The sequence below is a fragment of the Caballeronia sp. GAFFF1 genome (genome assembly GCF_023630705.1).
Taxonomy (GTDB): domain Bacteria; phylum Pseudomonadota; class Gammaproteobacteria; order Burkholderiales; family Burkholderiaceae; genus Caballeronia.
In genome coordinates this window covers 171,485-228,166 of sequence record NZ_JALQEM010000031.1, presented here as the reverse complement: position 1 = coordinate 228,166, position 56,682 = coordinate 171,485, and the positions used below count along the sequence as shown (strand labels likewise).

The window sequence follows — 56,682 nt, the reverse complement described above, 5'->3', positions numbered from 1 at the left end:
TGCGGTAAGTCGAAGGTGCCGCCGAGCACATGACAGACCTTATGATGCAGCGCCATGCCGACGGAGCCGAGGCAGGTTCCGCACAACCATGCGCCGTATTGTGCGCGGCTGCGCGCATCACGGCTCGCGGGATGGGCGAGAATCTCGGGCAACGCGGTGCGGAGGGCTGCGATGCCCTGTTCAGCGATGATCGAAGTGACCGGATTGGCGTCGACGGAATAGAGCGCTTCCACCGCGTGGGCCATCGCGTTCAGACCGCTCGTCGCCGACAAGCGCGCGGGCAGCGTCAGGGTGAGTTCGACATCGTAGATCACGGCCTCCGGCATCACGTCGAGCGTACGACGCGTACGTTTCTCGCCGTCCTGCGTCTCGCCGATGATCGGTGTGACTTCGGAGCCGGCATACGTAGTGGGCAGCGCGATCTGCGGCAGGCCGGTGCGCAGTGCAACTGCTTTGGCGAGGCCGATTGCCGAGCCGCCGCCGACAGCGATCAGGGAGTCGGCACCGGCTTCTCGCGCGACCGCGAGTGCACGCGCTGTGACTTCCCACGGCGTGTGCATCGCGGCCTCGGCAAAGATAGACGTCGGTGACCCGAGGAACAACGACGCAATGGCGCGAGCCAGATCCTTTTGCTGCGGCGTGGAGACGATCAACGGACGCGTGCAGCCCAGTTGCCGCGCGACGTCGGGCGTTTCCCGACGCCTGCCCGCGCCGAACAGCACGCGCGAAGGCAGCGCGTGGTAATCGAAGCGCATCGGTAAGACGTCCTGCATCACAGCACTCCGCTTCGCAGATACTGGCGGCCGCGCGCATAGAGCGCTTCGACTTCCGGGCCCGTCAGCGTCGGCATGTCGGGCTTGACCTTGTAGCCGATTCGGGTCTGCATGTACGCGAGATGCCGATAACCAGCGGGAAACTCCGCCAGCAGTGCCGCATCGAGAACGGGCCGGGCGTCCGGCCTGACCGGATCGAGACGATCCTTTTCGTAGATGGGCTGACGAAGCAGCAGCAGCCGTCGGTCGTCGACCTTCTCCAGGAAGTCGTAGAAGCGGCCGGTGCACACGACGTCGCATAACGTGCCTTCGACTTCTCCACGCTGCGAAATGGTCATCTTCGTCTGCGCGACGGCACGCGAGCCGTTCACTTCGATCGACGCACCGCCCAGAAAGTGCAGGATGCTCACGCCGTTCGCCCAGCCGGCCTTCGTCACTTCGATGAACTCGCGACCGCTTCCCTGAAACCACGTCGCCATCATGCGGCCGTCCGGATGCCAGAGCATCGCGAAGCGCTCCCAGTCTCCCGCATCTCGCCATACCGCCCAGTTTTCGATCGTCTCGCGGATCATCAATCGATCAATCATCGCCTGTTCCATCTATCGCTCCGTGGTGTTCACATATAGAAAGCAGTTTCTATGGTGGTACTGGTGACGGTGCGTGGTCAAGCAGTTTTTGCGGCGAACCCGGGCATTCCCTAGTTTGTTCCCGTATGTGAATGAACGGCGGATGGACCGTTGACGATCCGGCATCGCGCTTCTAGCATGGGAACCAGGTTATATGGAGGAACAAACGGATATGGAAACGAAACCGGTAACGGCACGAAGATTCGAAACGCGCACGGCCATCGTGACGGGCGCCGCGCGCGGCATCGGGCGTGGTATCGCGGAGCGTCTCGCGGACGAAGGCTGCCGGATCGCCTGCTGGGACATCGATTGTTCATCGCTCGAAACAGGCGGCGAGTCGTTCGCGGCCCTTGTGCAGACTGTCGATCTTTCGAATGCACGTTCCGTCGAGGCCGCGTTCGCCGCCACGCTCGAGTCTTTCGGTCAAGTCGACATCCTCGTGAACAACGCCGGTATCAATGGACCGGTCCTGCCGATCCAGGACTATCCGGTCGAGGTATGGAATCGCGTTCTCGCCGTCGATCTGAACAGCGTCTTCCACACTTGCCGCCTCGCCGTGCCACACATGCGCGGGCGCGGCGCGGGACGTATCGTCAACGTGGCGTCGATCGTCGGTAAAGAAGGGCATCCGAACATTTGCGCTTATGCCGCGGCGAAGGCGGGGGTCATCGGTCTGACGAAGTCGATCGCGCGCGAGCTGGCCGGAACGGGCGTCACGGTCAATGGCATCGCGCCTGCCATTACCGAAACGGATCTTTTCCGCGAGATGACGGCGGAGCACATCGAGAGCAGCAAAGCACGCATTCCGATGGGGCGATTCCTTACCGTGCCGGAAATTGCCGCAATGGTGGCGTGGATTGCGAGCGACGAATGCAGCTTCACGACCGGCTTTACCTTCGACCTGTCAGGCGGCCGCGCGACGTACTGAGCGCGCGACGCTACGCGAGCCCCGTTCGCGACCATCGACACGACACATGTAGGAGACCACATGCCAGCAACGCATCAGCAGAGCAGTAATCAGACACGAGTCGCCACCGCGAGCGCGTGGATCGGCTCCGCGCTGGAGTACTACGACTATTTCATTTACGCGCAGGCCGCTGCGCTGGTCTTTCCGCAACTTTTCTTTCCGTCCGGAGACAGTCGCGTTGCGATCGCTGCGTCGCTCGCAACGTATGGCGTCGGTTATCTCGCACGCCCGGTCGGCGCATTCGTGCTCGGCCGTCGTGGTGATACGCATGGCCGCAAGAACCTGCTTCTTACCTGCATGTTCATGATGGGTCTGTCGACGCTCGCTGTAGGTCTTCTGCCGACATTCGCGCAAGTTGGATTCGCAGCGCCGATCCTGCTCGTGGTCTTGCGGCTCATTCAGGGCTTCGCGGTCGCCGGGGAGATCTCCGGTTCCAGTTCGCTCGTGCTGGAGCATGCGCCGCTCGGCCGCCGCGGCTACTTTGCCAGTTACGCGATGCAGGGCGTGACCGCCGGCCAGGTGTTGGCGGCGGCCATCTTCACGCCGCTCGCTTACTATCTGCCCGAAAAGCAGTTCCTGTCATGGGGCTGGCGCATACCGTTCCTGCTGAGTGTGCTCGTGCTCGTAGCCGGTTATGTGATTCGGCGCAAAGTGTCGGAGACGCCGGCTTTCGTCGATGAAGCGCAGCATAGGCAGACTCCGGCGTCGCCCATCAAGGAAGCATTGCGTGATGGCTGGCGGGATATTGTCCGCATCGCTGCCATCGCATTGATTGCGATCATCCTTGCGGTGACTTCGATCTTCGGCGCGGCCTATGCGGTGCAGCCCGCTTACGGTATCGGTTTTTCCAAAGGCTTCTTTCTCTGGATTCCGCTGCTCGCCAATTTCACTGCGATGTTCTTCATTCCCTTTGCAGGCAGTCTGTCCGACCGATGGGGACGCCGGCCGCTCATCATATTCGGCGCGCTTGCCTCGGGCCTGCTGTCTTATGCGTACCTCTATGCGATCAGCCTGCACAATGCGATGCTGGCGATCGCCATCGCTATCGTGATGTGGGGCGTGGTGTATCAGTGCTTCAACGCGGTCTATCCGAGCTTCATGCCCGAATTGTTCCCGACGCGTATCCGCGTTACCGCCATGGCGATCGGCCAGAACATCGGCACGGCCATCACCGCGATCCTGCCGGCGTTCATCGCGGCCGCCGTGCCGCCCGGTACACAGCACATTCCGTTGATCGTGGGGACGATCACGCTGACCGTCTGCGGCGTCGGGGCGTTAGGCGCATGGACGGCGCGCGAAACTTATCGGCTGCCCGTCAACGCACTCGGGCAGCGAGATGCAGCGCCGATCAGTCAGGAGGAGTACGACAGCCTGCGTGCGGATATCGGCAGAAAGAAAACCGCCTCCGATGTTCCCGTTTGAGGTCGATCGTTGCGTCGCCTGCCCGCGTCATTCGACGGGCGGCACCGCGCCTTCCTGCAAGGTCCTGATGAGCCGCGCGCGGCGCCTTTCGAGGTCCGCGATCTGCCGATCGATAGCTTCGAGCCTTGAGCGCTGGGCGTCGGTGATCTGATCGCAAGAGCGTGCGCCTTCGATCAGAAGCATGCAGTCCGGAAAGCCCTGAATATCGTCGATAGTGAAACCGGTCGCGATCATGCGCTGAATCTGCTTGACCTGCGTGACTGCCTTCTCGGGGAACATGCGATAGCCATTGCTCGCACGTATCGAGGCGAGCAGACCGTGTTCATCGTAATGCCGGATCGATCGCACGCTCGCGCCGGTGAGTTGCGAGAGTTGTCCAATCGTCAGCAGTTCCTGTGAAGGCGTGTCTTTCATGAAAAGCAGGTTAGCACGATTCGCTTGACTCTCACATCAGTGTAAGGGTTGAGACTAGGCGCACTGACACTCTCTCAGGAAAGGCAATGAGCTTACGAACGTTCCCTCGCTTTTTGATGTCCGCTTTCTCTGCGGCGACGGTGTTTGCTTCCGTACCTGACGCGAGCGCAGCACCGAGCAGTTATACGGTTACATCGACGGACGGGGTAAAACTGGCGGTTCAGGAAAGCGGCGACCCCAACGGCCGGCCGGTCATTCTGGTGCATGGACTGCTCGGCAGCCGCCTGAACTGGGACGCGCAGGTGCAGAGTCCCGAACTGCGCCAGTACCGGATCATTACGTACGATCTGCGCGGCCACGGTCTGTCGGATAAGCCATCCGGCGCCGAGCCCTATCACGACGGAAACCGTTGGGCGGACGACCTTGCAGCGGTGATCGAAGGCTCGCACGCCCGCAAGCCCGTCGTGGTCGGCTGGTCGCTCGGCGGGGTGGTGATATCGAACTATCTCGCGAAGCATGGCGATCGCGCGATCGCGGGGGCCGTGTATGTCGACGGCGTGGTGGAGCTTGCGCCGGGTCAGATCGTCGATCTTCCCGACGTTTATCGGGACATGAATTCGCCGGATCTGAAGACGCATCTCGACGGTGAGCGCGCGTTTGTCGGTCTGTGTTTCAACCATCGGCCTGACGCAAGAACATTCGACCGGCTGCTCGCGAATGCCGCGATGGCATCGTGGGACATGCAGAAGGAAGTGCCGACGATGACGGTCTTCGCTGCAGAGGGGCTCGGCAAGGCGCGCGTCCCGCTGCTCTTCATCTACGGCGGGCACGACGCACTGGTCGACACGCACGCGACCCTGGCTCGGGCTGCCGAGCTGAATCCGCGCATCGTTAGCAAGGTGTATGCGGACTCGGGTCACGCGCCGTTCATCGAGGAAGCCGAGCGTTTCAATCGCGATCTGGCCGAGTTCGTCAGGTCGGCGTCGCAGCTATGAAGTCACGTTGACGAGGGAATAACCATGGCGCATGAGGTCGGGCAGGACTTCTTTCCGGGCTTTGCGAGGCTCGACGTCGAGGCGGGCGATGTCTCGTTTCGCGGCAGAATCGGCGGGACCGGATCACCGGTTCTCTTGCTGCACGGCTACCCGCAAACGCACGTTGCGTGGCGACTGATCGCTCCGGCGCTCGCGAGGTCGCACACCGTCATCGTGCCGGACCTGCCGGGATACGGCGACAGCCGGACCCGCAAAGATCGGCCTCGATGGACCAAACGTCGCGTAGCCGGCGCGTTAGTGGCGTTGATGGATCGGCTCGGGCACGAACGATTCGCCGTGGTCGGGCACGACCGCGGCGCCCGTGCGGGATACCGTCTCGCGTTCGATCATCCGCAGCGCGTCGCCGCGTATGCATCGCTGACCGTGATACCCACGCTCGATTCATTCGCGAGCGTCGACAAGACCTTCGCGCTCAATGCCTGGCACTGGTTCTTTTTGGCGCAGCCGGGCGATCTGCCTGAGCGGATGCTTGCAGCGGATCCCGACGCTTATCTCGACACTGCCCTCAAGAAGATGGCGGGCGGTCTCGAACTGATCGATCCCTTGGCTCTCGACGCTTATCGAACGGCGTTCAGGAATCCGAACGTGCGCCACGTCATGTGCGAGGACTATCGCGCAGCGGCTTCGGAGGACCTGGAGCATGATGCGAGCGATCTTGCTGCGGGCCGGAAACTCACCTGTCCGGTCCTGGTGCTATGGAGCGAGAGCGAGCAGCGGACCAGAAGCGAATCTCCCATCGACGCTTGGTCCCGATGGGCAACCGACGTTACGGGAAAGGGGTTGCCCGGCGGCCATCTGCTTCCCGAGGATGCGCCGAATGAGGTGTTGACGTCTCTTACCCATTTCCTGGCCGGAAAGTTCTAGCGCTGGATTCTCGGCAGACACTGACGCTTCGATGAGTCGCGAGGCTTGGCAAGTCATCGATCTGGGCGGCGTTATGCATCGACATCGCGGCCGCAAGCCGCGGTGTGCCGCCGACGCAGTCGAACTTTGTCTCGACTTTTTTGCTTCCCGTGCTCCGGCATCGGCGCGACACTACTTGTCTGTGGCAGTCTCGCACTCGCTCTTGACGCCCTGGACTTTGCACCGTCTGCGGTCGGGGCGCAGATGACCCATGGCGACGCATCTAATACCCGAGCGTCCGATCGTACACGTGCTGCAGGGGTTTCCCTTTCAGCCAGTCTCGCAGCGCCTGCGCGACCTGCCGCGCGCGGGCTCGGCGGGAAGGCAGCGAAGCGACATGGGGCGTGACGATCACGCGCGGATGCGACCAGAGCCGGCTGCCGGTATCGAGCGGCTCCTTGTCGAATACGTCGAGCCAGGCGCTGCGAAGGCGGCCTGCGTCCAGCGCTGCAAGAACGTCGTCGAGCACGACCTGCGGTGCCCGGCCCACGTTCACAATGGAAGCGCACGCGGACAGCTTGGCGAGAAAAGCGGCGTCGATCATCTTTCGCGTCTGCGGCGTGTCGGGCAGGAGATTGACCGCGATGTGCGCGTCCGCCAGCAAGGTATCGAGCGCGGCGTCACCGTCGAAACACGCCACGCCCGAGAGCGTCTTGGGCGTGCGGGACCAGCCTCTGACCTGAAACCCGTTAATCGCGAGACGTTGCGCGCAGGCCGCGCCGAGTCCGCCGAGTCCGAGAACCGCCACTGTCGTTTCGCTCGAACGAATGCCGATCAGGTCGTCGTTCCACCGGCGTTGCCGCTGCGCTTCGTGAAGGGCCGGGAACTCCCGCACGATGCCGAAGCATGCGGCCATGACGTAGTCGGACATGCGCTCGGTGGTTTCGGGCGTGAGCATTCGCACAATCGGCAGATGCGCGGGCACGGACAGGTCCGAGACGATGTGATCGACGCCCGCGGCGGCGCTGAACACGATCCGCAACGAAGTCATGCGCGCGATACGGCCCGCCGTGGGTTCCCAGACCAGCACGAAGTCCACCCGGGCGTCGTCGACCTCCGGATCGTCCCAGCCGCGAACCGTGAGCTCGGGCATGCATTCGGCGAAATGATCCTGCCATTCGCTGACAGCGGCGGGGCCGCCCGAATTGACCAGTAACAACATGAATGCGCCTCTCCTAAGGCAGGTCTTGTGATCGTCGGCGACGACCGCATCCCTTCGTCCTGAACCTTCTTCGTGGAAGCGACCAAGGTTCGTCCGACGTTCCGCAGCGGACGGTGCGACAGTACATCAGCGTGACGCGAGGAAGCCGACATCCCTGGACGAAAACCGGTCGAGGGCAAAGTCGCCCGAATCGGCGCGCGGACGCTCGCCCGTCACCAGATCGGCGAGCATCTCACCGGCCGCGGGCCCGATGCCGAAACCGTGCCCGGAGAAGCCGGAGCCAAGATGAAAGCCCGGCAGCGTCTTCACGTTTGAGATGACCGGTATGGCATCGGGCGTCACGTCGATCATGCCCGCCCACGTGCGAAGAATCGAAGCGCCCGCGAAGCTTGGAAAGGTCGCCTTCAGGCGTTCGAGCGCGTCGTTGAGCATCGGCAGGTTGGCCGCCGGATCGAGCGTCCGGCAGGCTTCGAACGGCGACGGGCGGTCGAGACCGAAGCGCCTCGGAACCTTCAGCTCCTCGAAGAAGCGCCGGCCCAGGCGAAGCTTCAGGTACTTGCGCTCACTGAGCCACGCGCGCATGAACTTCGTGCTCAGCCGAATGCTGTCGGGCGTGAGATCCGCGACCGATGCGCCGAGCTTCGACACCGTATAGCCGCCGTCGCTGCGCTTGCGGCAGGTGAAATCGCCGCCGTTGATGGCGAGCTCCAGCCCGGCATCGATGGGTGCGGTCTGCATCACCGAGGCATGCACCTTGAGTTGCGGGAAATCGATCTCGCAATTGCCGCAGAAGAGCCGCGACCACGCGCCGCCCGCGAGCACGACGTCCGAGCATCTCACCAGTCCGTGCTCGGTCACGATGCCCGCGACGCGTCCTGCCGCCACGTCGAGCCCGCGCACCGCGCAGTGCTCGACGATGCGCGCTCCGTTCGCCATGGCCAGTCCGGCGATGCCGCGCGTGGCGGCGAGCGGCTCCGCAACGCCATCGGTTGCGCTGTACAGCGCTCCGGCCCATGGCCGCTTCGATCGTGGAATCAGCTTCGCTAGTTCCTCGCCGCGCACGAGCCGCGCCTGCGCGCCCTTCATGCGGGCCGCGTCGAGCCACATCTCATGAGCGGCCATGTCGGTGTCGGACGCGGCGAGATAGGCGAGACCCGTGGTGCGGTAGCCGACATCGACTTTCGCCTGAATCTCCTTCCAGATGCTGTTCGCCAGGATCGACAAGGGCAGTTCGCGGACGTCGCGGCCGACGCTGCGTATCCACCCCCAGTTGCGCGACGACTGCTCGCAGGCCACCGTGCCTTTTTCGAATACGGCGACGTCTACGCCCCTGCGGGCCAGCGCGTACGCGCAACTCACACCGATGATCCCGCCGCCGACGATGGCGACGGACACTTGCTTGGGTAGATCGGGTTTCAACGAGAAAGCTCCAGATGACCGAGAGGGCGGTGGCGCCGGAATGGCCGCATCAGACCACGCGTTTCCTGCTCGCAGCGAGACCGCAGAGCGCAAGCGACGAGACGACGATCAGATACCACGCCGGCGACATGATGCTGCCGGTCGCCTTGACGAGCATGCTCGTCACCACCGGCGTGAGGCCGCCGAAGAGCGTCATCGAGATCACGTAGGCGAGCGACACGCCTGTCGTGCGGCAGCTTGCCGGAAAGAGCTGCGACAGCAGCGAGCCGAGCGGCGAATAATAGAAGCTGTAGAAGACGAGCGAGAGAATGCACTGGAACGCGACGAGCGTGACCGGACCGGGCGCCCGCGTCAGCATGTAGAACAGCGGCAGGATCAGCACCATGCCGGTGACAAGCGCGACACGCATCACTTTCACCGTGCCGAAGCGGTCGGCCGTCATGCCGCCCGCCAGCGGCATCAACACGCATACGATGCCGCTTGCGATCGACGAGGCGAAAGCCGCATCCTTGGTGACGCCGAGATTGTTGATCGCGAAAGTCGGCATATAGATGTTGATGAAGCTCGCCAGTCCGCCCGCGCCGGCGATGATCGCACCCATCAGCACAGCCGACTTGTGCGAACGCGCGGTTTCTCGCAGCGGGGAGAGTTCGGTCTTCCGGGTCTGCTCGAAGGCCGTCGTTTCGCTCACCTTGCGGCGGATGTACAGGCCCACCGGTCCGATCAGGCAGCCGAAGACGAAGGGCAGGCGCCAGCCCCACGAGTTGACCTGTTCGGTCGTCAGATAGTGATTGATGCAATACGCGAACAGCGACGACGTCAGTACCGCGAGACCCGACGCGGAAAACTGCAGGCTGCCGAAGAAAGCCATGCGGCTCTTGTCCTGCTCGGTCAGAAAGGAATTCGCGGCGCCGAATTCCCCGCCTGCCGAGAAGCCTTGCAGCAGGCGTCCGGCGACCAGGATGACCGGCGCGAGAAAGCCGACGTGCTCGTAGGTCGGCACGACGGCGATCGCCGCCGTGCCCAGCAGCATCAACAGCGCCGCGAGACTGAGCGCGAAGCGCCGTCCGCGCCTGTCGGCGATAACGCCGAGCACGATCGCGCCGACCGGACGAATGACGAACGAACTCGCGAAGGTCAGTAGACTCAGCAGCAGCGCGGACTGCCCGTCGCCCGTCGGGAAGAACAACTTCGACACGGTGATCGCGAACATCGCGTACACGAGCAGATCGAACCATTCGAAGAAGGTGCCGAAGTTCGCGGCAACGACGTCCCGCACGCGGTTCGGAGCGGGCTGATCCACGGCGGGGGCGTCGAGGGTGCTGGCTTTGTTCAACATATTCATCCTTTGCAGTATTGACCGGACGGGGCGGCCGCCGGATGCCGTTGTGTAACGCGGATGTCCGCGTCACTATTCAATAGACGAGGTAGTACTGGGCAGAGCATGAACAGCCATTCAAGCGCACCGTCGGGCGCGCAGCCGCACGTTTCGGAAGCCAACGCAACGCCGCAACCAAAGCAAGCCCGCATCCCTCACGCGATACCAGCTGACTACCGCCGCGAGATAAAGCCGCTGCAAGCCGCGGGGCGCGCCCGACTGCACGGACTGCCTGTCGTGGGATCGGACATGCTCGAGCACTCGCTTCACACGGCCCTGCATGCGCGGATGCCGCAAATTGCCGAGCACCGCTTCAGCCGCTCCTTCCTCGAAGACCTTGCCGTGATCCGCAAACAGCCAGCGCTCCGCAACGTGGCGTGCGAAGCCCACACCATGCGTCATCACGATGATCGCCATCTGCTCGTTGGCGAGGCTGCGCATTACCGCGTGACCTTCGCCGACGACTTCAGGGTCGAGGTTGTCGACTTCCGTGCCGATAGACGTGAACGTAACGCCCGCCGGCCTCGAGCCGACTTTCAGCGCCTGGGCGAGTGCCGTGCCGCTCACGATCATCCTGCTCACTATGGCGATTCCCGCGAAGATCCCAAGCCAGTTCGTCACTGCGAAGCTCCCAGTCGCGGTAGCCGTTGTGGGCTTTACGTTCACTGCCACCTACGAAAGCATGCCGCGTTCGGTATACACTAGCTATATAAAAAATCCGTCGCAAGCATATTCGGGCGGATTTCGCCCCATCCTTCACATATGAACCTTGTTTTCGGTATGCCGAAAAGATAGCGCGATGGACTTGGCCGATTGAGGAGAACGATGTCGGAAGACGACTGGGCGCCGCAAGGCGCTGTGGCTAACGGGCCGCTGCGCGGCAGCGTGTACGGAAGCATCAAGGCCGAGATTCTCGAATTGCGGCTGCTGGCAGGCGCGCCGTTGCAGGAAGTGGAACTCGCCTCGCACTATGGCGTGAGCCGCACGCCGGTGCGCGAAGCCTTGAGGCAGTTGCTCGACGAAGGTTTCGTCGAACGCAAGGGGCGCTTCTATCAGGTGAAGCACCTCACGCCGCGAGACATTCGCGAACTGTATGAAGTGCGCGAAAGCCTCGAAACCACGGCCGTCCGGTTATGTGTGGAGCGTGCCGACGACGCCATCGTCGCGCGTCTGCACGAGACGATCGCGGGGCAAGTCGAGGCACTGGCCGCGAACGACCGGCAACGATTCTCGGCATGCGACACGGCCTTCCACCTGACGCTCGCGGAAGGTGCGAGCAACGGGCTTCTGTTGCAGCAGCTGACGGCGATTCACGAGAAGATTCGACTCACACGCGGACGCGAATACGAGGTGCGGAACTGGCTCAGGCATTCGATAGACGAACATTCGCGTGTGCTGAGCGCGCTTGAACGGCGCGACGCGACCATTGGGGTCGCGGAGATGACGTATCACATCCGCAGCGTGGTGGATCTGCACTTCGGCACGCGGCGTCGAAAGGATTGAAGATGCGAAACGCCATGGCGATTCGCGGCAATGAAATAGCGCCCAACGCGTAGCGCACCTAGGAGCGAACTTTACGGTTAGCGCGCAACGCAACGGTCCGCGCCGCACGGGACGCAAACCCGCACCATCGTTCTATATCGGCGAAGCTACTGACGACGAGAACGAATAGGCCGAGGCATAACCGATAGTCGCAAAACCGGATCAAGGGTATGGCTTTCTTGACATAGAAACAACGATGGCTTCGTTAGAACACTAAGGAAAAAGGCCCATCGACGAATGGGCAAGATTTCACCGAGTGGCATTCTCTTCAAGAAGTATGGACGGTCAGCAGGTGAGCTTCATATCCGCACGCGGGCGATCAGCAGCTTCCCGCCGGCCACCACGAGCCTCGGTTGCACATCAGTCTGCCTGACGGACTACAGATGAAAGCGCCGCTCGAATAAATCTGTCCATTCCAGAAGCATTCGCCCTCTAACGGGGTCGATTCGACCGCGAAGGGAGCCAGTTCTATTGGCGAATTCTGTTTGCTCTGATCCTGTGCTTCTACGTTGGGAGTGTCTTCTGCCATGTTGGTCACCTCATCCATTCCGTTGTTGCCTGGCAGGGCAGCAAGCCGTATTCCGCGTATGACCGATGTTCAATCGCAGTTGCGAAGTCGGAGACCGACGACTTTTCAAAGGATGCATCGGCACCACAGCATTTTTGCCGTTCTACGCTAGTCGAGGCGTTCTCGCCTTACTAGTGCGAGCGCATGGACGCGTGAGGTCCTATGAAGATGAAGAGGGTAGCAGCGGTAGTGACGGCAGGCGATCAGGAAGTCGCGGCCGACTTCGACGTGTCGGCCGGTCGGATCCGTATCACGAGCGACGGAGCGGTCGTAGAAGACATTGGTCCTCTTGACTCATGGATCGCTTTGAGTTCGGTTGTAGAAGGAAGCGAATGGGGCACGCATCCAACGCCTGATGACCTTGAGCGTTTTCTAAAAAGATATGTGGCTGAGCGGGGAGAGTCCGTTCATGCGCGACCCGGCGAACGGGAGCAAGGCAAGCATCGCCGAATGCGCCTGTCAGGAGCGGTGCAACGGTGGCTCAATTCTCAGAAGCAAGATACGCACTGAAAGCCCGAACGGCATCCCGCTCCGGGATTGTTCATCGATATATCAAGTTCGATTGAGCAGCTGGACAACGCTGCGAAGACGGCACGACGAATGCGAGATGTTCCGGGTCGTGCGAGCCGTGGCCGGCAGCAACAGCGACACACGGAGGCAGGAATAAAACGCACGACCGCTACTTCTTCTGGGCTTGGGCGCTTGCGATGGCGTAGCTGCAAGACCGCCCTTCGCTCAACGATAAGCCACGCCACGGTGCTGCGAACGCATGTGCGGGATCGTGGAGAATTCCTGAGGGAGGTTTTATGTTAGCCACAAACTTTCGCGGACCGTACCGCATCCGTGTGTCGCAAAAGCAGGATCCCCTGATCGAGCATCCAGGCGACGCCATCGTCCGCGTGACGCGCGCCTGCATCTGCGGCTCGGATCTGCACCTATACCATGGGCTGGTACCCGACACGCGCATTGGGCACACCTTCGGCCATGAAATCGTCGGCATTGTCGAAGAGGTGGGGTCTGCGGTCGAGACCGTCAAGCCGGGCGATCGCGTGCTCGTGCCATTCAACCTGTTCTGCGGCTCGTGCTTTTTCTGCCAGCGCGAGTTATACAGCAACTGCCACAACACCAACCCCGAAGCGACTGCGGTGGGCGGCATCTACGGCTACTCGCACACCACCGGCGGTTACGACGGCGGCCAAGCGGAATTCGTGCGCGTGCCGATGGCCGACGTTGGACCGTACAAGGTGCCCGACGACATCGACGACGACAACGCGGTACTGCTGACGGACGCGCTGCCGACCGGCTATCAGGCCGCCGAGATGGGCGACATCCATGAAGGCGATACCGTCGTCGTGTTCGGCGCCGGGCCGGTAGGCATCTTCGCCGCCAGATCGGCCTGGCTGTTCGGCGCCGGGCGCGTGATCGTGGTCGACCATATCGATTACCGGCTCGACTTCGTGCGCCGCTACGCTCCCTGCGAAGTCGTCAATTTTCGCGAGGTGAGCGACGTGGCCTTGCACATCAAGAAGATGACGGACTGGCTGGGCGCCGACGTCTGCATCGATGCGGTCGGCTGCGAGGCGGCGGGCAGCCTGACTCAAACCTTGACGGGGCGCTGGACCATGCTGCAAGCGGGTTCGGCCACGGCGCTGTTCTGGGCCATCAACTCGGTGCGCAAGGCCGGTAACGTGTCGATCGTTGGCGTCTACGGACCGACCTTCAACGCAGTCCCGATCGGCAACGCGCTGAACAAGGGCATCACGATGCGGATGAACCAGGCGGCGGTCAAGCGTCATGTACCGCACCTGATCGAGCACATCCGCCAGGGGCATTTGAACCCGAAGGAGATCATTACCCACCGTGCGCCGCTGGAAGAGGCCTCGGACGCGTACCACGTCTTCGCGAGCAAGTACGACAACTGCATCAAACCTGTGCTGATTCCTCCGCGTGCCGGCTCGGCGCGCTCGATGGTGACCAGCGTCGCTCATTAAAGGAGCAGCCATGGATAACGAAATCGCGCGCCGCGATCTTGCCGAGCAGCGGCGCAACCCGCAACACCACGGACACGTCGACTGCGAGCGCCAGATGGACTACGACCTTAACCGGCACAGTCCGCCCCGCGATGAGTTGCAGCGCATCCCCGGCTGGGGCTCGGATCTCGACCACAAGAACCGTCCAGCCATCCCGATGGAGCGCACGCCGCCGCGCTTCATTCACGTGCCGCAGGGGCAGCCCGTACAGCAGGCGCAGACCGTCGAAGTGTTTTATTCGCCGGAACGGCCGGGCATCACGCCGCTCTTCGGTACAGCCCAGCCGCCGAAATGGCTGTCGGGCGCGATAAGGCGCGTTGCCTACAAGCTGCCGGAGAACGATCTTCGCCACTGGCTGATGCTGATTGCCGCCGACCGCGTCAACGTGGTTGAAGGCATCGTCGACGACTTGCGGCACGGCTATGTGCCGAATGTGCTCGGCGAAATGGGCATCCGGTCTGAGCTGCGCTACAACCCTGCGGGGCTAGTGCGCAAGGCGCTTATCGCCACCGCGGTTGTTGGCGGAATCGCGTTGCTCCGGAAACGCCGCTCGCGTTATTGATCTAGTCGCGCGCGGCTACAAGCAATCCTGCGATTGCTCAGTTCGCGCGGACCAACTCTGCTTCGGCGAAGAACCACTCGGACATCGTCCGTGCGAGTTCGAGCACGACGTCCGCGTCGGTCCGGCCGGAGGACGCGCGCACGTGGAACGAATGATCTGCGTCGTCCACCAGATGCAGCGTGGCGCGTGCCCTCAGCGTCTCGACGACCGGCCTCAGCAGATGAAGCTCGGCCAGCTTGTCGCGCGTGCCCTGCAGGAAGAGCATCGGCACCGTGACGTCCGCGAGGTGTCGTGCCCGCTCCACGCCGGGCGCGCCCGCCGGGTGCAGCGGGAACGCGACGAACGCGAGGCCTCGGACGCCGTCGAGCGGAGAGATGGCTTGGGCCTGGGACGTCATGCGGCCGCCGAACGACCTGCCTCCCGCGAAGAGCGGCAGGGCCGGCAGCCGCCGGCGGGCCTCTGCGACGGCTGTCCGCACGGCAGCATGGGCTACGGCCGGCGAGTCTACCCGCTTGGAGCCCCGCTCCATGTACGGAAACTGGTAGCGCAATGTGGCGACATCGACCGCCGCAAGCGCGTCGGCCAATGACGACATACCGGCGTGATGCATGCCCGCCCCGGCACCGTGCGCGAACACATATAAGGTTCGCGCGTGCTTCGGCACTTGGAGGAGTGCAGAGACCGTGGAGCCGTCGGGCAGTGCCAGGGAAAGCGATTTTGGGTCGTCCATCGTATTCACGTCGCGTCGTTGTGGCCAAGAGCGGTCAGTCGACAACTCGGCTGGAATGGTCCACGACATTCCGGCCTTCCTCGGTTGCGCCAGGTCGCGATCGCGGACTCACGATCGGCCAAGCTTTCCTCGGAAGTTGCCATGCCACTACCGCTCGTCAATGGACGATATCGCCCAGTAAAAGTCGGCCATCACGACCAGCCACCTGTCACGAGGATATCCTCCGACGTGATCATGCGGCTGTCGTCAGCCGCGAGGAACAGCGCCATGCGCGCGATATCGCCAGGCTCCATTTCCTCGTCGATGCACTGGCCGCGTCGTATTTCTTCGCGGCCTTCGTCGGTGAGCCACAGTTTGCGCTGCTTCTCAGTCAGCACCCAGCCCGGCACAAGCGTATTCACGCGGATTCCGTAGGCGCCGAGGTCCTTGGCGAACCCGCGCGTCAGGCCCTGTACTGCCGCCTTGCTCATCGCGTAAACCGGGAACTGGCTGCTCTTGAGCATCCAGCAATGCGAGCCGAGATTAATGATCGAGCCCGCCCGTGCCGCCTTCATATCCTCGGCTACGGCCTGCACTGCGAACAGATGGTGCCGCACGTTAACCGCAACGCCTGCATCGAACGACTCGGGCGTCACGTCGGCGAGCGCGTGGCGGCGATCGTTCGCCGCGTTGTTTACGAGCACCTCGATCGGTCCAAATGCAGCCCGTACTTCGGCAATGGCCGCGTGTAACGCGGGAATGTCGGTGACGTCGCAGGCGACGAAGAGCGGTTTATGGCGCGCGCCACTGAGCGAATCGGCCAGAGCCGTTCCCGCGTTGGTGTCGATGTCGAGAAAGCCCACACGTGCGCCTTGCGCAACGAAGTGCTCGACGAACGAAGCGCCAATGCCACTTCCGCCGCCCGTAATGAGGACGACGCGGTCTACCAGGCTCGGATAGCTCGCGTAACGTCCTTGTCCCGAAGAGTTCTCGCTAGAAGTTGCCATTTGAATCCCGTTTTGAGTAATCACTGCGACGACGATACGGACGGTGCGCCATGGAGGGTGCTTATGACCCAGCCAGGTCCGGCTCCGTGGTGTCGTCCCGTCTGCCGACCTGATAGGCATTGTCTACGAGAAGGTGGCGATCCGCAAAGACGTCCTCGTCGTGCGTTTGGAATACAACGCGCGGAGCGAGCGACACGGGGCTGGACATTCGACACGGCGCCCACCTTTGCCGACAGGAACTGAGACGAGCCGCAGCAACTGGGCGACAGCCGGATGCCATTTGCGACCCGTTGCAGCCGCGTGCCATCCCTTCCGCCGACGCCGAACGCCATTCGCTTCGATGCCGGCAAAGGCCGATCAGGAGCAACATTCGTCCTCGCCAATGGAACGGCTTCTTACTGGGCGGGGGGTGACGTCTAAAAGTCCGGGCGACGCGACATGTGAACCTCGTCATACACGTCGTCGCGAATCATCGAAGAGCGGCGCTTCAACCCTAACTGTTTGCCGCCCGCCCACCGACCACCCGAACCTCACAACATCGGTGTATGCAGATGATGCGGGTCGTCCAGCATATTGACGAGCCGCGTTAATGCCTCACGACAATCCTCCCGATTCTGCGGACCGCCCAGACATAGCCGCAACGCGTTCGGCGGATCGCCGTCCGTGGAAAAGGCGGCGCCCGCCACCGCGCCGATTCCCTGATTGCGCAACTGCGGCGCGAGCTCCGACGCGCTCCAGTCGCAGGTAGCCGGCACAGGCAGCCATAAATGGAAGCCGTGAGCATTCGCATCGAACGGCAAACCGCTCAGTGTTTGCGCTGCGATTGCCTGGCGCGCCATTGCTTCGTCGCGAATCGCGTCGAGTACGTCCAGTGCCGTTCCATCGTTGATCCAGTGTGTCGCGAGCAGAACCGTAAAAGGGCTGGGCATCACGGTAGTCGCGCGCAAGGCACCCGCGATGCGCTGCGTCTGCCTCGACGTCGGCGTCTTGAGGTAAGCGACGCGCAAGCCCGCGCCGAAGGTTTTCGAAAGACCCGTGATGTGATACGTCAGTTCCGGCGCCAGGGCGGCGAGCGGAATAGGCGCGTCGATGGGTAGCATGCCGTACGGTTCGTCTTCGATGATCGGTACGTTGTATCGCAGCGCGACGTCGGCCAGCGCCTCGCGACGTTGCTGGCTCAGCGTCAGCGTGCTCGGATTCTGCAAGGTCGGATTGCAATAAAACGCGCCGGGCTTTTGCGCCTTGCATAAAGCCTCGAACGCATGCGGCAACGGACCTTCGTCGTCACGAGCCAGGGCCTGCAACTTCACGCCCAGTTGCGATGCGATCGCCTTGATGCCGGGATACGCGAGCGTATCCAGACACACCGTCTCGCCCGTGCGCGCAAGCTGCGATACCAGCGCCACTAGCGCGCTATGAATGCCGGGACAGACGAGTATCGTGTCGTCGGAGCAGTCCGGCACGCGCGCCTGAACCCATTGACGTCCCGCCGCACGGTCCGCCGCCATGCCGCCGAAGTCCTGATAGCGCAATAGCTGGTACGGATCGGCGTCGCGCACGATCCGCGCCGCCGACTCGCGCAGGCGCGTGGCAAGCACGGGCGGTTCGGGTGGCATGTTCATCGACATCTCGATGCTGCTTCCGCCCGCAAGCGGCAGGCTCTGCGTTTTTCCGCGCACGAAAGTGCCGCTGCCGGCGCGTGCATCGAGCAGACCGCGCCTGCCCGCTTCGGCATAGGCGCGCGCAACGGTCGTGTAGTTGAGATTCAGCGTTGCGGCGAGGTCGCGCAGGCCCGGCAGCCGGTCACGCGGACGCAGGCGGCCGCTCGCCAGATCTTCCTCGATGAGATCCGGAATGGCCAGATAAGCCGGCTTGCGGCTTTCTTCGAGTTTGCGAATCCAGTGATGCGACGTCTCGGCCATTCGTGTGTCCTTCGCGATCGATCGCTCAAGCATAGCCATTGCACGCGGCGATGCAACTTGATCGCATTGATCGCATCGATGCACGGCTTTAGTGTGAATCGCACCACGCACACGCCCCCGTGCGCCTAAAGCGTGCGTCTCTGAAGAAAGCATCGCTTGCGTCGACAGCGCGAAAGTCCCTTGTAGAAAGGCTCTTCCGAAAATTTCTCGCGTCTCTCAAGCGCGTTCGTTTTGCTTGATTGCAAAGTGATTGCATTTCGCGGGCCAATCATTGGCATACCCGTTGCGTTTGATGGCTCGCCACATCGGACCTCATCGAGACGTCACCCGCAAACGGAGAATGCCATGCCCGCAGTCACCCAACCGCTTCACAAGAACGGCGACTATCTCGTCGACTACGAAGAGAAGGTTTTCGAAGACGTGAAGGCGGAACCCGGCGAGAAGGCGCTCGTCACGTTTCATACGGTTGCGTTCGAAGGATCCATCGGCTTCGTGAATCTCCTGCAGGCAACGCGTCTGCAACGCAAGGGCTTCGATACATCGGTGCTGCTGTATGGTCCGGGTGTGACGCTAGGACTGCAGCGCGGCTTTCCCACGCTCGGCGACGAAGCCTTTCCCGGCCATCTCAACTTCAACAAGCAACTGCAGAAGTTCATGGCCGAAGGCGGCAAGGTCTATGCATGCCGCTTCGCGCTCCAGGCGCTTTATGGTCATGGCGAAGCGTCGCTTATCGAAGGCATCAGGCCGATCAATCCGCTGGATGTGCTCGATATCCAGTTGCTTCACCGCAAGGAGAACGCGCTGATCATTCACACCTGGACCGTGTGATCGTCATGCGCTCGGTACGCGCCGCCGCAGTGCAGATCACACCCGACTTCGAGCGCCCCGAAGGCACGCTCGACAAGGTCTGCACGGCCATCGACGAGGCCGCCGCGAAGGGCGTGCGGCTGATCGTGTTTCCCGAAACCTTCGTGCCGTATTACCCGTACTTCTCGTTCGTGCGCGCACCGGTGGCATCGGGCGCGGATCACATGAAGCTGTACGAGCGCGCGGTCGTCGTTCCCGGGCCGGTGACACAGGCCGTCGCGGAGCGTGCGCGCACGGCGCAGATGGTCGTCGTGCTCGGCGTCAACGAACGCGACCACGGCAGTCTGTACAACACGCAGCTCGTCTTCGATACCGACGGCAAGCTTCTGCTCAAGCGCCGCAAGATCACGCCGACGTTTCACGAACGGATGATCTGGGGCCAGGGCGATGCGGCAGGACTCAAGGTGGTCGAGACGCAAGTGGGCCGCGTCGGCGCGCTCGCGTGCTGGGAGCACTACAACCCGCTTGCGCGCTACGCATTGATGACGCAGCACGAAGAGATCCATTGCAGCCAGTTTCCCGGCTCGCTGGTGGGTCCCATCTTCGCGGAGCAGATCGAGGTGACCATCCGACATCATGCGCTGGAGTCCGGCTGCTTCGTCGTCAACGCAACGGGATGGCTCACCGATGCGCAGATCGAAGCCATCACGCCCGATCCCGGTTTGCAACGCGCATTGCGCGGCGGCTGCAACACGGCGATCGTGTCGCCGGAAGGGCAGCATCTCGCAGAGCCGCTGCGGGAAGGCGAAGGCATGGTGATCGCCGATCTCGACATGTCGCTCATCACCAAGCGCAAACGCATGATGGATTCGGTCGGTCACTATGCGCGGCCCGAACTGCTGAGTCTCGCGATCAACGATCGCCCTGCATCGCCCGTGACGACATTCAAGGAAACGACAGACGATGAGCGCCAGAGAGAACCTGCCGGCATCGAGCCGGCAATTGATGACTGAACTGCAGTCCGCGGGCCTCAGGCTCGCCGATGCGCGCGCGGGCGTGTCCAGCCGACGCGGCGGCGCGGGTCCGTCCGACCACAAGGCGGTGACGCTCGACGGCGTGACCATCATGGTGCCGGTGCATACGAACACCGCGTGGCACTCGCCGTTCGTCGCCGGTCACCCCGATGCCGATGGCAACAGCGCGCTCATGCGCGATGCCATTCCGATTGCGTCCATCAGCTTTCCGAGCACGCCGCGCTTTTATGCGATGCAGACGCTCGACGGCGTGCCGTACTCGCATATCGCGACCTTGCACGGCAAGGACGTGCTCGCGACGACGGTGCTGCAAACGTGTATCCGCTATGAGAGCCGCCGCAAGTCGTGCAAGTTCTGCGCGATCGGGCAGTCGCTCGCGGCGGGGCGCACCATCGCGCGCAAGACCCCAGAGCAACTCGCGGAAGTCGCGCGCGCGGCCGTGCTGCTCGATGGCGTGAAGCACATGGTTCTCACGACCGGCACGCCGCCGACCCCGGACCGCGGCGCGAAGATTCTTTGCGAGAGCGCCTTCGCGATCAAGGCAGCGGTCGACTTGCCGATTCAGGCGCAATGCGAACCGCCGGATGACGACCAATGGTTCGAGCGCATGAAAGCGAGCGGCATCGACACGCTCGGCATGCATCTGGAAGCAGTGAGCCCGGAGGTTCGCGGACGCATCATGCCGGGCAAGGCGACCGTGCCTGTCTCGCGCTACATGGAGGCCTTCCATGCCGCCGTGAAAGTGTTCGGGCGCGGACAGGTGAGCACGTACATTCTCGCGGGCCTCGGCGACAGCGCAGCGGCCATCGTCGATATGGCGCGCGATCTGATCGGCCTCGGCGTGTATCCGTTCGTCGTGCCGTTCGTGCCGATCAGCGGCACTCCGCTCGAGGACCATCCCGCACCGACGCCTGACTTCATGCGCTCGGTGCTCGCGCCCATCGGCGCGATGCTGGCCGATGCCGACATGCGATCCGCCGACATCAAGGCGGGCTGCGGCAAATGCGGCGCATGTTCCTCTCTTTCATCGTACGAGGTGTGAGCATGGTGATCGTCGATACCGTCGATGATGTCGTCGAACACGACTACGCTCCGGTCGAGTTTCGCGTGAAATGGGCGACGCTGCCTTGGGAAGTGCAGGAAGCGCGCAAGCTTCGTCGCGCGGTGTTCTGCATTGAGCAAGGCATCTTCGTGGGCGATGACCGCGATGACATCGATACGCACGCGCAATTGCTCGTGGCATCCAGTTGCGTGGCGGGCATGCCCGAGCAGGTGGTCGGCACCGTGCGCATTCACGAAGAATCGCCGGGCGTGTGGTTCGGCTCGCGGCTCGCGGTGCATGCGGCGTTTCGGTCGCAGGCCAGGATCGGCGCGACGTTGATTCGCCTCGCGGTGTCGAGCGCGCATGCACGAGGCTGCAAGACGTTCCTCGCCCACGTGCAGGCGCAAAACGTGCCGTTGTTCGAGCGTCTGAACTGGACGTCGATCAGGGAGGAAGCGCTCTTCGGTCGCGCGCATCATCTGATGCAGGCAGCGCTCGATGCGTATCCGCCGTGCGTCACGCCGCAAAGCGGCTTCGTCGCGCTGGCGCGGAGAGCGTCGTGAGCGCGCTGCGCGGCATCGTGGAGCGCCTGCGCGAAAGCCGCGGCTTTCGTCACAAGCGCGATATCTCCGACGTGCTGTCGCGCTTGCCGCATCCGGCCGTTGCCATCGGCGACGACTGCGCCGCGATTCCCGACGGCGACGGCTATCTGCTCTTCGCCATCGAAGGCATGGTCAGCGATTTCGTTCGCGCAATGCCCTGGTTCGCGGGTTATAGCAGCGTAATGGTCAATGTCAGCGACATCTATGCAATGGGCGGCCGCCCGATTGCCATCGTCGATGCACTATGGAGCGGCAGCGCCGATGAAGCCAACGATGTGCTCGCAGGCATGGCGGCGGCATCGAAAGCGTACGACGTGCCTATCGTCGGCGGACACACCAACGTGCGCAGCGATGGCGCGCAACTCGCGGTGTCCATCGTCGGACGCGCGCGCAAGTTGCTGACGAGCTTCGTCGCGAGGCCCGGCGATGCGCTCATCATGGCGGTCGATCTACGTGGCCACTACGAGGAGCCCTATCCGTTCTGGAACGCCTCGGCAAGCGCGCCGGAGCGCCGCGCGCGCGGCGACTTCGAACTGCTGCCGGAGCTCGCCGAAGCGAGCCTCTGCGATGCCGCGAAAGACATCAGCATGGGCGGCGTGCTGGGCACCGCGCTCATGTTGCTCGAATGCTCGAAGGTAGGCGCACGCATCGATCTGGACGCCGTGCCGCGTCCCGATGACCCCGATTTCGAGCGCTGGCTCCGTGCGTTCCCGAGCTTCGGCTTCGTCCTGTCGGTGCGTCCGGAGCATGTGGATGCAGTGCTCGCACGCTTCGCTTCGCGTTCGCTGGCATGCGCCGTGATCGGGCAAGTCGATGCCTCGCAGGAAGTCGTCGTCACGCGCGCACGCGAAAACGCGCTGCTGTGGAACCTGCGCGAGGAGCCTTTCATATGTGCGCGATGATGGCGTTGCGCATTGCGCTACTGACGCATTCGGCGAATCCGCGCGGCGGCGTCGTGCATACGCTCGAACTTGCGCGTGCGTTGCACGAGAGCGGTCATGAGGTGACCGTCTTTGCGCCGGCGCGTGAAAACGAGGTCATGTTTCGCGCGACGCCCTTTCGTGTCGTAATTGCGCGCGTCGAAGGAAAGCGCGATGTCGCGCAGATGGTCCATGAACGCATTTGGGCGTTGAAAGCCTCTTTGGCGAGTCAGGTTTTCGATGTGTATCACGCACAAGACAGCATCAGCGGCAACGCGCTCGCCGAGCTGAAGGAAGAGGGCGCGATATGCGGCTTTATCCGCACGGTACATCACCTCGACCGTTTCGACGACCCGCGACTCGCTCATTGGCAACAACGCGCATGGCGTGACGCCGATGAGGTGCTGTGCGTGAGCGAGACGTGGACACGCACAATGCGCGAGACCTACGGCATCGACGCAAAGACCGTCAGCAATGGCGTCGATGTGAGCCGATACAGCGCGCCCGTGGATTGCGGCCCCTTGCGCGAACGCTTCGGCATCTCGGGATGCGGACCGGTCGTGCTCGCTGTCGGCGGCATCGAGGAACGCAAGAACACGTCGATGCTGCTGGAAGCGTTCGCCTTTCTGCGCGCGGCGAAGCCTTCCGCGCAACTCGTGCTCGCGGGCGGCGCGAGTTTGCTGGATCACGATGCCTATGCGCGCCGTTTTCATTCACGCGCTGCGCAACTAGGCCTTGAAGCGGGCGCCCGCGGCACGCCCATCGTCATCACCGGACCGCTGGACGATGCCGCGATGCCAGCGCTGTTCCGCATCGCAGATGTCGTAGCGATGGTCTCGCTGCGCGAGGGCTTCGGCCTCGTCGCGCTGGAGGCTTTGGCAAGCGGGCGGCCGGTGGTCGTTTCGAACATCGCGCCGTTCACCGAGCATCTCGACGATCGCACCTGCGTCTTCGCCGACCCGCATGATCCATACGACATCGCGCGCGGACTGACCGATACGGGCGGCATCGACTTCGATCATGCCGTGCCGGCACTGCTGAAACGCTACGCATGGCAAGCCAGCGCGCGCCGTCATCTCGACATCTACCGGCAGTGGCTCGCAAACGCGCTGCTCACCTACGACTGAGGACGATTCAATGCCAGTCATGCACTTTCGCATTCGTTGGCCCGATGGCGTGGAAGCCAACTGCTATTCGCCCTCGACGGTCGTCGGCGAGTTCTTCACCGCAGGCAGCCGCTATCCCGTCGATGACTTCGTCGCGCGCTCGCGCGAAGCCTTGAACATAGGCTCGGAGCGTGTGCGCGCGAAGTTCGGCTTTGCGTGCTCGGCGGCGATGGATCAGCTTGCGCGCATCGAAGAGGACGCAAGCCGTTTCAGCGATACACGCGACGCACATGTCACCGTGCTCGGATTCGAATGACACTTCGTCGAGGGATACGGCCATGTCGAACCCACACTACAGCGTGATCGTCGTCGGCGGCGGACAGGCGGGGCTTTCGGTCAGCCACTTTCTGCAGCAGTCGGCCATTGATCATCTCGTCATCGAAAAGCACACCGTGACGCATACCTGGCGCACGCAGCGTTGGGACACCTTCTGCCTCGTGACGCCGAACTGGCAATGCGCGCTGCCTGGTCATCCCTACACGGGCGCCGACCCGCACGGCTTCATGAAGAAGGACGAGATCATTTCGTATCTCGACGGCTTCATCGCCAAGGTGAATGCGCCGGTGCTGGAGTACACGGCGGTGACGCGCGTGAAGCGGGACGCAAACGGCCGCTATGACGTGCAGACCACGCGCGGCGCATTCACGGCGGATCACGTCGTGGTTGCTTCGGGCGGCTATCACGAGCCTATCGTGCCGCGCATGGCCGAGCGCTTGCCGGCGAACATCGTGCAGATTCAGTCGTCGGACTATCGGAACGCGGACGCGTTGCCGCCCGGCGCGGTGCTGGTGGTGGGTTCCGGACAATCCGGCGCACAGATCGCGGAAGATCTGCACTTGTCGGGCCGCAAGGTGCATCTCGCCGTTGGCGAAGCGCCGCGCTGCGCGCGGTTCTATCGCGGACGTGATGTCGTCGATTGGCTCGCAGACATGCGCTACTACGATATGCCCGTGACGGATCATCCGCTGCGCGAGGGCGTGCGCGACAACACGAATCACTACGTCACGGGTCGCGACGGCGGGCGCGATATCGACTTGCGCCGCTTCGCGCTCGAAGGCATGGAGCTGTTCGGGCGGCTGGAAGACTTGCGCGACGGCAACCTGCGCTTCGCACCGAATCTACGCGCCGCTCTGGACGACGCGGACAAAACGTACAACAACATCAACGCGAGCATCGACGGTTTCATCGAACGGCAGGGCATCGATGCGCCGCCCGCCTCACGCTATGAGCCGCTATGGGAACCGCAGGCGGAGCGCGAGGAACTGGACCTGCAGGCGAGCGGCATCAGTGCGGTGGTCTGGTGTATCGGCTTCAGGCCGGACTTCGGCTGGCTCGACGTGCCGGTGTTCAACGGCAGGGGCCATCCTTCGCATCTGCGCGGCGTGACGGCCGTGCCGGGAGTCTATTTCGTCGGCCTGCCGTGGCTGCATACGTGGGGGTCGGGCCGATTCTCGGGCGTTGCGCGTGATGCGCAATACATCGTCGATAACATCTGCACTGGACGCGTGAGCAGCGAATCATTGGAGCGCCATTCAGGTGCTGATGCGTGCGTGGCGCGGGCATAAGGCAGGGGAGAATCGCCGTCACTCCACCTACGCTCGCACTTGCCGGGAGTGAGTCCGGGCATGCAGCCGCGCCCGAAAGATAGCCGCAACGCGCAGCGCATCCCGGGGGCGGCTCTAAACGATATCTCGACCGCTGCCGCGATCACCAACGCGCACGGGCGCGGCATCGGCGCGGTGAATATCGCTGTGGCGCGCTCACGCTGGAACACGGATCGCGATGAACGTCGCGTTGCCGACCTCGTCATCTCGACCGCATCGGCCATTTCGACGCGACGAAGAGTGCAATAGGCAAGTGGCCGCGCGGCAGGTCCGGGATGGTCTTCGCTTAGCTGAGATCGCGCTCAGCCATCGTCAGGCTTTTTCGGCGCCTGCGGACATCGCGACGCCGCTTTCCTGGACAAGCCAGGCATCGTTGAAATCCTTCGGTCGCATTGCCGTCGATGACGAGTACAACGGACTCGCCCTCGCCCCCGGCGAAGGCGATCGCATAGCCTCCATCATGGGAAACGTCAGCATTGCGTTTCTTCGGAATCATGGCGTGATCGTCGTTGGCGCATCCATTGGAGAAGCATGGGACGATCTGTACTATCTCGAGCGCGCCTGTCCGAGCGAGTACATGGCGCGATGCACGCAAGGCCGCTTGAGCCGCGTTGCCGAAGAGACGGCCACCCGGCCGTCGAAGCAGTGGTCGTCGTTCGGGCCGGTGGCCGGGCGTTTGCATCTTGCCAGCATCAAACGCCATCTCGACCGTCTTGCTGTGGATTACGCCGCGTGAGCACATTCGGCTGATAGCCGACGCCGCCGTCTTGATTCGCCGATCGTCAGGCCGCTGCGTGCCCGCGAAGGGAGTCATCGAGCAGACGGCCCTTGATGCCCGCCGACTTCGGCGGGCTCACAGGATGCTCTAGGCGGCAAAACGGTCCGAGCGATAAGGGTCTAATAGGCTCACCGTCGAGCAGTTCGGTTGTGATGAGCAGCCGGCCAAGGCGTGGGGCCGCTCGCGGCCATGAAGCGTCATTCGCACAGGCTAATGCTTTGATTGCCAGGCGTCGCTTCCGCCTGCGGAAGCAGCCACTCAACCTCGATGGAACGCGTCGAGTTGCGCCCGCATGCGCGCGCACGCGTCCTCGGCGATCTCAATCGTGACGTCAGGCAACTCGTATTGATCCGCATCGACCGCGGGTGCGCTGCATCCGCCCGTATCGCCTCCGTGACCGCGCCGAGCGCGGGCCACGCGGCATCTCGTTCAGCAACTACCGCGCACTGCACTCTGACGGCAGAAAGGGGCACCCGCGCGCCGCTCAACGCTTGAAGTTCATCGGTAACCTCACTGAAAATCACGAGGGTCGATGGCAGCCGCGCATAGCGACCTCATCGACCTAGTCGTGCGGAGCAATTACTGATACTGCCGATTTACCGTTTGATTTGCGTCATTAAGCGGCTCAACAAGATCGATTTGTGCTTTCAACGGACTCGGCTGGTTCACTTGCAAGGTGCCTGCTGAATTGAATTCCAATTGGTTGTCGAGTGCAGTGTTGTATGCCGGCCAGTTGATTAGACCCGCGTTGGACGGATTTCCCGTTTTTGCGAACGCGGTCCAGTAGGCGATCATGTTACGCGCCACCTGTTCGTCTTGACTCGTGACAGCCGTCCCGTAGGAAGCGGAAAGGGTGTCAAATACGTACGGAATCTCTGCACCATGCGTGGCGCCGGCGACTTTATCTCTGATCGACTGAGCGACATACGAAAAACGATAGAGATACGTCGGCGCGCCGTTAGCCGTAAAAATTCTGGCTACAAAGCGTGCGGGCTCATCCATCGTAATGACACGAGAAACTTGGCTCTCAATGGATGCCACAGAGGCGGTGCCGGTCGGATCGAACGCCGCAGCGGCGGCGCTCGAGTTTTGAGGGCCAAAGATCGCGTACGCCTGCTCCTTCGTCGTAATGCCTCGACTCGGAAATCCGAGGTCGGCATTGTTCACCCCAATCATGAGCGGGATCTTCGCAAAGTGCCCCGCCTTGTACTGATTCTCCGGTTCGTCAACCACGATTTTCCCGTCGATGATCGCGCCGCCCGAGAACGTGGCCAGGCTGTGCGATGTGTTCAACGTTGAGGTGTCCAACCCGTCGAGGACTTGATCTGCCGAAAGCGCACGTAGGGCGTCCAGCGAACTGGCGTCACTCCCGTTGATCCCCAGTCCACTGGCGAATGAAGCACCCTGTTCTTCAGCCGAAGCCCCGACCGTCTTGGCGTTACGCGTGAGCGTACGGCCATAGTACTGATTGACGCGTCCATTGCCGGACTCATTGATCGCCTTTGCAAACAGTCCTGATGCCGACGGCGATGTCAGCAGGTTGTGAATAGATTCGCCTCCAGCCGATTCCCCAAATATTGTGACGTTCGTGGGGTCGCCGCCGAAATTGGAGATGTTACGCTGTACCCACTTTAAGGCGGCGATCTGGTCCATATAACCGTAATTACCCAACGTTTCGCCTGACTGAGCAGCGGCCGTGGTAAGTGCAGGATGTGCGAAGAAGCCGAAGCGACCGAGACGGTAATTGACTGTGACGATAACAACCCCTTCCTTGGCGAACTGCGTGCCGTCATAGCGCGGCATCGATGTTCCGCCAACGACGTATGCACCGCCGTAGACCCAGACCATCACAGGCAAGTTCTTACCAGTGCTGTTTTGCGGGCGCCATACGTTGAGGTACAGACAATCTTCCGACGGGGCGACCGTCAGTCCGGAATTCGGGCCGCTCGTTTGCATGCAGTCGTGAAAAAAAGACGTGGCCTGCCGCACACCGCTCCATGCAGAGACGGGCTGGGGCGGGCGCCAGCGCAAGCTCCCGACGGGAGGAGCCGCAAAGGGAATACCCTTGTACGCCACCACGCCGTTAGCCGCCACGCCCTGGACAGCACCATCGGCCGTCATCGCAATTGTGGGATCAGAGGAATTCGAAGAGCTGCCACCTCCACAAGCAGACAGCGCCACCGCGAGAATTGGAATGGTTACCAGTGCAGGCAAGCGCATCAGTGTGTCTTGCTTCAGCACAGCCCGGCTGGTCTTTCCTAGAGCTTTACGTCTCTGTGTAGTCATGATGCCATCGTCCCCTCTATGATCCCGCATACATTACCGCCATGACCGTTGCTGCGGCGGGCTCTGCTGTGCAGAGCGGAATCGCGTATCGAAGAGTGATTTTCTGCCGTCAAATTCGGGACAATAATGTCCCATATGAATTGCGTTCATCTGGGTAGATATTATGGAATGCGATGTAGTGTGGGCATAGCATCGGCAAGGCGTACTGTGTGAGCGTTCCCGTCCGCATCATCCGCAACACGTAACGCACGCAATGGAGCAGGCGCCCCGTCACCGACAGGACGCCCGCGTAGGCGAGGTCGAACGCCGTGCTTACTCCGCGTTTCTTGCGCTAGGACGGATCGACACAGCTGAAGCTATCGGCCGAATTCACATCGCCCGTGCCGTTGTATCTGCTGACTTTCGGCCACGGGCACAAAGGCATGGTCCGTTCAACAGCGCCGGTCGGCGAGTTGTTCGCGTACTTGGTCGCAATAAGCTGGTCGGGCACGCGACCTTTCTCGACCCACGACTGCGCGGCGGCCAAAAGGTCATGAGTAGGATCGTCTGGCGCAGTTGGAAATCCTGGATTAAGGTTACCGAAAACGTTCGGGCCGACGCCATTGCGGCAATGATCCATTCCCGGTGCGGTGAACAGCTTCATAAATTTATCGGACTGGCCTGGCATGCGGTTCTCGACACTTTGGCGGTAGGCAATCGCAGCTCCCGGCACCTGAATGCCATCGGCGAGTCCTTGAAAAACGATGAGCTTTCCGCCATGCGCCGCGAATGCGGTGAGGTCAGGATTCGATGCATCCACTGCGAAGTCTAGGGTGTTGTGCATCACATCAACGTCGCTAGCCCAGTTAAAGCTTCTCCAGTCCCAGTTGACCCCCCATACCCACTGAAATGGAAAGGGGAAGGGCGGCGCCGAGGTCGGCGTAGTCGCCGCAGTCGAGAAATCGAGTTCGGTACCGGGCAGATATCCATAGGACAGTTGTGCGCCTGTCACAGGATTGGTGGGTCCCGCGTAAATCTTGCGCAGTGCACCGACCTGTCCGGCTGTTAGGCAATCAGCCGCGTCGGCGGACTTGCACTGAAGCACCGCTGGATTGACCTTGCACATGTCCGGCCGGCCGATGACGCCGTCCTTCAGTCCATCCAGCTCGTCGCAAGCGCTCATGACATGGCCGGCCCAGAGCTTGCGCTTAGCGACCGTGAGATTGCTCGTCGGGTCTTGCTGGGTCGCGGCCCACGCCCACTGGTAAGAAAGATGCGCAGGGACGCGAGCGGCACCCGGTGCGCCAGCCACGATGCCGTCGTAGTCCTCCGGATACTGTTGTGCCTCGTGCATGCCCTGACCGCCCCCGGTGGAGCATCCGAACCAGTAGGAATAGGCGGGAGCCTTCGTATAAAAACGGTTGACGAGCGTCTTCGACATGGTGGTCATCAGGTGGGTCGCGCGATGACCGAAGTCGACGATCGTCTCCACATGGCCGACCATGCTTGCGACCCCTGCCGATGTGCCGAGGTCGGTATTCGCGACTGCAAACCCGCGGCGCAATCCATTGGCTAGGGCTTCATAGTCGATGGTCCCGCCGAGGCCCCCGTTTCCTGTGCCGAGGTATTTACCGTTCCACGCGGCCGGAAGCCACAGTTCCACTTTGATGTTCGAGTCGGACGCCGGCTTGATCGTGGCGGCAACTCTGCAGAAGGCCGGCAGGCCTTTGATGGTCTCGCCCGTAGGCGGCGCGAAATCGCCTGGTGGCATGTCCTTCGTAAGGGTGAAGCTCGTGTCGGCTATCGTTGTGGAAGAGAGATCAGAACAGCTCGGCGCGGCTGTGTGGCTCGTCACCGGCGCGGTGTCAGTATCGCCGCCGCATCCGGCTGTGAACAAGGCAGCTGACACAACGACCGCTGGCGCCAGTGCGGACGGCGAAAGCAGGACGTTGCCCTCTTTTTTTTTGAGCATTGCGTATCTCCGGAGACCATGAGTCGGTCTAAGAACTGAACAGCGCGGACGCCGAACCAATCAGCAAGCTTGTTGCTTGACTACCGCTTCGTGCGAAGTGCGAAGCTGCGAGCAGTTATTTCCTTGGGGCTGACATTGGGGTGCTCTTGCGATGTATGGCCGTCGCATCGCGGGTTGCAGTCAGTGGCACATCTGCGCGCGCGAACGAAAGTGTCGACGCATTTGCGCGCCAGCGCCAATCCGCCGAAATGGGCCATCAATATCAGCTGGACGGATGCAATTCGTCGCGCGCCGTCCGACAATGCACGCGATACGTTCGCTAGGCCATCCGCCCATGAGCACGGGCTGTCGCGCTTATCTCCCTGCCCGGCGAGGTAACGCGGGACTTGCACGGACTAGTCAGAAGCGGCTCGGTTGCTGCGTCAAAGGAAGTTGGTGATCAGACGGGTGGGTATGCTTCGGTCTGATGCGGCCCATCAGAAGGACCTCTACGGGAAGGTGGCTGCAGGAGCACACCGCGTCGCTTCGCGCTCAGCGCATGAAGACTCCGCCGTTGATATCCCAGCACGCGCCGTTGGCAAAGTAGGCATCGGTGGAAGCGAGCAGCACGGCGACATCAGCTATATAGCTCGCGGAGCCTAGGCGGCCTACCGGAATGCCCGCAATCACCTCATGCAGTTTCTGCGCCGGTACGCTTTCGTGCACGACAGCCAGATCGAGCGGACCCGGCGATATTGCGTTGACGGTCACACCATGCGCGGCGAGATCGCGCGCAAAAGTTTTAGTGAGCGTGATGGCGCCGCCTTTCGCAGCGGCATAGTGCGCACCGGTAGCAGAGCCGCCGTTCTGTCCCGCGAGCGAGGCAATGTTCACGATGCGTCCGGCACCTTGCGTCGCGAAGTGCTGCCCGAATACCTGACAGCCGAACAGCACGCTGCGCAGATTAACGTCCATCACCTCGTCGAATTGGTCGGCGGTGATGTCCATTGCAGGCACGACTTTCGATGCGCCCGCATTGTTCACGAGCACGTCGATCGCACCCCAGCGGTCGAGCAGCGCATCGCGTGCTGCCTCGAAATCTGCCTTCTTCGTTACGTCGAGCTTCACCGCGAATGCGCTCGCTGCGTCGCTGCTCAGTTCGAGCGCGAGCCTTTGGGCGGCATCGACAGCAATATCGGCCAGCGCGACGTTGTAACCGGCATGATGAAAGCGGCGCGTCACTGCTTCGCCCAGCCCGCGAGAAGCGCCGGTCACGAGCACGACTCTCTTCGTCATGGTGCCGGCTCCTTCAATCTGCATTGCAGGCAAGCATCGCTTCGATGTATGCGGCGGCGGCGCAAACCGTCTCGTCGTCGCCGCGTCGGCCGACAATCTGCAGCCCCGCCTTAAGCGACGTCCGGTCGATCGGGACCGGTAACGTCAGCGCCGGATGCCCGCTCAGGTTGAACGGCCGAATCAGCGACGACATTGCGATCACCGACGTGCCCGCTCTCGCGGCCTCGATCGTGATCGGCAGCGACGGCAGCGTCGGAAGAATGAGGACGTCCGAGTCTTCCAGCACGCGGTCGACTTGGTTCGTGAAGACGCGACGGATGCGCTCGGCTGCAACGAGCTCCGAGGCCTGCGTGTTCGCGGCGGCGCTCAAGCGAGCCACAATGTCCGGACCGAGTTGGCCGCTACGGACGAGATGACCGAACGCATGCCACATCTCGGCGTTGATGACAGCAAGCCCGGCCGTGAACGCGTCACGCAGGGATTCGAGTTGTACGACACGCGACGCGAGTCCGCTGCGTGCGACGGCCGCCGTCACCGCATCGCGGATTTCGGCGTCGGCTTCGACTTCGGGCAGCGCGACGCGCAGTCCGGCGACATCGCGGCGTGCACGGCCGCCCTGGAATGACGCATCGATCGCGAGCATCACGTCGATGATGCTGTTCATGTCGCGTGCAAAAGGGCCGACACAGTCGAGCGATGTCTGGCGCGGCGCGACGCCTTCGCGCGACACGCGTCCGAACGTCGGCTTCAGTCCGATGACGCCGCAGCATGCGGCAGGGCAGCGCACCGAACCGCCGGTATCCGTGCCGAGGGCTGCATCGACGAGCTTCGATCCGACCGCCGATGCCGAGCCGCTCGACGAACCGCCGGGAATACGAGCCGGGTCTTGCGGGTTGACGGGCGTCCCACTGAAATCGTTGATGCCTGTCATGCCGAACGCGAGTTCGTGCATGTTCGCCTTGCCGGTAATGCGCCAGCCTGCATCGAGGAGACGCTGCACGACTTCCGCATGCCGCGGCGCGGGCGGCGCATCGGCAAGCGCGCGGCTCGCCGCGGTCGTCGGATAGCCGGCCACGTCGATGCTGTCCTTGATTGCAATGGTCGGCGCATTCGCAGCGGCGTGCGAAGCGAGATCGAACATCCGCAGAAAGGCGCTCATGCTCGGACTCCGTGCGCGGGGTTCACCTGCCAGGGCGCGTCGAAAATGCGCTCGGTGCGGAAGTGACGAATCAACCAGACATCTTCACTGTGCGGCGAAGGATTGAAATCCACTTCTAGCCGCGCCGCGATGAGTTCGGCTTTCGCATCGACATAGCCGGATGCCTGCAACATGATCCAGCGGCCTTTCGCGATGTCGCCTTGCACTTCGATATGCTCGCTCGTGAGAAAGTGGAGGTTCGTCGCAAAGTGCGGCGTGGGCGGCAGGTAACGTTGCAGCATCGTGACGATAGCGCTCGGCCCCTGCAAGCGGCCGAACTTGTCCGCATACCGGGGACCGATGCCTTCCCACACGGCATCTTCGCTAAAAAGCGCCGCCAGCGATTCACCGTTCAGTGCGCGAGCCGGCACATCGCAGAGCGCCATGTATCGGGCAATGGTCTTGCGAACCGCGTTGTGCGCTTCAAGCAGGCGCAAGCGCAGTTGCAGACTCTCAATGGTCGTGTGCGTCATGACTCACGCCTTGTCGGTAACGGCGGACGGAACCGTGAGCGCGCGCCCGACGCGCGCTTCGATTTTGCCGTAGCGCCAAAGGTTGTATTCGCCCACGCGCGTCGTGCGATACAGATTGCAGACCGCAACGGCGGCGTCGAAGTCGGCGACGTCGGCCATGATGTAGAAGGTCCACGGTGCCCCTTCGGCGTTGCCGACGACAAGCCGGTCGTCATCCATGACACCCAACACTCGTACGTTTTCCATTGCTTCGATGGCACTGAGCATGTTGCCGTACGCCTGCCATACATCGCCGATTTGCTCACGCGGCAAGTCGAAGAAATTCTGAGTGACTCCGCAGCAGAAGAGCACACGCAGCGGCAGGCTTCGAGTATCGTTCGTCATCTTGTTTCCCTTCGAGCCGAACAACAGGTCTGGCGTACGGATCGCGGAAGAATGGGCCCGACTTCGACTTAGCGGCCCAACGCACGCGCGGTCTTGCCGCCCAAGCCGAAATCGGTATTGGGAATGTCTTTGATCATGACGCGCGTGGACTGCAGGGGCACATCCAGGACAGAGGCGCTGATCTCTGACAGATGCCTGATCAGCGCTTCTTTCTGCGTCTCCGTGCGGCCCGCAATCAAGATTGCGATGATGACCGGCAACGCAGCGGGCGTTGGCTTTCCGCCCAGCCCGATGTCCGAGGCCGGCAACTCCGACAGCAGAATGCGCACCGACTCCGCGGGCGCGCCGATGGCGTCGACGGTCGCTTGAGTCAGACCCTGGATAAGCGATGCCTTGCGCTCGTCGGAGTGACCTTGAGGCAGATAGACTTCGAGTGTCGGCATGGTCGGATAGGGATGGAAAGTCAAAGCAGGAAGCCGATGGCGCTCAGTGCTTCGGTCGAGTTGATCAGGCGGATAACTTTTTCGACGAGCAGCGGCTGGCCGTTGGCCATGCTGATCTTATGCGTCAGATCCGCGGCGAAGATCGTCGACACGCCGCGCTTGTACGCAATGATGATCTGCGAGGACTTCACTTCGACGAGGTCCGCGCTATCCGAAGACCGCGTGAAGCGCGACACGGTGCGCACCGTACGCGCGGCGTCGGCGGCGGACGCCGAATAGCCGGACGCCATGCGCTGCACACGCAGTTCGCGCATGTGCTGGTCGTCGAATGCGTAATTCAGTGTCGCTTCGTAGTCGGTCGTGTCAGGGTCGATAGGCACCACGTAGATGCCATTGGGGTCCCACATTTCGAGCCACGCGCGGTAATCGCGCCGGTCCAGAAGTTCGGCTTCGCGCCAGATGAATTCGATAGCGCGGGCGAAGGTCTGGTCAGACAGAAGTGCGTTACGGTCGTCCATCATGCTTGCTCCATCATTGCGCGCCATTGTCTATAGGCTTCGCGCATGCCGGTTTCGTCGGTGGCGTGCGCGGTTTTTTCGCCGTTCGGCGCGGTCGTTTCGCGATTCAGCCCGCGGTTCACCAGGATAGGTACGTCGGGGCCTGCGTATGAGCCGCGCTGCACGCGTTCCCATGCTTCGGCATCGTCGGGGCTGCCGAAACCAAACGGGCCCTGGAAGTGCTCGTGCATGCGCAAGCGCGCACGATTGGCTTCTTCGGGGCCGCCGTCCATCCCTAGTGCGACGTGGCGGATTTCTGTTTCCACCGCGGAAATGGGGCGCAGCACGCGGAAGAAGGCCATCGACAACGCGAGGTTCGGAAACAGATTCAGGTTGAAGCCGACGCCCATCAGCGAACGCACGACGCGGCGCACTTCTTCCGCCGTGTGTTTTTCTGCAAGCTGCGCGGCGAGTTCATTGAAACGTTCGGGCAGCGGCGCACCGTCGTCCTGATCGAGATCGACGAGTTCCGGCATGAGTACGGCCAGGCTGTGACCGTTGCCGAGGGAGCGGCAAAACGCCTGGTCGCTCGTCATGAAGCTCGTGATCGCGGCGGCCGTTTCATCGTCGATAGACTTCATCCAGGACTTATGCACGACGGGAAAGTGATACAGGTCCGTCGTGTTTTCGAGCTGGATCTTCCAGTTGCCCTTGAACGTGAACTTATGCTCGCCGTTCGCCTTGACCGGATAGCCCGCGCCTTGCTTCATGAACAGGTCTATCCATGGCTTCGCACCGCCGAGAAAGTCTTCGAGCGATTCGATGTCTTCGTTGACGCTCGCGAAAATCAGGCCCTGATAGACGCCCACGCGCAGCTTCTTGAGCGGCAAATCGCCTTTCTCGCATACGCCTTCATAGCCGTCGCCGTAGGGCAGCGCGCGCAGCGTGCCGTCGAGCGCGTATGACCAGCTGTGGTACGGGCACGTGAAGCCTTTCGCATTGCCCTTGTGCTCTTCGCACACGGTCGCGCCGCGATGACGGCAGCGATTCTGAAGTACGTTCACGGCTCCCGTTTTGTCCCGCACGACGATGACCGGCTGGCGGCCGATGGTCGTCGTGACGAAGTCGCCGGGCTTCGGCAACTCGCTGTCGTGAGCGACCCACACCCACGTCTTGTAGAAGATGCGTTCGAGTTCTTCCTCGAAGAGCTGCGGATCGTAGTAGAGCGAAGGCGCAATGCGATCGGACTGCGCGCGCTTCGCAAGCGCGCTCGTGTCGATGGTTTGATAGGTCGGCGTACTCATCGTATTCCTGGGGAGAAGTTGAGTGGCTGTTTGAGCGACTAACACGAGCCTGGCCGTGCACTCGGCGCATCCTCTCGTTGACATCAGTCTCGCTTTTCGAAGATCATGCGTCAAATCGATTAAAAACGGATCGCTCAATCAGTGCGGCCGATATCTGGAACTGCCTGCCATGACCTCCATCGACCACATCGATCTCAATCTCCTGCGCGTTTTCCAGGCTATCGTCGAGGAACGCAGCCTGACGCGCGCAGGCGAGCGGCTCGCGCTCTCGCAACCGGCGGTCAGCTATTCGCTTGGGCGGCTGCGCACCTTGTTCGACGACACGCTGTTCATCCGCACGCGGGCGGGCATGCAGCCCACGCCGGTCGCGCTTGAGTTGGCCGAGATCGTGGGACGCGCGCTCGATACCGTGCGGCAGGCCTTGCGTTATGCCGAACGCTTCGACCCGGCGACGAGCACGCGAACATTTCGCCTGTCGCTGTCGGATGCGGGGGAGATGGCCTATCTTCCAGCCATCTGCGCGGCGTTACGCGACGCCGCGCCGCGCGCGAAGCTGGTTGTGGAGCCATTGCCCATTGAACAGATAGAAGAGGCGTTGCGCTCGAGTCGGCTGGATTTTGCGATCGGCAACTTGCCGTCGCTGTTGCCGCGTACGCGCCATTGCGTGCTCTTCGAGGAGTCGTATGTGTGCATGACGCGCGATCGCGACGATCTGCCCGAAGGCAAGAAGCTCAAACTCGAGCATTTTCTTGCGGCTTCGCACGTCCAGGTCCGCTCGATCGAGCACAGTCATGACGCGCTGGACGACGCGCTGCGTGGACAAGGCGTCGGGCGCAATATCGCATTGGCGTTACCGCATTTCGTGGCGGTGCCCGGCGTGCTGGCTGCAACGGACTTGTTCGCTACGCTGCCGGAAAAGCTCGCGCATATCCTCAATCGAGGCGACGCGTTTCGCATCTATGCGATGCCGGTGCCGCTGCCGAGAGTGGCCGTGACCATGCACTGGCACGAGCACTTCCACGAAGACGAAGGCCTCGCGTGGATGCGCAGCCTCATGACCGACACCCTCGCGAGCTTCAAGAAGATGTGATCGCGCTCAGAGGTCGAGCACGAGCACAGGCGAGCGAGAACGCGACACGCAGCAGCAGATTACCGTGTTGCTTGCGCGTTCTGCTTTGCTCAGGCAGTGATCGCGATGTTCGGGTTCGCCGCTCACGACGTCGACCATGCATGTACCGCACACGCCTTCGCCGCACGACGTATCGACTTCGATGCCGATCGCAGCGAGCGCGTCGACGATCGACGTACTCTTGTCGACGCGAACCGTTTGTCCGCTGCTTGCGAGCTGCACGTCGAAGCTGTCGAGCGACGTTTCGGCCGCCACGGCGGGCTCGCCCTTGAATCGCTCGAGATGAATCGCATCCGCAGGCAGGCGGGCTTGCGCCGTCTCCACGACAGCATCCATGAAGGCGCTCGGGCCGCATGTGTAGACATGCGCGTCAGGACCGGCATCGCTGATACATTCGGCGAGCTTGCTACGCTGTTGATTCCGCTCGACGCCGAAATGCAGTTTCACGTGAGCACTGAACGGTGCGCGCGTCAGCAGCGTCATGAAAGCCGCGTGCGCCTCGCTGCGCGCGAAGTAATGCAGCGTGAAGCGCGCATCGCTCGCAAGGAGCCGATAGGCCATCGACAGCAATGGCGTGATGCCGATGCCCGCGGCAATCAGAATGTGCTCGCTTGCGGACGGGTCGAGCTGAAAGAGATTGCGCGGCGCGCCGACGGCCAGTTCGGTGCCCACGGTCACTTCTTCGTGAAGCGAACGAGAACCGCCGCGCGACTGCTCTTCCTTCTTCACCGCGAAGATCTGCGTCTCGAGACAGGCGGGATCGCCGCAAAGCGAATACTGGCGTGTCACGCCCGAAGGACTGGTCACGTCGATATGCGCGCCCGGCTCGTAGCGTTCGAACGGCGCGCCGTCGATTCTGGAGACGCTGAACGACCGCACGCCATGCGCTTCCTCGCGCAACGCGTCGACTCGTACTTTCACGGTGTGAGCCTGCATGATCGCCTTCCTTTCGAGATGTTTTCCGAAACCATGCGTCGATGGTAGTCTCGGCCGTCGAATAAGCAAAATAGGCTAAAAATCGTGTGTCGCATCAACCTGACTGATGACGCGTTTCGCGCGTGAAGCGCAGTGTCACGACCGTGACAAGACTGAGCACGATGAGGAACACGGCCACAGGCCAGGACGCGTGATAGTGCGACAGCAGCGCAGTCGCGAGCAGCGGCGACAGACCGCCTGCGAAAATCGAGGCCACTTCATGCCCGAGCGCGACGCCGGAGTAGCGCACTTCCGTGCTGAACAACTCGCCGACGAGCGCGGGCAAGGTGCCGATCATCGCGCCGTGACAGACGGCAGTGCCGAGCACCAGTGCGAGCCAGATGAGCGGGGTCGCATGCGTGTCGAGCAGCCAGAAAAACGGGAAGGCCATCACCGCAAGGGAAGCGGCGCCGATCATGTACACAGGCTTGCGTCCGATGCGATCGGAGAGCTTGCCCCACAGCACCATCGCGATCATTTCGACGGTCATGGCAAGCATGACGCCGGTGAGCATCGTCGAATTGGGGATGCCGACGAACTTGCCGTACACGAGCGAAAACGCGAGGAAGATGTAGGCGCCGCCATTTTCCGCGACACGCAGGCCCATCGCCACCAGGATTTCCTTCGGATGACGCTTGATGGCTTCGAGCACCGGGATGTGCGATGTTTTGCCCGATTTCTCCGCATTCTCAAAGTCGCGGCTCTCCGGCAGGCTGTGACGAATGTAGACGCCGAGCGCAAAAATCACGATGCTCGCGAGAAAGGGCAGACGCCATCCCCAGGAGATGAACTGCTCGTGCGGCAACGCCTGCACTGCGAGAAACGCCGCGGAGGACAGCACGAAACCGCCGCCCACACCGAGCTGACTCCACGCGGCGTAATAGCCGCGCTTCTCGGGCGGCGCGTTCTCGCTGATCATCAGTACGCCTCCGCCCCATTCGCCTCCGGACGCAATGCCTTGCAGAAGGCGAAGTGCGACGAGCGCGGCCGGGGCCCAAAGACCGACGTGATCGTAAGTCGGCAACAAGCCGATGCCGAAGGTCGCGAAACCCATGATGAGCAGCGTCCAGACGAGCGACGCGCGCCGTCCGTAACGGTCGCCAATATGGCCGAACACGATACCGCCGAGCGGCCGCGCGACGAAGCCCATCGCGAACGCAGCGAACGCGCCGAGCGTGCCGATCAGTGGATCGGCGTTGGCGGGGAAGAACAGCTTGCCGAACACGAGCGCGGCCGCTGTGCCATAGACGAAGAAGTCGTACCACTCCATCGCATTGCCCGCGACAGACGCAATGACGATACGTTTGAGGGCGCGGTCCGGCGTTGCTGCGCTGGTTGCGGCGGTCGGGGTAGGAACTGTTGCCATGTCTGCTCGCATCGAAAGAGTAGGACTGCGGCCTTGAAGGCTTCGCATAGCAAGCAGTGTCGAGGCGAGTCAGACCGTCGTCAAATTCGCCGAAAAGACGTCGTGATATCAGCGCAGCAAATGGACGTCACTCCTCGGACTGACGAAACATCGCGGAGAGGGTTTCCCGCAACCACGCGACGCCAGGATCGTTGGCAAACTGCGTGTGCGAGTGAATCTGTATTTCGATGGGCGGCAGAGCAAAAGGCAAGGGCAGAATGCGGAACGCCTTGCCACGGTTGAAGCGCAGCGCAATGCTTTTCGGGAAGATAACGGCGAGGTCCGTGTTCATCACGATCTCGGGCGCCACGACGAAATGCGGCAACCGGACCACGACATCGCGCTTCAGACTGAGCTCGTCGAGCCATTGCTCGACCATGCGATGGCCCGTCGCGTTGGTGCTCGCGTAGACATAGCGCAAGGCGGCCAGGTCCTCGCGCGTGGGCCGCGACTTGCCTAACGGATGATCGGCGCGCACCACGCAGACATGCTCGTCGACGAATAAGGTTTGGCTCATGCACCCCGCGTCGAGGCCCGGCACGTAGCCCAGCGCAAGATCGATCTCCCCGGCGCGCATGGCTGCGCTCACGGATTCCACCGGAAGGTTGACGACTTCGATGCGAATGCCGCGGGCCTCGCGGTCGAGCAAGGACAGCAGCGGTGGCAGAAAAAAGAACTCCGACATGTCCGACATCGAGATGCGAAAGACGCGCCGTGCCGTCGAAGGATCGAACTTGGCAAGCTGCTGGACCGCCTCGTTGATGATCGACAAAGCCTGCGCGAGCGGCGGGTACAACCGGTGCGCCGCATCGGTCGGCACCATGCCGGTAGGCGTGCGCACGAAGAGCGGATCATCGAAGATGGTGCGTAAGCGCCGCAGCGCGTGACTGACTGCTGGCTGCGTTAACTGGAGACGGTCGCCGGCGGCAGTGAGGCTGCGCAGGTCCCAGATGGCGAGGAACACGCGCAGCAGGTTCAGATCGGCGAGACCGACGTTCAGCTTCGTCATACGGTTCACTCACGAACGAGCGCATGGTCCGCCATGCAGCGATCAATGTGTGGCGAGGTTACCGTATGTGCTGCGCATTGCAAAATGCGGCGTGCCTCCTTGATAGGGTGGCAAAGCATGAAAATCGCGGCGCATCAGGTCGCGCACTGGCGAAGCCAGCGCATCGGCGAGCGCGGACGCATCGACGAATACGACCTTGTTACGCTGCATCGCATTTACACGCGCGCAAGGTAAGCCGATGGTGCACTCGATGCGTGTATAAATTTCCAGCTCGCGCAGTGCGGGTAAAGTCGACATCAGCGGCGCGTGATGTTGCAGGTAATGCGCGAGCCATGTGTCGAAGTCTTCGGCCGGGCCTTCGTACCCGACGAGATACGTACACCGCTGCACGCGCGTTTCGCGACCCGGCGTGGTCGACACGAGGGCTCGCACCGCCATGACTTGCTGCGTGAAGCGCTCACATAACGACTGTGCTTGCAGTGCGCGGTGAATAGGGCCGTCGCGGCTTGCGGCTGCTTCGAGGGTGGCCAGTTCATCGAAATAGAGTTGCAGGACGCACGAGGGCGCATCGGTAGCGGGCGCAATGCGCGGATCGACGCGTTGGGTGATCGGCTCGTGCACGATCAATTTGCGCAAGCCTTCGATGTCCTGCAACGGCGCAATCTCAAGCAGCGATTCTTGTCCGCTCGCACCTATCAGAAACAGGCAGACTTGCATCGTCACGCCGCCTCGCAGGATGCGGCGCGCGCGAGCCGATGAAACTGCCGGCCGAAATACACGAGGCCATCGCCGTCTTCGCATAGGCCGATGTGATCGACTTGCACGAAAAGCACCGAATGCGAACCGACCTTCTTGCTGTCCACGATACGGCCTTCGAGACTCGCGATCGCATCGTCGAGCACGGGAAGTTGCAGTGCGCCCGGCCGCGAGCCGCAGCGCGCAAAGCGTTCGTCCATCGAGCAACCATCCATGCCGGCGAACACGCGCGCCAGTTGCTGCGCGTGCGCGCCCAGCACGTTGATGCAGGCTCGGCCGTTATTGAGCAACACGTCGTGAACGTAGCTCGACTGATTGATGCAGACGACCATCGTCGGTGGCGTGTCGGTCACCGAACATACGGCGCTTGCGGTGATACCGCAGCGTCCGTGCGGGCCGTCGGTCGTGATGACGTTGACGGCCGCGCCGAGCGAGGCCATTGCGTTGCGAAACTGCGCGCGCGCTTGATCGTGAGTCATGGCTGATGTCCTTTCAGGGTTCGCTGGTTCAGGGATACGGCGTGACGGGCGGAATGCCGACGAAGATCGCGCCCGATGCGTCGTAGTTGCCTTCGCCGAGGAACGCGTGTTGCGTGACGACGATCGAATCGCGTACCAGACGTTGCATCCGGTTCTCGCGATAGATCGCGCCGATGCCCGCCATCTTGTACGCCTGCATCACGATATCGGCGCAGGTGTGAGCCGCATGCGTCGCGGACAGACGCAACAGGTTGGCTTCTGCGGGCAGCACCGGATCGCCCGCGAGCACCGTGCGCCACGATGCTTCCGCGGACTCGAAGAAGAAAGCCCGCGCGCTGCGCAGTTGTGCTTCCGCCTGCGCGAGCCCCGAACGATAGTAGGCGCGATCGGCAAGACGCGGCGCGCCGGTCGTGGTCTTCGTTACTCCGGACATCCCCGCCAGCAGGTCGAGTGCAGCGCGCGCCAGGCCGATGTTGACCGCGGCATGCACCTGCGCCTGATAGGCGACGGCGGGATACCGATACAACGGTTCATCGATAAGCGGCGTGCCGCCGCGCACGAAAGTCCATTGCTCCTCGACGTATTTGTCTTTGAGACGCAGATCGTGACTGCCCGTGCCCTGCATGCCGACCACGTTCCAGTTATCGACGATCTCGACTTCGCTCGCGGGGAAGACGGCAGTAAAGGGCTTGCCCGCGTTCTTGTCGTCCGCGCCGGCGGGTGCGCCGCCGATTCCGACGCCGATCCAGTCCGCCCCCTTACAGCCGCTCGCGAAGCGCCACTGTCCCGATACGAGGAAGCCGCCGGGCGCACGTTGGGCCTTCTGCAGCGGATACAGCCCGCCCGCGAAAACCTGATCGGGACCGGTCGCATAGATCTGCGCCTGCGTCTCGACTGGCAGCGAGGCGAGATACGTGTTGGCGGAGCCGAACGCCGCGACCCATGCGGTCGAACCGTCCGCGATCGCGATGCGTTCCAGGATTTCGAGGAAGCGCGCTGGCGGAAGCGCGTCGCCGCCGAAACGTTTGGGCGTGCTCGCGCGGAAGATGCCCGCGCGCTTCATCTTGCCGACCATATCGCGCGGCACGTGAGACAGGGCGTCGAATTCGTCGCGGCGGCGCTCGACTTCCTCGATCAGCGCATCGAGCGGCAGCGGTCCGGCGTACTCGGGATAGTCGTTTTGCGAATCGATGATGGCTTCGCTTTGAAGGGCTTGCATAGGGGATACCTCTCGGTCGATGTGTGTCGATGTCATTCGGGCTGGCGACGATGAGCGGCGCGCATCGCTTTGGGATACGTCTCGCGTGCGATCAACGTGGCGGCGACGGTGATGAGGCCCAGTACGCCAAGGTAGATGGCGACGGGCACGGCGCTGTGATAGTGGGCGAGCAGCGCGGTGGCGATCATCGGCGAGAGGCCGCCGCCGAGCACGGAAGAGACTTCCCGACCGATACCAAGGCCGGAGAAACGCAGATGCACCGGCAACATCTCGCTAATGAACGCGGGCTGCGCGCCTTCGAGAATGCCGAGCGTGATGCTGTTCGCGAGAACGAGCGCCGCGACTACCTTCCAGTATTCGCCCGAGCCGAGCAGCGCGAAATACGGCCATGCGACGAGCACGATGGCGATAGCGCCGGCGAGATACACGGGTTTGCGTCCGACCTTGTCGGTCATCCAGCCGAAGAAGAGCGACACGGGGATCATGAGCAGCATCGAAATGCACAGACCGCTGAGGATCCAGCTCGACTTGATGCCGAGAAACTGCCCATATGCGATCGAGAACGCGAAGAAAAGGTAGGACGCCGCGCCCTCGCCGAAGCGCAGGCCGAACACGGTGAGCACTTCGCGCGGACATTGGCGCAGCACTTCGATGACAGGCATGCGGCTCTCGTGGCGCGTCGCCTTGACTTCGGCGAACGCGGCGCTTTCTCCGACCGAGCGGCGCATCCACAAGCCGAGAAGAACGAGTGCAGCGCTTGCGAGAAACGGAAGGCGCCATCCCCAACTTTGAAAGTCGCCCGCCGGCAGGTTCTGCACCAGAAGAAATGCACCGGTGGAGAGGACGAAGCCGAGTGCCGCGCCGCACGGACTCCATGCCGCGAGCGCCCCGCGCCTTGATTGCGGCGCGTTCTCGTGGATCAGCAAGATACTGCCGCTCCATTCTCCGCCGGCGGCCAGTCCCTGAAGAATGCGCAGCAGAACCAGCATCACGGGCGCCGCAATGCCGACCTGCTGATACGTTGGCAAAACGCCCATCAGGACCGTAGCGGTGCCCATCGTGAGCAGGGTAAGCATCATCACGGCCTTGCGACCGTAGCGGTCGCCGATATGCCCGCATAGTACGCCGCCGATGGGTCGCGCGATGAAGCCGACGGTGAAGCCGCCGAATGCGGCGATGGTGCCCGTGAGCGGATCAGTGCCGACCGGAAAGAACAGCTTGCCGAAGACGAGCGCCGCAGCCGTTCCATACAGAAAGAAGTCGTACCACTCGAGGATCTGGCCGAGTACTGCAGTCGTGACCGCACGGCGCACGTTGCTTGGACGACGGGCCGCTCGGCTTTGAGCGAGCGTGCCCAGATCGGAATTCAGAGCTTCAGGGTTCATGGTGGGGGAAGACATGAGGTGATGGTTCCCGCTTCCCTGATGCTCAAGAAGCGGCGCGAATGGTATCGATGCGATGTGCCCACGATATGAGCGTCGATAACCGCGGTCAAATTCGAGACAAAAATGCACGACATGAATCTGATGCATGTGCTTCGCGTGCCGTACGTAATAACCCTTGCTTTGAATGACATATCGATCGCGCTTATCGCCGGTCATGCTTTTGGTTTATTTGCCGTGTGGAACGGGCGACCGCAGACTGCGTGGCGCATCCCGTCAACCCCGCAATGAGCCTTCATTGCGTCATTCAACAGAACCACTCGCATGGAATACGCACGTATGAGACTCGCCTTGGCAACTTCTCTCGCGCTGCTCGCAGTTGCAGGCACGGCGCAGGCACAAAGCGCGGTGACGCTGTACGGCATCGTCGACGATGGCTTCAACTGGACCTCGAACTCGGGCGGTCACAATCTCTACAATTTGTCGAGCGGCGTCATGCAGGCAAGCCGCTGGGGGCTGAGGGGTAGGGAAGAGCTAGGTGGCGGGCTCGCTGCACTGTTCGTACTCGAGAACGGCTTCGATCTCAACAACGGCTCGCTTGCGCAAAAGAATCGCGGCAGCACCCAGGGTCTGATGTTCGGTCGCCAGGCGTATGTGGGCTTGTCCAGTGCTTTGGGCACCGTGTTGCTCGGTCGTCAATACGATTCGGCCGTCGACTATGTGGGCCCGTTCGAGTCCGGGACCCAGTGGGCGGGATATATCGGCGCGCATCCAGGCGATCTGGACAACCTCAACAACGCATATCGCGTGAACAACGCGATCAAATTCGTTAGTAAGGCATACTACGGAATAACGTTCGGCGGCGTCTACAGCCTGGGTGGCGTGGCAGGGGCGGTTTCACGCAACCAGCTGTGGTCCCTTGGAGCGGGCTATGCGAACGGACCGCTTACGCTGGGCGTCGCTTATCTGAACGCGCGCAACCCGAACGTCGGCTTCTTCGGTGACAACGGTGCGAGTACGCCGCCCACCGCGAGCGCGAACTTCATTTCGTCGCCGGTATATAGCGGCTACGCGTCGGCGCGGACGTATCAAATCGTCGCGGCTGGCGCGGCGTACGCATTTGGCGCGGCGACGCTGGGTGCGACATACTCTAACGTGCAGTTCAAGAACCTCGGCGATACGGTGAACTCCGGACCCAATCCGCGCGGCTATGCCGGCAATGCAATCTTCAACAACGTGGAAGTGAACTTCAAGTATCAACTGACACCCGCGCTCGTGCTCGGCGCGGCGTTCGACTACACGAACGGCGGCGACGTCGATTCGGCCACCGGTAACAACCCGGGCGCGAAGTATTACCAGGGCGCGCTCGGCGCCGACTACTTCCTGTCGAAGCGCACTGACGTTTATGTGATCGGCGTCCACCAGAAGGCATCCGGTACCGACTCCACCGGCGCGGCGGCCGTTGCGGCAATCAACAATCTCACGCCGTCCACGAGTGATCGTCAAACCACAGTCCGCGTGGGCATCCGCCACAAGTTCTGAAGGGAACCGGCATTCGCGCCGACGCGTCATTCATTTCGTGGATGACGCAGGCGACATTTGATCTATTTGACGCTTGCACGCTGGCGAATTAATTTGTCCTCGAACTCGCATCGAACTTGCACCGGCCGCAATGAGCGAGTGTGCGCGGCGAGCCTGCACAGCGCCCGCGTCACTCGTTTGCACTTATCGAACCTATCGCCATGACTTCAGCGACGATCGAACGCATCGAAACCTGTCTCGTCGACCTGCCGACAATTCGCCCGCACAAGCTTTCCGTCGCCACCATGCACGGGCAGACGCTCATGCTGGTGAAGGTATTCTGCAGCGACGGCATCGTCGGCATCGGCGAAGGCACGACCATCGCCGGCATGGCGTATGGTCCGGAAAGCCCCGAGTCGATGAAGCTCGCCACCGATGCGTATCTCGCGCCCGCATGCATCGGCCGCGATGCGACGCGTGTGCAGGCGCTCATGGCTCACCTCGGCAAGCTGGTGCGGGTCAATCATTTCTCGAAGAGCGCGCTCGAAACCGCGCTGCTCGACGCGCAGGGAAAGCGCCTTGGCGTACCCGTCAGCGAACTGCTGGGCGGCCGTCATCGTGATCGTCTCCCGGTTGCCTGGACGCTCGCATCGGGCGATACGAACAAGGACATTGCGGAAGCAGAGACGATGCTCGAGCGTCGTCGGCACAAGATCTTCAAACTCAAGATCGGCGCAAGGCAGATCGAAGCGGACATCGAACATGTCGCCGGCATCAAGCGTGCGCTCGGCGATCGCGGGGCCGTGCGGGTCGACGTCAACATGGCCTGGAGTGAAACGCAGGCCGCACGAGCCATTCCCGCGCTCGCTGATGCCGGCTGCGAGTTGGTCGAGCAGCCGGTTGCATCCACGGCGGCGCTCGCGCGCCTGATGCGCCGGTTCCCCGTTGCGCTAATGGCCGACGAAGTGCTGCAAGGCCCCGAAAGCGCGTTCCAGATCGCCAAGCACGAAGGCGCCGACGTCTTCGCGATCAAGATCGAACAAAGCGGCGGTCTCTTCGCGGGACAACGCGTGGCCGCCATTGCCGATGCAGCGGGCATCGAGCTTTACGGCGGCACCATGCTGGAAGGCGCGGTCAGCACGATTGCATCGGCACAGCTCTTCGCGACCTTGCCCAATCTGCAATGGGGCACCGAGCTGTTCGGCCCGCTGCTCATCACCGAGGAGATTCTCGTCGAGCCACTGAATTACAGCGACTTCGAGCTCACCGTGCCGAGCGGCCCGGGTCTCGGCATCGAACTGGACGAAGCCCGGATCAAACGCTTTACGCGCGACGGACATGTCGCGGTCATCAAGTAACCCAACATCCGACGAGAGGACGCAATGCTTTTCCACGTGCGCATGGATGTGAAACTTCCGCTGGATATGCCCGCCGAGATCGCAAACGAAATCAAGGCCCGCGAGAAAGCTTATTCGCAGGACCTGCAGCGCAGCGGCAAGTGGCGCCACATCTGGCGCCTTGCGGGTGAGTACGCGAACTTCAGCATCTTCGACGTGCAAAGCAATGCCGAACTTCACGACATTCTCACTGCGCTGCCGCTGTTCCCCTATATGAGCATCGCAGTGACGCCGTTGTGCCATCACCCGTCGTCCATTCGCGACGACGACGCGTGAGTGCGAGCGTCGCGTCGCAAAACAGCCAAGCTGCGTCGTACCCCCAATACATCAAGGAGACAACATCGTGAGCGTCAAAGTTTTCGATACGAAGGAAGTCCAGGAACTGCTTTCGGCAGCCGTCAATCTCGGCAGCGAGGAGGGCGACGGCCGTGCGAAGCAGATCACTCATCGGCTGCTAAGCGATCTGTTCAAGGCCATCGACGATCTCGATATGACGCCCGATGAAATCTGGGCAGGGGTGAACTACTTCAACCGGCTCGGTCGCGACGGAGAGGCGGCCTTGCTCGCAGCGGGTCTCGGTCTGGAGAAGTTTCTCGACATTCGCATGGATGCGCAGGACCGTCACTCAGACATTCACGGCGGCACACCGCGCACCATCGAAGGTCCGTTGTATGTGGCGGGCGCGCCGTTGCGCGACGGGGTAGCGAAGATCGACGTCGATCCCGACGAAGCAGCCGGGCCGCTCGTTATTCGCGGCGCCGTGACCGGTCCGGACGGCAAGCCTGTCGCGAATGCAGTGGTGGAGTGCTGGCATGCGAACTCCAACGGCTTCTACTCGCATTTCGACCCGACCGGCGCACAGAGTGACTTCAACCTGCGTGGCGCTGTGCGGACGGGGGAGGACGGCAAGTACGAGTTCCGCACGCTCATGCCCGTAGGCTACGGATGCCCGCCTCACGGTTCGACGCAACAGTTGCTGAACGTGCTCGCGCGGCATGGCAATCGTCCGGCGCACGTTCATTTCTTCGTGACGAGCGACAACTTCCGTAAGCTGACCACGCAGATCAACATCGAAGGCGACCCGCTGATCTGGGACGACTTCGCGTACGCCACGCGCGAGGAACTGATTCCTCACGTCGTCGAAAAGACGGGCGGCGCTGCGCTCGGTCTGAAGGACGACGTCTATAAGGAAATTGAGTTCGATATCACGCTGACTCGGCTCGTCGGAGGCAAGGACAATCAGCTTGTCAGTCGCGAGCGCACGTCGGCGACGGCATGAGTCCGCGAAGCGACGGCTAGCTGCCGTCGCGCGCGATCTCGCGATGATGTGCAGTTCGGCAGTGCCGACCAGACCTCAAGTTTGGAATCGCGACCGAGTGAGGTCGATCTTCAGTGCACGCGCATCCATATCCGCTCGCAATATTCCGTGATCGCACGGTCCAAAGAGATTTTCCCAGAACACGCCATATTCCAGATGGACATGCGCGTCCACTGCCGCTTGTCACGCCATGTTTCGCTCACGCGCTCCTGACAGGCGGGGTACTCCGCGAAGTTCGCCAGCACAAGGAATGGATCGCTATGCAGCAGGCTGTCGAGCAGCGGACGGAACATGGTCGTATCTCCGCGCGAAAAGCGACCCGACCCGATCTGGTCAAGTGCGTCGCGCAACTCAGACAGAATTGAAGCCTTGGAAGTCGAACGATTCGACAGCTTCGCTTTTCCATAGGCGCAAAACGTTGCAAGTGTTGACGCGAAAGCCCTGGATCGGCATGTCACGAGCGGCTTCCTTGACTTGGCGCTCCCGAATCCACTGCACCGCGAAGCGTCCGTCCGCATTGGTGTGATGTCGCGTGTAGCCCCCGATGTAAACGCGGAAGCTTACGTCCGGTCGCAAGATCTCCAATGGATTGCCCTTCTCGAGCCACTTGTCCGCGCGCTCGACCTGCCAGCCATCGCGGATGCCCTGGTTGAAGATCGCGAATTCGTAGCAAATTACACAACCGATTGCCGGGATCTGCAGCGAAGATAACGAGTCAACTAGCACGCCGCAGGCCGGGCTAGCGCTCCTCTACCAAGGCCGGGCTCTTCTTCGATGCTTAGCAATTCGTCTAGGTCGAGGCCAAGCGCGCGCAGCGACTCGCGCGCTTCGTCGTACAGTCCGAGGTCAAGCACGTTTCTTCCGGGTTGCGGACCGATCAGGAACTCCGCGGAGAAACAGCAAGCGACCTTGCCTCCTGGGTCGTGCAAGTTCTCGCAGATGCCACCCACCGAGCAAGCATTCGGTCACGAACGGTATAGGCGAGGGCGAGATACCAGTCGTGCGCAGTAGCGATGCCTGGACGCGCGCTTGCCGGCAATAGCATTACCTACCGCGTGCTGCAGCGAAGCGTTTGCTTCAAAGCCATCAGGCATGACATTCATGTTCATGATGTCATTGCTTGCCTTGGTATCGCTCATGGTCGTCCCTCTCGGGTTTGAACAAGCACATCGAGCTGATGGGCGTTCCGCAGTCAAGGCAGACGCAAACTCAACAGACATTTGCACGGCACTGGCTCGTTGGTTTTCCTGAGGGGTTCCAAACTGCGTTTAGCACGCGAAACTTGTCGCGATCTTTATCGCTTCGATGACTCTAAGTCGTCCGCACAGGCTTGTCATCAGTGTTGCCGCTATACGAAGGGCGAAGAAAAATCCCCTTCGACCTACTGATGCGATAGGGAAGTTTGCGACCTCTCACGCAGGAGCCTGCGCCGCATGGAAGGCACGCGGAAAGCTGCGGCGGGCGTACAGCAAGCCTCTCTCACCGCAAGCGCAGATATATCTCCGGGCACTTGCAAAGCCGTTGAAGCTTTTGACGGCGACGCTGGCGGTAGCTAATGCGGGCGCTAGCCAATGTAGCTGGTGTTCCCGGAGACCTGCGGAGCGTCGCTAGCGCGACGCATATTTGCCGCCATCCTTATAGCCGGCCGCGTGCGCTGGTACGCGCATGCAGACGGTGTTAGGTCAAAGCGACCCTGTTCGCAATGTCGTCGTTGGTTAGTTTAGCGACCGCTCCACTCCCCGTAACAGACATTTGGATAAGTCAATACTGAGCGTCGGGTAAGGGTCGGGTCCGGCAGTCCGGGCAAATTCAATGGTGGATGCACGGGCTGCACAGTACCGTTGTCGCTGATGCCTCTCTGAGCCTGCATCAATGGGACTGCGCAGATGCACCTACCAGAATCAAATTTGACGCTCCTGAGCTTATGGAGCCACATCAAGCAAAGCAGGCCATTCACGCGCTCAATCACCGTCATGCGCGATGCCTTCGACCACGCGCAATCGTGCGCAACGCGTCCCCACTGCGTCGACGAAACGGCGCGCGACCGCGACGGGCACGACACGATCCGCGTCGCTGGCGAAGTGCATTTGCGGCAACGCGCCGAGTTCCGCGGCGGCATCGATCGCCTTGAGCGACGCAGGCATCGGCGATACCCCGTGCAGGCGATTGACGTACTCGCTATCGAGATTGCCCGCCACCGTGCGTAACGAGAGCACGTCGCGCCGCCGCGCTGCCAGCAGCACGGCAATGGCGCCGCCGCCCGAATAGCCGATGAGATGGACGCCGGCTCCAGGCGCGCGTGCGGCAATCGCGTCCACTGCCTCGTTCATCGCGACGAGCACCTCCGGTGCGAAGCGCGCGCCGGTCCAGTAGCGCACGTCGCAACGCGGGTTGTCGCGCATCGGCGTGTATTGGCACGGACGCGCCAGATACGTCACGTTCGGCGACGCGTCCGCTGCCGCGAGCGCGAGGCCCGTCGCATTGCGCGGCGTCGGATCGAGCGACGGCTCGTTGCGCGACACCCACGCGAAGCCATCGCCTTCGATATACACATGAATCGGCGCATCGCGGCGCGTGATGCGCGAGTAAGCGGTCAGCGCGAAGCCGCTCGTTTGCACCGTCTCGCGCTGCATATGCGCCGCCCTTGCGAGGGCATCGGCGTGCGCATTCCGATCGAATGCGACACAGGCGCTCAGGCTCGACATCGCGAGGACGCATGACAGCACCGCGCCGGCCCGCCGCACGAGGCTCATGCGGTGTGCTCCCCTGCCCATCGCGACAACGCATCGCGCATCGTCGCGAGGGTGCCGTCCCAGTCGCCGCGCCGTGTCTGCCGAAAGAGCCGGGCTTGCGGATACCACGGCGTGTCGTCGCGTTGCATCAGCCAACGCCAGTCGGGCACGAAAGGCAGCAGGACCCAGCACGGACAGCCGAGCGCTCCGGCCAGATGAACCGGCGACGAATCGACCGAAACAAGCAGATCGACGATGGAAAGGATCGCGGCCGTATCCTCGAAATCGCGGATCTCGTCGCCCAGCGCAGTCAGCGACATGCCGGTGGGTGCATGTGCGGCCTGCGACGCCGCCGCGCCCTTCTGAAGCGACACGAAGGTGATGCCGGGCAAGGCGAGCGGCGCAAGCTGATCGAGCCGCAGCGAACGGTTTGCATCGTTCGCGTGCGTCGGACGGCCCGCCCACACCAGCGCGACGAGCGGGCGCGGCAGCGCATCGAGCCGCTGCCGCCAATACGCGACGCGTTCGGGATCGGCATGCAGATACGGCACCGGTCCCGGCAGGTCGTCGAGCGTCAGACGCATGGCCATCGGCAGGCTCATCATTTCGCAATGCCGATGAAACGGCGGCGGCAGATCGCCGCGCACGATGATGTCGTCGCAGCCATCGAGCCTCCGCGCGAGCGACAGCGTCTCCGCATTGACTTCGAGCACCACGCGCGCGCCGCTTCGCCGCTTCGCCCACGGCACCATGCGCATGAACTGGAAGGTGTCGCCGTAACCCTGCTCGTCGTGAATCAGGAGCGTCTCGCCCGGCAGCGGCTCGCCGTTCCAGCGAGGACGCTGCACCTTGCGCTCCATCGACGTCGTATGCGCGAGGCTGTAACGGTAACGATACTCGCGCCAGCCGCGCTCGAAATCGCCGAGCAGCAGCAGCGTTTCCGACAGGTCGAAGCGCGCGGAATAGTCGCCCGGCAGTTGCGCGACGATCATCTCCTGAATGGCACGCGTCGCGGCCAGCTTGCCTTGCGGACGGATCGCCGCGGCTAGCAGCCGCCACAACGTTATCGGTCCGGTTCCGGACGCCAGATGCGGCATCAACACGGCTTCGGCTTCTTCGAAACGCTGCGCCGCGAGCAGCGGACGCACCTGGTCGATCACCGCGTTGACCGACGCCGCGCTCCAGACGGACGGCGCGTTCATGAATCCGTCTCCCGTACGAACGCCGGGCTCGGGCGGGCAGCGCGCATTTCGTCGCGCGCGGCGCGTGCGTCGCCGGGGCGTCTCGCTTCATCGAGCAACTGTATGAGACCGTTCAACGCGTCTTCGCGCACCACGCCCGGCAACCGCGCAGCCTCGCGATAGGCAGCGAGGGCTTCGTCCGTGCGGCCGAGCGCATGCAGCGCCCGCGCATGGGCATGATGCGCGTCGGCGCTTTGGGGCGCCAGCGTCAAGGCATCGCGCGCGCAGGCGAGAGCGCCATCGACGCGCTGCATCCGCAAGAGCGCCTTTGCGCGCGCGACGCGCTCTGCCGGATGGCGCGGCGCGAACGCGCTCAGCATGTCGAGCGCGCGAAGCGCCGCGTCGTGCCGATGTCGCGACGCTTCCGCTTCGGCCAGATTCAGGTACGCCTCGACGAGATGCGGATCGAGTTCGATCGCGATGCGCGCTTCGGCGGCGGCTTCGTCCTGCCGGCCCTGCGTCGACAGCAGGAACGCGAGATTGCTGTGCGCCTGCGCGTGACCGTGATCGAGCGCGAGCGCCCGTCGGTAGTATGCTTCGGCAAGATCGAACTGGTGCTGCCGACGGCACGTATTGCCGAGATTGCTGTGCGCATCCGCCGAGTCGGGATGCAGTTCAACGACGCGTTCGAGACACCTTCGGCTTTCTTCGAATTTGCCGGCTTCCTGCAGCGTGATGCCCAGATTGTTCCAACCCGCGACCAGCATCGGATCGCGTGCCACGGCCTCTCGCCCGGCCGCTTCGGCGCGCTCGAGGAGACCTTTTTGCCGGCACATTTCGGCGAGATTGGCCGCGTACGCAGCGCTCACGCCCGGCGCGCTGCACGCGGCGCTCAGGCAGTCGATGGCCATATCGAGCTTGCCGTAGGCGTGCGCCATCATGCCGAGCAGATGCAGCGCATCAGGCTGATCCGGCGACGCAGCGAGCACGCTCCGGCAGAGCTGCTCCGCCTGGGCCGCCTGTCCCGCATTCCAATGCGCGTGCGCGCGTGTCAGCGCCTCGTTGAGCGTAATTCGGGCTGCGGCGTGTGCGTCGGACATGGATGGCTCCGCGTGAGGTTTGCGAATCAGAAGCGTTGCTGCAAGCGCAGCAGACCGGTGTGCGAGACGAAGCCCGAGCCGGCTTGCAATTCGTAGCGCGCCGTCACGCTGAGGGTGCTGGCCCGCACGAGCGTCACGCTCGCCGAGATATCCGCGAGGTCCGGCACCGGCGTCGCGCCGACCGTCGTGAACGCGCTTTGGCCAGTGGGATCCGCGGAAAAGCTCGCGCCGGTCGTCTGCCGCATGTGGTCGTATTCGTGAATCCATTGGGCGCGCAACTCCGGCACTACCGTGCCGTACGACGTGCTGAACGCTTCTTCGATCTTCGCACCGAGCGCGCTGCGCACCGAGGTCGCACGCGTGCTGCCCACCGTCAGCGCGGCGCCGTTGCCGCCCGATTCCGTGTAGGCATTCTGGTGCTGATAGCTGTACGACACGCTCGTGAGCGGTGTGAGCGTCATGGCGCCGAGCGCGAGCGGATAACCCGCTTCGGCGTGCAGCACGTACTGCTGGCCGTAGAAGCTCCCGTTCGCGAGACCGGCGAAGCCCGTCGTGCCGACGATGCGCGTGGTGTCGAAGTGCTGCAGCGTCGCCGCGCCCGACAGATTCACGTACCACGGCGAGCCCGTGTAGCTCGCGTAGCCGATTACGCCATACGAGTTGATGCCGGCGGAGTCGCCCGCGCTGTCGTCGCGGTAACCGACGGCCGTGTGCGCGTAGTCGAACACGCCGCCGACGCGCCAGCGTTCGCCCACCGCGCGATCGGCGCCCACCAGCAGGCCGCCGTAGTTCGCGGCGTAGCCGTCCACGCCGTCACGACGGCCCTGGCTCGCGTGACCGCCGAACGCCTGACCCCAGCCAGTCCACTGCGATGGGCCGTCGCCGGTCGCGATGCCGGTCGCGCCTTGCGACTGCGCGAGTCGCACTGCGTTGGCGCGGGCATTGGCGATGCCCAACGCATCGAGAGTCGAAGCCGCCGCCGCGCGCGTGACCTGCAACGGCAGGAGCTGCTGGCCGATGTGATTGGCCGTCGCGGCGGAGTCACCGGTAAGCGACGCGAGTGTCGCGTTGTAGAGATTGAGCAGCTTGGCGTCGTCGACGCCCGTGTAGCTCAAGAGGCCCGCGAGCGAGCGGCTGGCGTTCGGCAGGGTCGCGAGGCGCGCCAGGCTAACGGGCAAGAAGGGAGAGACGGGCGCCGGCTTGTCGGGGCCAGTAGCGCTGGGAAGCGACGGGTTGCCCGCCGTGTATGCCGTGCCGGTGTCGGGAGTCGGCGTGGGCGTCGGCGTGGGCGTCGGCGTCGCGTCCTGCGCGCCGATGCGATCCACGGTCACGACCAGATCGGTATGTCCGGTCGATGTCGTGACGGTCGATCCGCTCAGGCGACCCGTGACACCCGCGATCGCGTAGTTCAGCGCATCCGCGTGGTAAGCCGCCGCGCCCGCGGCGTCTACGACCACGTAACGCTGGCCCGCCGCGAACGCATAGCCGCCCGTCGCGCTCCTGAGCGTCACGGCCGACCCGGCGTCGATGGTCGCATCGCCGCTCACGACGAGCCTGCCGTAGCCCGTGTCGGCGATACTGCCGGTCGCGGTCGCGCCGCTCTGCACGCCGACGAGCAACGTCGCCGCCGCGCCTTGCGTGTAGTTGCCCGAGATTGCGACAGCGCGGTCCACGGCCAGCGTCGCCGCGACGTTGCGCAGCGTGTTGCTGCCGATTTGCACGGTATCGTCCAGAAGCAGGTTGCCGCTATTCAGCACGACGTGCGCGCCTGGCGTGGTGCTGGAAATGGCGCCCGGCGCGCCCGCAAAGCCGGTCAACGTGCCGAACGCCGAGCCGCTCGCGCCGTTGAGCGTCATCGGGCTTGCGCTCGCATTCAGAATGTTGCCCGCGATCACACCCGCGTTGGAAATCGGGCCGATGCTGCCGGTCGCCGAGTTGTTGATCGCGTAGGCGGAGCCGCTGATCGTGCCGTTATTTGAGATCGCTCCGATCGTGCCGTTGTTGGACAGCGATCCGAGAGTCCCGGAGTTGGCTATCGCGATGGCGTCGGCGGCGCTGCCGGCATCGATGACGCCGTTGTTCACGAACGTGCCGATATTGCCGCCGTTCCAAACCGTGCCGAGAATCGTGCCGCTGTTGAGCAGCACGTCGATGCTGCGCGCGCCGGATGCGCCGTCGTTGATGATGGCGGCGCCAGCATCGGACGAGAGGGTCCCCGCATTGGACAACGTGCCGATCGAACCCGAATTGACAATGGCCGCGCCTTCGCCCGAAATCGTCCCTCGATTGTCGAGCGTGCCGATGTGGCCCGTGTTGAAGACGGCGGCGTCGCTGCCCGGCAGGCCAGCATAGGCGAGCGTGCCCGTGGAACCTGCATTGGCCGCGAATGCGCTCGCGCTCGTGATCGTGCCGGTGTTGCTCAGCGCCCCGATGGTGCCCGCGTTGTTGATTGCGACGTTGCCCGCGAGGATGCTGCCGCCGTTGACGATCGAGTCGATGGTGCCTGCGTTGTCGATGGCATCGCGCGCGCTCTGAATCGTTCCTTCCGGGCCGCCGTCGTCCAGAACGATGGAACTGACGAACACGCTCGGGACCGCGCTGACCGGTCCGCCGCTGAGGGTGCCGGGCATCGGCACGGCGGTCGTGGTGTCGAGGGCGCTGCCCGCACCCGAATTGGTCAGCGTGCCGATCGTGCCGCCCCGGTTGAAGAGCGCCGCTTGCGTGCCCGTGATGAGTCCGTTGTTCTGCAACGCGCCGATGGAACCGATCGTGCCGATCACGATGCCGTACGTGCCGCCGCCGATGGAGCCGCCCAGTCCTTCGTTGGTCAGCGTGCCGATGTATCCGCCGTCGTTC

Annotated in this window: 55 protein-coding genes and 1 pseudogene (2 of these 56 only partly in view); 23 read left to right on the top strand and 33 right to left on the bottom strand. The window is 62.7% G+C overall.

Going from position 1 to position 56,682, the window contains the following annotated elements:
• Both NCR37_RS17905 and NCR37_RS17900 read right to left on the bottom strand, forming a co-directional pair.
• Nucleotides 1–773, bottom strand: partial view of a maleylacetate reductase gene (locus NCR37_RS17905; RefSeq protein ID WP_250474179.1) — the 5' portion only. Its footprint begins 313 nt before the window's first position; the window shows 773 of its 1,086 coding nt (coding positions 1–773); it begins with the start codon at nt 771–773; its stop codon lies beyond the left edge, outside the window.
• Complete coding sequence (locus NCR37_RS17900) at nt 773–1,360, bottom strand: nuclear transport factor 2 family protein (RefSeq protein ID WP_250474178.1); 588 nt, start codon at nt 1,358–1,360, stop codon at nt 773–775. The genes NCR37_RS17905 and NCR37_RS17900 overlap by 1 nt, the downstream gene beginning before the upstream one ends.
• A gap of 211 nt (nt 1,361–1,571) precedes the next feature.
• Between NCR37_RS17900 and NCR37_RS17895 the strand changes: the two genes are divergently transcribed.
• Nucleotides 1,572–2,327: an SDR family NAD(P)-dependent oxidoreductase gene (locus NCR37_RS17895; RefSeq protein WP_250474177.1), complete on the top strand. Its 756-nt coding sequence runs from the start codon at nt 1,572–1,574 to the stop codon at nt 2,325–2,327.
• 60 nt (nt 2,328–2,387) lie between these two features.
• On the top strand, nt 2,388–3,788 hold the full coding sequence (locus NCR37_RS17890) for an MFS transporter (protein ID WP_250474176.1): 1,401 nt from the start codon (nt 2,388–2,390) through the stop codon (nt 3,786–3,788).
• Nucleotides 3,789–3,815: 27 nt separating this feature from the next.
• Here the strand turns inward: NCR37_RS17890 and NCR37_RS17885 are convergent, their stop codons facing one another.
• Nucleotides 3,816–4,202, bottom strand: a complete 387-nt coding sequence (locus NCR37_RS17885; protein ID WP_250474175.1) for a MerR family transcriptional regulator — start codon at nt 4,200–4,202, stop codon at nt 3,816–3,818.
• An 86-nt stretch (nt 4,203–4,288) separates the two neighbouring features.
• On the opposite strand from NCR37_RS17885, the gene NCR37_RS17880 reads away from it, so the two are divergent.
• Both NCR37_RS17880 and NCR37_RS17875 read left to right on the top strand, forming a co-directional pair.
• Complete coding sequence (locus NCR37_RS17880) at nt 4,289–5,197, top strand: alpha/beta fold hydrolase (protein ID WP_250474174.1); 909 nt, start codon at nt 4,289–4,291, stop codon at nt 5,195–5,197.
• Between the two features lie 24 nt (nt 5,198–5,221).
• Complete coding sequence (locus NCR37_RS17875) at nt 5,222–6,121, top strand: alpha/beta fold hydrolase (protein ID WP_250474173.1); 900 nt, start codon at nt 5,222–5,224, stop codon at nt 6,119–6,121.
• A 262-nt stretch (nt 6,122–6,383) separates the two neighbouring features.
• Here NCR37_RS17875 and NCR37_RS17870 read toward each other — a convergent pair whose 3' ends face one another.
• From NCR37_RS17870 to NCR37_RS17855, 4 genes are all read right to left on the bottom strand, one after another.
• Nucleotides 6,384–7,322 (bottom strand): 2-hydroxyacid dehydrogenase, encoded by a 939-nt coding sequence (locus tag NCR37_RS17870; RefSeq protein ID WP_250474172.1) that lies wholly within the window; start codon nt 7,320–7,322, stop codon nt 6,384–6,386.
• A 126-nt stretch (nt 7,323–7,448) separates the two neighbouring features.
• Complete coding sequence (locus NCR37_RS17865) at nt 7,449–8,741, bottom strand: NAD(P)/FAD-dependent oxidoreductase (protein WP_250474171.1); 1,293 nt, start codon at nt 8,739–8,741, stop codon at nt 7,449–7,451.
• 49 nt (nt 8,742–8,790) lie between these two features.
• Nucleotides 8,791–10,080 (bottom strand): MFS transporter, encoded by a 1,290-nt coding sequence (locus tag NCR37_RS17860; protein WP_250474170.1) that lies wholly within the window; start codon nt 10,078–10,080, stop codon nt 8,791–8,793.
• A gap of 117 nt (nt 10,081–10,197) precedes the next feature.
• Nucleotides 10,198–10,740, bottom strand: coding sequence for an ATP-binding cassette domain-containing protein (locus NCR37_RS17855; RefSeq protein ID WP_250474169.1), 543 nt, complete (start codon nt 10,738–10,740; stop codon nt 10,198–10,200).
• 204 nt (nt 10,741–10,944) lie between these two features.
• Between NCR37_RS17855 and NCR37_RS17850 the strand changes: the two genes are divergently transcribed.
• The 4 genes from NCR37_RS17850 to NCR37_RS17835 all read left to right on the top strand — a co-directional run bounded on the left by NCR37_RS17850 (nt 10,945) and on the right by NCR37_RS17835 (nt 14,821).
• Complete coding sequence (locus tag NCR37_RS17850) at nt 10,945–11,622, top strand: GntR family transcriptional regulator (RefSeq protein ID WP_250474168.1); 678 nt, start codon at nt 10,945–10,947, stop codon at nt 11,620–11,622.
• Between the two features lie 769 nt (nt 11,623–12,391).
• On the top strand, nt 12,392–12,739 hold the full coding sequence (locus NCR37_RS17845; protein WP_250474167.1) for a hypothetical protein: 348 nt from the start codon (nt 12,392–12,394) through the stop codon (nt 12,737–12,739).
• A 296-nt stretch (nt 12,740–13,035) separates the two neighbouring features.
• A complete protein-coding gene (locus NCR37_RS17840; protein ID WP_250474166.1) occupies nt 13,036–14,220 on the top strand; it encodes a zinc-dependent alcohol dehydrogenase in 1,185 nt (394 codons plus the stop codon).
• A 10-nt stretch (nt 14,221–14,230) separates the two neighbouring features.
• On the top strand, nt 14,231–14,821 hold the full coding sequence (locus NCR37_RS17835) for a hypothetical protein (RefSeq protein ID WP_250474165.1): 591 nt from the start codon (nt 14,231–14,233) through the stop codon (nt 14,819–14,821).
• A 37-nt stretch (nt 14,822–14,858) separates the two neighbouring features.
• On the opposite strand, the gene NCR37_RS17830 is transcribed toward NCR37_RS17835, so the two are convergent.
• The 3 genes from NCR37_RS17830 to NCR37_RS17820 form a co-directional block, all read right to left on the bottom strand.
• Complete coding sequence (locus tag NCR37_RS17830) at nt 14,859–15,551, bottom strand: alpha/beta hydrolase family protein (protein ID WP_250474250.1); 693 nt, start codon at nt 15,549–15,551, stop codon at nt 14,859–14,861.
• 191 nt (nt 15,552–15,742) lie between these two features.
• Nucleotides 15,743–16,537 (bottom strand): SDR family NAD(P)-dependent oxidoreductase, encoded by a 795-nt coding sequence (locus NCR37_RS17825; RefSeq protein ID WP_250474249.1) that lies wholly within the window; start codon nt 16,535–16,537, stop codon nt 15,743–15,745.
• Between the two features lie 530 nt (nt 16,538–17,067).
• Nucleotides 17,068–18,459: an aminotransferase-like domain-containing protein gene (locus NCR37_RS17820; protein ID WP_250474164.1), complete on the bottom strand. Its 1,392-nt coding sequence runs from the start codon at nt 18,457–18,459 to the stop codon at nt 17,068–17,070.
• A 345-nt stretch (nt 18,460–18,804) separates the two neighbouring features.
• On the opposite strand from NCR37_RS17820, the gene NCR37_RS17815 reads away from it, so the two are divergent.
• The 10 genes and pseudogenes from NCR37_RS17815 (at nt 18,805) to NCR37_RS28400 (ending at nt 26,370) form a co-directional block, all read left to right on the top strand.
• Nucleotides 18,805–19,287: an MSMEG_0572/Sll0783 family nitrogen starvation response protein gene (locus NCR37_RS17815; RefSeq protein WP_250474163.1), complete on the top strand. Its 483-nt coding sequence runs from the start codon at nt 18,805–18,807 to the stop codon at nt 19,285–19,287.
• Nucleotides 19,288–19,292: 5 nt separating this feature from the next.
• A complete protein-coding gene (locus tag NCR37_RS17810; protein WP_250474162.1) occupies nt 19,293–20,279 on the top strand; it encodes a Nit6803 family nitrilase in 987 nt (328 codons plus the stop codon).
• Nucleotides 20,272–21,342, top strand: a complete 1,071-nt coding sequence (locus NCR37_RS17805; RefSeq protein WP_250474248.1) for an MSMEG_0568 family radical SAM protein — start codon at nt 20,272–20,274, stop codon at nt 21,340–21,342. Before NCR37_RS17810 ends, NCR37_RS17805 begins: the two co-directional genes overlap by 8 nt.
• Before the next feature lie 2 nt (nt 21,343–21,344).
• A complete protein-coding gene (locus NCR37_RS17800) occupies nt 21,345–21,905 on the top strand; it encodes an MSMEG_0567/Sll0786 family nitrogen starvation N-acetyltransferase (RefSeq protein ID WP_250474161.1) in 561 nt (186 codons plus the stop codon).
• Complete coding sequence (locus tag NCR37_RS17795) at nt 21,902–22,846, top strand: sll0787 family AIR synthase-like protein (protein WP_250474160.1); 945 nt, start codon at nt 21,902–21,904, stop codon at nt 22,844–22,846. The genes NCR37_RS17800 and NCR37_RS17795 overlap by 4 nt, the downstream gene beginning before the upstream one ends.
• Nucleotides 22,834–23,991: an MSMEG_0565 family glycosyltransferase gene (locus tag NCR37_RS17790; RefSeq protein WP_250474159.1), complete on the top strand. Its 1,158-nt coding sequence runs from the start codon at nt 22,834–22,836 to the stop codon at nt 23,989–23,991. The genes NCR37_RS17795 and NCR37_RS17790 overlap by 13 nt, the downstream gene beginning before the upstream one ends.
• Before the next feature lie 10 nt (nt 23,992–24,001).
• Nucleotides 24,002–24,286: an MSMEG_0570 family nitrogen starvation response protein gene (locus tag NCR37_RS17785; protein WP_250474158.1), complete on the top strand. Its 285-nt coding sequence runs from the start codon at nt 24,002–24,004 to the stop codon at nt 24,284–24,286.
• 22 nt (nt 24,287–24,308) lie between these two features.
• Nucleotides 24,309–25,595 carry an MSMEG_0569 family flavin-dependent oxidoreductase gene (locus NCR37_RS17780; RefSeq protein WP_250474157.1) on the top strand — a complete coding sequence of 429 codons (1,287 nt, stop codon included), beginning with the start codon at nt 24,309–24,311 and terminating at the stop codon, nt 25,593–25,595.
• 114 nt (nt 25,596–25,709) lie between these two features.
• Nucleotides 25,710–25,883: pseudogene (locus tag NCR37_RS17775) on the top strand (IclR family transcriptional regulator); the annotation flags it as partial.
• Nucleotides 25,813–26,370: a class II aldolase/adducin family protein gene (locus NCR37_RS28400; protein ID WP_350029070.1), complete on the top strand. Its 558-nt coding sequence runs from the start codon at nt 25,813–25,815 to the stop codon at nt 26,368–26,370. The pseudogene NCR37_RS17775 and the gene NCR37_RS28400, both read left to right, overlap by 71 nt.
• A 621-nt stretch (nt 26,371–26,991) precedes the next feature.
• Here the strand turns inward: NCR37_RS28400 and NCR37_RS17765 are convergent.
• The 9 genes from NCR37_RS17765 to NCR37_RS17725 all read right to left on the bottom strand — a co-directional run bounded on the left by NCR37_RS17765 (nt 26,992) and on the right by NCR37_RS17725 (nt 36,223).
• Entirely contained in the window at nt 26,992–28,698 is a 1,707-nt protein-coding gene (locus NCR37_RS17765) for a carboxylesterase/lipase family protein (protein WP_250474156.1), read from the bottom strand.
• A 331-nt stretch (nt 28,699–29,029) separates the two neighbouring features.
• Nucleotides 29,030–30,649, bottom strand: a complete 1,620-nt coding sequence (locus NCR37_RS17760) for a tannase/feruloyl esterase family alpha/beta hydrolase (protein WP_250474155.1) — start codon at nt 30,647–30,649, stop codon at nt 29,030–29,032.
• Between the two features lie 531 nt (nt 30,650–31,180).
• Nucleotides 31,181–31,924, bottom strand: a complete 744-nt coding sequence (locus tag NCR37_RS17755; RefSeq protein WP_250474154.1) for an SDR family NAD(P)-dependent oxidoreductase — start codon at nt 31,922–31,924, stop codon at nt 31,181–31,183.
• A 13-nt stretch (nt 31,925–31,937) separates the two neighbouring features.
• Entirely contained in the window at nt 31,938–33,083 is a 1,146-nt protein-coding gene (locus tag NCR37_RS17750) for an amidase (protein ID WP_250474153.1), read from the bottom strand.
• Nucleotides 33,080–33,595 carry a nuclear transport factor 2 family protein gene (locus NCR37_RS17745; RefSeq protein ID WP_250474152.1) on the bottom strand — a complete coding sequence of 172 codons (516 nt, stop codon included), beginning with the start codon at nt 33,593–33,595 and terminating at the stop codon, nt 33,080–33,082. Before NCR37_RS17745 ends, NCR37_RS17750 begins: the two co-directional genes overlap by 4 nt.
• 3 nt (nt 33,596–33,598) lie before the next feature.
• Nucleotides 33,599–33,979: a hypothetical protein gene (locus NCR37_RS17740; RefSeq protein WP_250474151.1), complete on the bottom strand. Its 381-nt coding sequence runs from the start codon at nt 33,977–33,979 to the stop codon at nt 33,599–33,601.
• Nucleotides 33,980–34,047: 68 nt separating this feature from the next.
• Nucleotides 34,048–34,422, bottom strand: a complete 375-nt coding sequence (locus tag NCR37_RS17735) for a tautomerase family protein (RefSeq protein ID WP_250474247.1) — start codon at nt 34,420–34,422, stop codon at nt 34,048–34,050.
• Between the two features lie 20 nt (nt 34,423–34,442).
• A complete protein-coding gene (locus NCR37_RS17730) occupies nt 34,443–34,943 on the bottom strand; it encodes an aromatic-ring-hydroxylating dioxygenase subunit beta (RefSeq protein WP_250474150.1) in 501 nt (166 codons plus the stop codon).
• On the bottom strand, nt 34,940–36,223 hold the full coding sequence (locus tag NCR37_RS17725; RefSeq protein ID WP_250474149.1) for an aromatic ring-hydroxylating oxygenase subunit alpha: 1,284 nt from the start codon (nt 36,221–36,223) through the stop codon (nt 34,940–34,942). The genes NCR37_RS17730 and NCR37_RS17725 overlap by 4 nt, the downstream gene beginning before the upstream one ends.
• A gap of 169 nt (nt 36,224–36,392) precedes the next feature.
• On the opposite strand from NCR37_RS17725, the gene NCR37_RS17720 reads away from it, so the two are divergent.
• Nucleotides 36,393–37,313 (top strand): LysR family transcriptional regulator, encoded by a 921-nt coding sequence (locus NCR37_RS17720; protein ID WP_250474148.1) that lies wholly within the window; start codon nt 36,393–36,395, stop codon nt 37,311–37,313.
• 6 nt (nt 37,314–37,319) lie between these two features.
• On the opposite strand, the gene NCR37_RS17715 is transcribed toward NCR37_RS17720, so the two are convergent.
• The 7 genes from NCR37_RS17715 to NCR37_RS17685 form a co-directional block, all read right to left on the bottom strand.
• The gene (locus NCR37_RS17715) at nt 37,320–38,288 is read right to left on the bottom strand and encodes a PDR/VanB family oxidoreductase (RefSeq protein ID WP_250474147.1); all 969 of its coding nucleotides are present in this window, start codon (nt 38,286–38,288) and stop codon (nt 37,320–37,322) included.
• Between the two features lie 94 nt (nt 38,289–38,382).
• Nucleotides 38,383–39,693: an MFS transporter gene (locus NCR37_RS17710; RefSeq protein ID WP_250474146.1), complete on the bottom strand. Its 1,311-nt coding sequence runs from the start codon at nt 39,691–39,693 to the stop codon at nt 38,383–38,385.
• A gap of 127 nt (nt 39,694–39,820) precedes the next feature.
• Nucleotides 39,821–40,741, bottom strand: coding sequence for a LysR family transcriptional regulator (locus NCR37_RS17705; protein ID WP_250474145.1), 921 nt, complete (start codon nt 40,739–40,741; stop codon nt 39,821–39,823).
• A 42-nt stretch (nt 40,742–40,783) separates the two neighbouring features.
• Nucleotides 40,784–41,458: an ethyl tert-butyl ether degradation protein EthD gene (locus tag NCR37_RS17700; RefSeq protein WP_250474246.1), complete on the bottom strand. Its 675-nt coding sequence runs from the start codon at nt 41,456–41,458 to the stop codon at nt 40,784–40,786.
• A gap of 2 nt (nt 41,459–41,460) precedes the next feature.
• On the bottom strand, nt 41,461–41,976 hold the full coding sequence (locus NCR37_RS17695; protein ID WP_250474144.1) for a flavin reductase: 516 nt from the start codon (nt 41,974–41,976) through the stop codon (nt 41,461–41,463).
• 28 nt (nt 41,977–42,004) lie between these two features.
• On the bottom strand, nt 42,005–43,195 hold the full coding sequence (locus NCR37_RS17690; RefSeq protein ID WP_250474143.1) for an acyl-CoA dehydrogenase family protein: 1,191 nt from the start codon (nt 43,193–43,195) through the stop codon (nt 42,005–42,007).
• Between the two features lie 32 nt (nt 43,196–43,227).
• Nucleotides 43,228–44,580, bottom strand: coding sequence for an MFS transporter (locus NCR37_RS17685; RefSeq protein ID WP_250474245.1), 1,353 nt, complete (start codon nt 44,578–44,580; stop codon nt 43,228–43,230).
• Nucleotides 44,581–44,916: 336 nt separating this feature from the next.
• Between NCR37_RS17685 and NCR37_RS17680 the strand changes: the two genes are divergently transcribed.
• From NCR37_RS17680 to catA, 4 genes are all read left to right on the top strand, one after another.
• On the top strand, nt 44,917–46,119 hold the full coding sequence (locus NCR37_RS17680) for a porin (protein WP_250474142.1): 1,203 nt from the start codon (nt 44,917–44,919) through the stop codon (nt 46,117–46,119).
• A gap of 200 nt (nt 46,120–46,319) precedes the next feature.
• Complete coding sequence (locus tag NCR37_RS17675; RefSeq protein WP_250474141.1) at nt 46,320–47,456, top strand: muconate/chloromuconate family cycloisomerase; 1,137 nt, start codon at nt 46,320–46,322, stop codon at nt 47,454–47,456.
• 24 nt (nt 47,457–47,480) lie between these two features.
• A complete protein-coding gene (gene catC, locus NCR37_RS17670; protein ID WP_250474140.1) occupies nt 47,481–47,771 on the top strand; it encodes a muconolactone Delta-isomerase in 291 nt (96 codons plus the stop codon).
• A gap of 67 nt (nt 47,772–47,838) precedes the next feature.
• A complete protein-coding gene (gene catA / locus NCR37_RS17665) occupies nt 47,839–48,774 on the top strand; it encodes a catechol 1,2-dioxygenase (protein ID WP_250474139.1) in 936 nt (311 codons plus the stop codon).
• A 110-nt stretch (nt 48,775–48,884) separates the two neighbouring features.
• On the opposite strand, the gene NCR37_RS17660 is transcribed toward catA, so the two are convergent.
• From NCR37_RS17660 to NCR37_RS17630, 7 genes are all read right to left on the bottom strand, one after another.
• Nucleotides 48,885–49,271 (bottom strand): glycogen/starch/alpha-glucan phosphorylase, encoded by a 387-nt coding sequence (locus NCR37_RS17660; RefSeq protein ID WP_250474138.1) that lies wholly within the window; start codon nt 49,269–49,271, stop codon nt 48,885–48,887.
• Nucleotides 49,165–49,539 (bottom strand): glycogen/starch/alpha-glucan phosphorylase, encoded by a 375-nt coding sequence (locus NCR37_RS28535; RefSeq protein ID WP_350029069.1) that lies wholly within the window; start codon nt 49,537–49,539, stop codon nt 49,165–49,167. The genes NCR37_RS17660 and NCR37_RS28535 overlap by 107 nt, the downstream gene beginning before the upstream one ends.
• Before the next feature lie 239 nt (nt 49,540–49,778).
• A complete protein-coding gene (locus NCR37_RS17650) occupies nt 49,779–49,952 on the bottom strand; it encodes a hypothetical protein (RefSeq protein WP_250474256.1) in 174 nt (57 codons plus the stop codon).
• 822 nt (nt 49,953–50,774) lie between these two features.
• On the bottom strand, nt 50,775–51,566 hold the full coding sequence (locus NCR37_RS17645; protein ID WP_250474137.1) for an alpha/beta hydrolase: 792 nt from the start codon (nt 51,564–51,566) through the stop codon (nt 50,775–50,777).
• The gene (locus NCR37_RS17640; protein WP_250474136.1) at nt 51,563–52,747 is read right to left on the bottom strand and encodes a glycosyltransferase family 9 protein; all 1,185 of its coding nucleotides are present in this window, start codon (nt 52,745–52,747) and stop codon (nt 51,563–51,565) included. The genes NCR37_RS17645 and NCR37_RS17640 overlap by 4 nt, the downstream gene beginning before the upstream one ends.
• Nucleotides 52,744–53,826 carry a tetratricopeptide repeat protein gene (locus tag NCR37_RS17635; protein ID WP_250474135.1) on the bottom strand — a complete coding sequence of 361 codons (1,083 nt, stop codon included), beginning with the start codon at nt 53,824–53,826 and terminating at the stop codon, nt 52,744–52,746. Before NCR37_RS17635 ends, NCR37_RS17640 begins: the two co-directional genes overlap by 4 nt.
• A 26-nt stretch (nt 53,827–53,852) precedes the next feature.
• On the bottom strand, nt 53,853–56,682 hold the 3' portion of the coding sequence (locus tag NCR37_RS17630; RefSeq protein WP_250474134.1) for an autotransporter domain-containing protein. Its footprint extends 665 nt past the window's final position; 2,830 of the gene's 3,495 nt are visible here — the last part of the coding sequence; its start codon lies beyond the right edge, outside the window — the gene reads right to left on this strand; its stop codon occupies nt 53,853–53,855.

Bases quoted from the DNA above. Each gene is read 5' to 3' on its own strand.
- NCR37_RS17645 (WP_250474137.1), bottom strand. From the start codon at position 51,566: ATGAGCCTCGTGCGGCGGGCCGGCGCGGTGCTGTCATGCGTCCTCGCG.
- catC (WP_250474140.1), top strand. From the start codon at position 47,481: ATGCTTTTCCACGTGCGCATGGATGTGAAACTTCCGCTGGATATGCCC.
- NCR37_RS17835 (WP_250474165.1), top strand. From the start codon at position 14,231: ATGGATAACGAAATCGCGCGCCGCGATCTTGCCGAGCAGCGGCGCAAC.
- NCR37_RS17860 (WP_250474170.1), bottom strand. From the start codon at position 10,080: ATGTTGAACAAAGCCAGCACCCTCGACGCCCCCGCCGTGGATCAGCCC.
- NCR37_RS17750 (WP_250474153.1), bottom strand. From the start codon at position 33,083: ATGAGCGCCTTTCTGCGGATGTTCGATCTCGCTTCGCACGCCGCTGCG.
- NCR37_RS17650 (WP_250474256.1), bottom strand. From the start codon at position 49,952: ATGAGCGATACCAAGGCAAGCAATGACATCATGAACATGAATGTCATG.
- NCR37_RS17725 (WP_250474149.1), bottom strand. From the start codon at position 36,223: ATGAGTACGCCGACCTATCAAACCATCGACACGAGCGCGCTTGCGAAG.
- NCR37_RS17705 (WP_250474145.1), bottom strand. From the start codon at position 40,741: ATGACGAAGCTGAACGTCGGTCTCGCCGATCTGAACCTGCTGCGCGTG.
- NCR37_RS28400 (WP_350029070.1), top strand. From the start codon at position 25,813: ATGAACGTCGCGTTGCCGACCTCGTCATCTCGACCGCATCGGCCATTT.
- NCR37_RS17805 (WP_250474248.1), top strand. From the start codon at position 20,272: ATGACTGAACTGCAGTCCGCGGGCCTCAGGCTCGCCGATGCGCGCGCG.
- NCR37_RS17885 (WP_250474175.1), bottom strand. From the start codon at position 4,202: ATGAAAGACACGCCTTCACAGGAACTGCTGACGATTGGACAACTCTCG.
- NCR37_RS17850 (WP_250474168.1), top strand. From the start codon at position 10,945: ATGTCGGAAGACGACTGGGCGCCGCAAGGCGCTGTGGCTAACGGGCCG.
- NCR37_RS17680 (WP_250474142.1), top strand. From the start codon at position 44,917: ATGAGACTCGCCTTGGCAACTTCTCTCGCGCTGCTCGCAGTTGCAGGC.
- NCR37_RS17825 (WP_250474249.1), bottom strand. From the start codon at position 16,537: ATGGCAACTTCTAGCGAGAACTCTTCGGGACAAGGACGTTACGCGAGC.
- NCR37_RS17735 (WP_250474247.1), bottom strand. From the start codon at position 34,422: ATGCCGACACTCGAAGTCTATCTGCCTCAAGGTCACTCCGACGAGCGC.
- NCR37_RS17640 (WP_250474136.1), bottom strand. From the start codon at position 52,747: ATGAACGCGCCGTCCGTCTGGAGCGCGGCGTCGGTCAACGCGGTGATC.
- NCR37_RS17820 (WP_250474164.1), bottom strand. From the start codon at position 18,459: ATGGCCGAGACGTCGCATCACTGGATTCGCAAACTCGAAGAAAGCCGC.
- NCR37_RS17690 (WP_250474143.1), bottom strand. From the start codon at position 43,195: ATGCAAGCCCTTCAAAGCGAAGCCATCATCGATTCGCAAAACGACTAT.
- NCR37_RS17685 (WP_250474245.1), bottom strand. From the start codon at position 44,580: ATGAACCCTGAAGCTCTGAATTCCGATCTGGGCACGCTCGCTCAAAGC.
- NCR37_RS17760 (WP_250474155.1), bottom strand. From the start codon at position 30,649: ATGCTCAAAAAAAAAGAGGGCAACGTCCTGCTTTCGCCGTCCGCACTG.
- NCR37_RS17845 (WP_250474167.1), top strand. From the start codon at position 12,392: ATGAAGATGAAGAGGGTAGCAGCGGTAGTGACGGCAGGCGATCAGGAA.
- NCR37_RS17880 (WP_250474174.1), top strand. From the start codon at position 4,289: ATGAGCTTACGAACGTTCCCTCGCTTTTTGATGTCCGCTTTCTCTGCG.
- NCR37_RS17810 (WP_250474162.1), top strand. From the start codon at position 19,293: ATGCGCTCGGTACGCGCCGCCGCAGTGCAGATCACACCCGACTTCGAG.
- NCR37_RS17730 (WP_250474150.1), bottom strand. From the start codon at position 34,943: ATGATGGACGACCGTAACGCACTTCTGTCTGACCAGACCTTCGCCCGC.
- NCR37_RS17715 (WP_250474147.1), bottom strand. From the start codon at position 38,288: ATGCAGGCTCACACCGTGAAAGTACGAGTCGACGCGTTGCGCGAGGAA.
- NCR37_RS17800 (WP_250474161.1), top strand. From the start codon at position 21,345: ATGGTGATCGTCGATACCGTCGATGATGTCGTCGAACACGACTACGCT.
- NCR37_RS17875 (WP_250474173.1), top strand. From the start codon at position 5,222: ATGGCGCATGAGGTCGGGCAGGACTTCTTTCCGGGCTTTGCGAGGCTC.
- NCR37_RS17780 (WP_250474157.1), top strand. From the start codon at position 24,309: ATGTCGAACCCACACTACAGCGTGATCGTCGTCGGCGGCGGACAGGCG.
- NCR37_RS17720 (WP_250474148.1), top strand. From the start codon at position 36,393: ATGACCTCCATCGACCACATCGATCTCAATCTCCTGCGCGTTTTCCAG.
- NCR37_RS17830 (WP_250474250.1), bottom strand. From the start codon at position 15,551: ATGGACGACCCAAAATCGCTTTCCCTGGCACTGCCCGACGGCTCCACG.
- NCR37_RS17895 (WP_250474177.1), top strand. From the start codon at position 1,572: ATGGAAACGAAACCGGTAACGGCACGAAGATTCGAAACGCGCACGGCC.
- NCR37_RS17785 (WP_250474158.1), top strand. From the start codon at position 24,002: ATGCCAGTCATGCACTTTCGCATTCGTTGGCCCGATGGCGTGGAAGCC.
- NCR37_RS17675 (WP_250474141.1), top strand. From the start codon at position 46,320: ATGACTTCAGCGACGATCGAACGCATCGAAACCTGTCTCGTCGACCTG.
- NCR37_RS17700 (WP_250474246.1), bottom strand. From the start codon at position 41,458: ATGCAAGTCTGCCTGTTTCTGATAGGTGCGAGCGGACAAGAATCGCTG.
- NCR37_RS17755 (WP_250474154.1), bottom strand. From the start codon at position 31,924: ATGACGAAGAGAGTCGTGCTCGTGACCGGCGCTTCTCGCGGGCTGGGC.
- NCR37_RS17765 (WP_250474156.1), bottom strand. From the start codon at position 28,698: ATGACTACACAGAGACGTAAAGCTCTAGGAAAGACCAGCCGGGCTGTG.
- NCR37_RS17870 (WP_250474172.1), bottom strand. From the start codon at position 7,322: ATGTTGTTACTGGTCAATTCGGGCGGCCCCGCCGCTGTCAGCGAATGG.
- NCR37_RS17840 (WP_250474166.1), top strand. From the start codon at position 13,036: ATGTTAGCCACAAACTTTCGCGGACCGTACCGCATCCGTGTGTCGCAA.
- NCR37_RS17900 (WP_250474178.1), bottom strand. From the start codon at position 1,360: ATGATTGATCGATTGATGATCCGCGAGACGATCGAAAACTGGGCGGTA.
- NCR37_RS17890 (WP_250474176.1), top strand. From the start codon at position 2,388: ATGCCAGCAACGCATCAGCAGAGCAGTAATCAGACACGAGTCGCCACC.
- NCR37_RS17740 (WP_250474151.1), bottom strand. From the start codon at position 33,979: ATGACGAACGATACTCGAAGCCTGCCGCTGCGTGTGCTCTTCTGCTGC.
- NCR37_RS17695 (WP_250474144.1), bottom strand. From the start codon at position 41,976: ATGACTCACGATCAAGCGCGCGCGCAGTTTCGCAACGCAATGGCCTCG.
- NCR37_RS17815 (WP_250474163.1), top strand. From the start codon at position 18,805: ATGCCCGCAGTCACCCAACCGCTTCACAAGAACGGCGACTATCTCGTC.
- NCR37_RS17635 (WP_250474135.1), bottom strand. From the start codon at position 53,826: ATGTCCGACGCACACGCCGCAGCCCGAATTACGCTCAACGAGGCGCTG.
- NCR37_RS17745 (WP_250474152.1), bottom strand. From the start codon at position 33,595: ATGACGCACACGACCATTGAGAGTCTGCAACTGCGCTTGCGCCTGCTT.
- NCR37_RS17710 (WP_250474146.1), bottom strand. From the start codon at position 39,693: ATGGCAACAGTTCCTACCCCGACCGCCGCAACCAGCGCAGCAACGCCG.
- NCR37_RS17790 (WP_250474159.1), top strand. From the start codon at position 22,834: ATGTGCGCGATGATGGCGTTGCGCATTGCGCTACTGACGCATTCGGCG.